At 54.9% G+C, this 54,783-nt stretch carries 60 protein-coding genes and 1 pseudogene (1 of these 61 running past the window's edge); 30 read left to right on the top strand and 31 right to left on the bottom strand.

Annotated elements, in window-relative coordinates:
- Both CTZ24_RS12275 and ruvX read left to right on the top strand, forming a co-directional pair.
- Nucleotides 1-313 carry the 3' portion of a YqgE/AlgH family protein gene (locus tag CTZ24_RS12275; protein WP_208723660.1) on the top strand. It extends 251 nt beyond the left edge of the window, so 313 of the gene's 564 nt are visible here — the last part of the coding sequence; the start codon falls outside the window, past its left edge; its stop codon occupies nt 311-313.
- Nucleotides 313-729 carry a Holliday junction resolvase RuvX gene (gene ruvX / locus CTZ24_RS12270; RefSeq protein WP_021186202.1) on the top strand — a complete coding sequence of 139 codons (417 nt, stop codon included), beginning with the start codon at nt 313-315 and terminating at the stop codon, nt 727-729. The genes CTZ24_RS12275 and ruvX overlap by 1 nt, the downstream gene beginning before the upstream one ends.
- Nucleotides 730-733: 4 nt before the next feature.
- Here the strand turns inward: ruvX and CTZ24_RS12265 are convergent, their stop codons facing one another.
- Nucleotides 734-1,726 (bottom strand): type IV pilus twitching motility protein PilT, encoded by a 993-nt coding sequence (locus CTZ24_RS12265; RefSeq protein WP_208723659.1) that lies wholly within the window; start codon nt 1,724-1,726, stop codon nt 734-736.
- Between the two features lie 16 nt (nt 1,727-1,742).
- Here CTZ24_RS12265 and CTZ24_RS12260 point away from each other — a divergent pair, with 16 nt between their 5' ends.
- Genes CTZ24_RS12260 through hemW form a run of 4 tightly spaced genes read left to right on the top strand, consistent with a single transcriptional unit; the run spans nt 1,743 to nt 4,763 of the window.
- Nucleotides 1,743-2,450, top strand: a complete 708-nt coding sequence (locus tag CTZ24_RS12260) for a YggS family pyridoxal phosphate-dependent enzyme (RefSeq protein ID WP_208723658.1) — start codon at nt 1,743-1,745, stop codon at nt 2,448-2,450.
- A 12-nt stretch (nt 2,451-2,462) separates the two neighbouring features.
- Nucleotides 2,463-3,017, top strand: coding sequence for a YggT family protein (locus CTZ24_RS12255; RefSeq protein ID WP_021186199.1), 555 nt, complete (start codon nt 2,463-2,465; stop codon nt 3,015-3,017).
- A 20-nt stretch (nt 3,018-3,037) separates the two neighbouring features.
- On the top strand, nt 3,038-3,631 hold the full coding sequence (locus CTZ24_RS12250) for an XTP/dITP diphosphatase (protein ID WP_021186198.1): 594 nt from the start codon (nt 3,038-3,040) through the stop codon (nt 3,629-3,631).
- Complete coding sequence (gene hemW / locus CTZ24_RS12245) at nt 3,624-4,763, top strand: radical SAM family heme chaperone HemW (RefSeq protein WP_208723657.1); 1,140 nt, start codon at nt 3,624-3,626, stop codon at nt 4,761-4,763. Before CTZ24_RS12250 ends, hemW begins: the two co-directional genes overlap by 8 nt.
- A gap of 53 nt (nt 4,764-4,816) precedes the next feature.
- Here hemW and CTZ24_RS12240 read toward each other — a convergent pair whose 3' ends face one another.
- A complete protein-coding gene (locus CTZ24_RS12240) occupies nt 4,817-5,551 on the bottom strand; it encodes a GntR family transcriptional regulator (protein WP_208723656.1) in 735 nt (244 codons plus the stop codon).
- A gap of 500 nt (nt 5,552-6,051) precedes the next feature.
- Here CTZ24_RS12240 and tkt point away from each other — a divergent pair, with 500 nt between their 5' ends.
- The 4 genes from tkt (at nt 6,052) to ulaA (ending at nt 10,312) form a co-directional block, all read left to right on the top strand.
- Nucleotides 6,052-8,046 (top strand): transketolase, encoded by a 1,995-nt coding sequence (gene tkt / locus CTZ24_RS12235; RefSeq protein WP_208723655.1) that lies wholly within the window; start codon nt 6,052-6,054, stop codon nt 8,044-8,046.
- Between the two features lie 33 nt (nt 8,047-8,079).
- A complete protein-coding gene (locus tag CTZ24_RS12230; RefSeq protein ID WP_021186194.1) occupies nt 8,080-8,541 on the top strand; it encodes a PTS sugar transporter subunit IIA in 462 nt (153 codons plus the stop codon).
- 35 nt (nt 8,542-8,576) lie between these two features.
- Nucleotides 8,577-8,849 (top strand): PTS sugar transporter subunit IIB, encoded by a 273-nt coding sequence (locus CTZ24_RS12225; RefSeq protein WP_021186193.1) that lies wholly within the window; start codon nt 8,577-8,579, stop codon nt 8,847-8,849.
- Nucleotides 8,850-8,935: 86 nt separating this feature from the next.
- Nucleotides 8,936-10,312, top strand: coding sequence for a PTS ascorbate transporter subunit IIC (ulaA, locus tag CTZ24_RS12220; RefSeq protein WP_021186192.1), 1,377 nt, complete (start codon nt 8,936-8,938; stop codon nt 10,310-10,312).
- An 80-nt stretch (nt 10,313-10,392) separates the two neighbouring features.
- Here the strand turns inward: ulaA and CTZ24_RS12215 are convergent, their stop codons facing one another.
- The 3 genes from CTZ24_RS12215 to trmB all read right to left on the bottom strand — a co-directional run bounded on the left by CTZ24_RS12215 (nt 10,393) and on the right by trmB (nt 12,245).
- Nucleotides 10,393-11,109, bottom strand: a complete 717-nt coding sequence (locus CTZ24_RS12215) for a YggN family protein (RefSeq protein ID WP_208723654.1) — start codon at nt 11,107-11,109, stop codon at nt 10,393-10,395.
- Between the two features lie 89 nt (nt 11,110-11,198).
- Entirely contained in the window at nt 11,199-11,525 is a 327-nt protein-coding gene (locus CTZ24_RS12210) for a YggL family protein (protein WP_021186190.1), read from the bottom strand.
- Nucleotides 11,526-12,245 carry a tRNA (guanosine(46)-N7)-methyltransferase TrmB gene (gene trmB, locus CTZ24_RS12205; RefSeq protein ID WP_021186189.1) on the bottom strand — a complete coding sequence of 240 codons (720 nt, stop codon included), beginning with the start codon at nt 12,243-12,245 and terminating at the stop codon, nt 11,526-11,528. It lies immediately after the preceding gene.
- 154 nt (nt 12,246-12,399) lie between these two features.
- Between trmB and mutY the strand changes: the two genes are divergently transcribed.
- From mutY to mltC, 3 genes are read left to right on the top strand one after another with little or no spacing between them, the layout of a single operon-like run.
- On the top strand, nt 12,400-13,485 hold the full coding sequence (gene mutY, locus CTZ24_RS12200; protein ID WP_208723653.1) for an A/G-specific adenine glycosylase: 1,086 nt from the start codon (nt 12,400-12,402) through the stop codon (nt 13,483-13,485).
- Nucleotides 13,485-13,757: an oxidative damage protection protein gene (locus tag CTZ24_RS12195; protein ID WP_013510385.1), complete on the top strand. Its 273-nt coding sequence runs from the start codon at nt 13,485-13,487 to the stop codon at nt 13,755-13,757. The genes mutY and CTZ24_RS12195 overlap by 1 nt, the downstream gene beginning before the upstream one ends.
- A gap of 51 nt (nt 13,758-13,808) precedes the next feature.
- Nucleotides 13,809-14,888: a membrane-bound lytic murein transglycosylase MltC gene (gene mltC / locus CTZ24_RS12190; protein ID WP_021186186.1), complete on the top strand. Its 1,080-nt coding sequence runs from the start codon at nt 13,809-13,811 to the stop codon at nt 14,886-14,888.
- A gap of 163 nt (nt 14,889-15,051) precedes the next feature.
- Here the strand turns inward: mltC and CTZ24_RS12185 are convergent, their stop codons facing one another.
- On the bottom strand, nt 15,052-17,199 hold the full coding sequence (locus tag CTZ24_RS12185) for an ornithine decarboxylase (RefSeq protein ID WP_208723652.1): 2,148 nt from the start codon (nt 17,197-17,199) through the stop codon (nt 15,052-15,054).
- A gap of 190 nt (nt 17,200-17,389) precedes the next feature.
- Here CTZ24_RS12185 and CTZ24_RS12180 point away from each other — a divergent pair, with 190 nt between their 5' ends.
- Nucleotides 17,390-17,596, top strand: coding sequence for a hypothetical protein (locus CTZ24_RS12180; protein ID WP_209012096.1), 207 nt, complete (start codon nt 17,390-17,392; stop codon nt 17,594-17,596).
- Between the two features lie 96 nt (nt 17,597-17,692).
- Here CTZ24_RS12180 and CTZ24_RS12175 read toward each other — a convergent pair whose 3' ends face one another.
- The 3 genes from CTZ24_RS12175 to CTZ24_RS12165 form a co-directional block, all read right to left on the bottom strand.
- Nucleotides 17,693-19,021 (bottom strand): NAD(P)/FAD-dependent oxidoreductase, encoded by a 1,329-nt coding sequence (locus tag CTZ24_RS12175; protein ID WP_208723650.1) that lies wholly within the window; start codon nt 19,019-19,021, stop codon nt 17,693-17,695.
- Between the two features lie 28 nt (nt 19,022-19,049).
- Complete coding sequence (locus tag CTZ24_RS12170) at nt 19,050-19,754, bottom strand: SDR family NAD(P)-dependent oxidoreductase (RefSeq protein ID WP_208723649.1); 705 nt, start codon at nt 19,752-19,754, stop codon at nt 19,050-19,052.
- A 127-nt stretch (nt 19,755-19,881) separates the two neighbouring features.
- On the bottom strand, nt 19,882-20,682 hold the full coding sequence (locus CTZ24_RS12165; RefSeq protein ID WP_208723648.1) for an IclR family transcriptional regulator: 801 nt from the start codon (nt 20,680-20,682) through the stop codon (nt 19,882-19,884).
- Nucleotides 20,683-20,873: 191 nt separating this feature from the next.
- Here CTZ24_RS12165 and CTZ24_RS12160 point away from each other — a divergent pair, with 191 nt between their 5' ends.
- From CTZ24_RS12160 to CTZ24_RS12140, 5 genes are read left to right on the top strand one after another with little or no spacing between them, the layout of a single operon-like run.
- Nucleotides 20,874-21,698, top strand: a complete 825-nt coding sequence (locus tag CTZ24_RS12160) for a transporter substrate-binding domain-containing protein (protein WP_021186180.1) — start codon at nt 20,874-20,876, stop codon at nt 21,696-21,698.
- A 17-nt stretch (nt 21,699-21,715) separates the two neighbouring features.
- Nucleotides 21,716-22,426: an amino acid ABC transporter permease gene (locus CTZ24_RS12155; protein ID WP_021186179.1), complete on the top strand. Its 711-nt coding sequence runs from the start codon at nt 21,716-21,718 to the stop codon at nt 22,424-22,426.
- 3 nt (nt 22,427-22,429) lie between these two features.
- Nucleotides 22,430-23,239 carry an amino acid ABC transporter permease gene (locus tag CTZ24_RS12150; RefSeq protein ID WP_021186178.1) on the top strand — a complete coding sequence of 270 codons (810 nt, stop codon included), beginning with the start codon at nt 22,430-22,432 and terminating at the stop codon, nt 23,237-23,239.
- Complete coding sequence (locus CTZ24_RS12145; protein WP_208723647.1) at nt 23,236-23,985, top strand: amino acid ABC transporter ATP-binding protein; 750 nt, start codon at nt 23,236-23,238, stop codon at nt 23,983-23,985. The genes CTZ24_RS12150 and CTZ24_RS12145 overlap by 4 nt, the downstream gene beginning before the upstream one ends.
- A gap of 17 nt (nt 23,986-24,002) precedes the next feature.
- On the top strand, nt 24,003-25,313 hold the full coding sequence (locus CTZ24_RS12140) for an NAD(P)/FAD-dependent oxidoreductase (protein WP_208723646.1): 1,311 nt from the start codon (nt 24,003-24,005) through the stop codon (nt 25,311-25,313).
- A 238-nt stretch (nt 25,314-25,551) separates the two neighbouring features.
- Here the strand turns inward: CTZ24_RS12140 and CTZ24_RS12135 are convergent.
- Nucleotides 25,552-25,644 (bottom strand): annotated as a pseudogene (locus CTZ24_RS12135) (Rpn family recombination-promoting nuclease/putative transposase); the annotation flags it as partial.
- 247 nt (nt 25,645-25,891) lie between these two features.
- Here CTZ24_RS12135 and acuI point away from each other — a divergent pair.
- Nucleotides 25,892-26,875, top strand: a complete 984-nt coding sequence (acuI, locus tag CTZ24_RS12130; RefSeq protein ID WP_208723645.1) for an acrylyl-CoA reductase (NADPH) — start codon at nt 25,892-25,894, stop codon at nt 26,873-26,875.
- 81 nt (nt 26,876-26,956) lie between these two features.
- On the opposite strand, the gene CTZ24_RS12125 is transcribed toward acuI, so the two are convergent.
- Genes CTZ24_RS12125 through CTZ24_RS12105 form a run of 5 tightly spaced genes read right to left on the bottom strand, consistent with a single transcriptional unit; the run spans nt 26,957 to nt 33,023 of the window.
- Complete coding sequence (locus CTZ24_RS12125; RefSeq protein ID WP_208723644.1) at nt 26,957-27,736, bottom strand: heme ABC transporter ATP-binding protein; 780 nt, start codon at nt 27,734-27,736, stop codon at nt 26,957-26,959.
- Nucleotides 27,729-28,730 carry a FecCD family ABC transporter permease gene (locus CTZ24_RS12120; protein WP_021186386.1) on the bottom strand — a complete coding sequence of 334 codons (1,002 nt, stop codon included), beginning with the start codon at nt 28,728-28,730 and terminating at the stop codon, nt 27,729-27,731. The genes CTZ24_RS12125 and CTZ24_RS12120 overlap by 8 nt, the downstream gene beginning before the upstream one ends.
- Entirely contained in the window at nt 28,723-29,547 is an 825-nt protein-coding gene (locus tag CTZ24_RS12115; protein WP_208723643.1) for a heme/hemin ABC transporter substrate-binding protein, read from the bottom strand. Before CTZ24_RS12115 ends, CTZ24_RS12120 begins: the two co-directional genes overlap by 8 nt.
- The gene (locus tag CTZ24_RS12110) at nt 29,544-30,575 is read right to left on the bottom strand and encodes a hemin-degrading factor (RefSeq protein WP_208723642.1); all 1,032 of its coding nucleotides are present in this window, start codon (nt 30,573-30,575) and stop codon (nt 29,544-29,546) included. Before CTZ24_RS12110 ends, CTZ24_RS12115 begins: the two co-directional genes overlap by 4 nt.
- A gap of 51 nt (nt 30,576-30,626) precedes the next feature.
- A complete protein-coding gene (locus tag CTZ24_RS12105) occupies nt 30,627-33,023 on the bottom strand; it encodes a TonB-dependent receptor domain-containing protein (protein WP_208723641.1) in 2,397 nt (798 codons plus the stop codon).
- Nucleotides 33,024-33,268: 245 nt separating this feature from the next.
- Between CTZ24_RS12105 and CTZ24_RS12100 the strand changes: the two genes are divergently transcribed.
- Nucleotides 33,269-33,556, top strand: coding sequence for an Rdx family protein (locus CTZ24_RS12100; protein ID WP_021186382.1), 288 nt, complete (start codon nt 33,269-33,271; stop codon nt 33,554-33,556).
- Between the two features lie 80 nt (nt 33,557-33,636).
- On the opposite strand, the gene CTZ24_RS12095 is transcribed toward CTZ24_RS12100, so the two are convergent.
- The 8 genes from CTZ24_RS12095 to CTZ24_RS12060 all read right to left on the bottom strand — a co-directional run bounded on the left by CTZ24_RS12095 (nt 33,637) and on the right by CTZ24_RS12060 (nt 40,202).
- A complete protein-coding gene (locus tag CTZ24_RS12095) occupies nt 33,637-34,512 on the bottom strand; it encodes a LysR family transcriptional regulator (RefSeq protein WP_021186381.1) in 876 nt (291 codons plus the stop codon).
- Between the two features lie 69 nt (nt 34,513-34,581).
- Nucleotides 34,582-35,304: a DUF554 domain-containing protein gene (locus CTZ24_RS12090; RefSeq protein WP_208723640.1), complete on the bottom strand. Its 723-nt coding sequence runs from the start codon at nt 35,302-35,304 to the stop codon at nt 34,582-34,584.
- Between the two features lie 10 nt (nt 35,305-35,314).
- Nucleotides 35,315-35,893 (bottom strand): UbiX family flavin prenyltransferase, encoded by a 579-nt coding sequence (locus tag CTZ24_RS12085; RefSeq protein WP_021186379.1) that lies wholly within the window; start codon nt 35,891-35,893, stop codon nt 35,315-35,317.
- Between the two features lie 11 nt (nt 35,894-35,904).
- A complete protein-coding gene (locus tag CTZ24_RS12080) occupies nt 35,905-37,386 on the bottom strand; it encodes a UbiD family decarboxylase (protein WP_208723639.1) in 1,482 nt (493 codons plus the stop codon).
- A 195-nt stretch (nt 37,387-37,581) separates the two neighbouring features.
- Entirely contained in the window at nt 37,582-38,121 is a 540-nt protein-coding gene (locus tag CTZ24_RS12075) for a PadR family transcriptional regulator (protein WP_021186377.1), read from the bottom strand.
- A 92-nt stretch (nt 38,122-38,213) separates the two neighbouring features.
- On the bottom strand, nt 38,214-39,002 hold the full coding sequence (locus CTZ24_RS12070; protein WP_208723638.1) for a siderophore-interacting protein: 789 nt from the start codon (nt 39,000-39,002) through the stop codon (nt 38,214-38,216).
- 20 nt (nt 39,003-39,022) lie between these two features.
- Nucleotides 39,023-39,817 (bottom strand): SDR family oxidoreductase, encoded by a 795-nt coding sequence (locus CTZ24_RS12065; protein ID WP_244633968.1) that lies wholly within the window; start codon nt 39,815-39,817, stop codon nt 39,023-39,025.
- The gene (locus CTZ24_RS12060) at nt 39,759-40,202 is read right to left on the bottom strand and encodes a GlcG/HbpS family heme-binding protein (protein WP_208723637.1); all 444 of its coding nucleotides are present in this window, start codon (nt 40,200-40,202) and stop codon (nt 39,759-39,761) included. The genes CTZ24_RS12065 and CTZ24_RS12060 overlap by 59 nt, the downstream gene beginning before the upstream one ends.
- Nucleotides 40,203-40,584: 382 nt before the next feature.
- On the opposite strand from CTZ24_RS12060, the gene CTZ24_RS12055 reads away from it, so the two are divergent.
- From CTZ24_RS12055 to CTZ24_RS12040, 4 genes are read left to right on the top strand one after another with little or no spacing between them, the layout of a single operon-like run.
- Complete coding sequence (locus tag CTZ24_RS12055) at nt 40,585-41,478, top strand: metal ABC transporter substrate-binding protein (RefSeq protein WP_369758295.1); 894 nt, start codon at nt 40,585-40,587, stop codon at nt 41,476-41,478.
- A 3-nt stretch (nt 41,479-41,481) separates the two neighbouring features.
- Nucleotides 41,482-42,303: a manganese/iron ABC transporter ATP-binding protein gene (locus tag CTZ24_RS12050; protein WP_021186372.1), complete on the top strand. Its 822-nt coding sequence runs from the start codon at nt 41,482-41,484 to the stop codon at nt 42,301-42,303.
- A 2-nt stretch (nt 42,304-42,305) separates the two neighbouring features.
- The gene (gene sitC, locus CTZ24_RS12045; protein ID WP_208723636.1) at nt 42,306-43,166 is read left to right on the top strand and encodes a metal ABC transporter permease; all 861 of its coding nucleotides are present in this window, start codon (nt 42,306-42,308) and stop codon (nt 43,164-43,166) included.
- Nucleotides 43,160-44,002, top strand: a complete 843-nt coding sequence (locus tag CTZ24_RS12040; protein WP_208723635.1) for a metal ABC transporter permease — start codon at nt 43,160-43,162, stop codon at nt 44,000-44,002. Before sitC ends, CTZ24_RS12040 begins: the two co-directional genes overlap by 7 nt.
- Here the strand turns inward: CTZ24_RS12040 and CTZ24_RS12035 are convergent.
- The 5 genes from CTZ24_RS12035 to CTZ24_RS12015 all read right to left on the bottom strand — a co-directional run bounded on the left by CTZ24_RS12035 (nt 43,999) and on the right by CTZ24_RS12015 (nt 48,069).
- Nucleotides 43,999-44,208, bottom strand: coding sequence for a hypothetical protein (locus CTZ24_RS12035; RefSeq protein WP_021186369.1), 210 nt, complete (start codon nt 44,206-44,208; stop codon nt 43,999-44,001). The genes CTZ24_RS12040 and CTZ24_RS12035 overlap by 4 nt on opposite strands.
- A 177-nt stretch (nt 44,209-44,385) precedes the next feature.
- Nucleotides 44,386-45,252 (bottom strand): helix-turn-helix domain-containing protein, encoded by an 867-nt coding sequence (locus tag CTZ24_RS12030; protein ID WP_021186368.1) that lies wholly within the window; start codon nt 45,250-45,252, stop codon nt 44,386-44,388.
- A gap of 251 nt (nt 45,253-45,503) precedes the next feature.
- On the bottom strand, nt 45,504-45,650 hold the full coding sequence (locus CTZ24_RS12025; RefSeq protein WP_021186367.1) for a DUF2474 domain-containing protein: 147 nt from the start codon (nt 45,648-45,650) through the stop codon (nt 45,504-45,506).
- A gap of 1 nt (nt 45,651) precedes the next feature.
- Entirely contained in the window at nt 45,652-46,656 is a 1,005-nt protein-coding gene (gene cydB / locus CTZ24_RS12020; RefSeq protein ID WP_021186366.1) for a cytochrome d ubiquinol oxidase subunit II, read from the bottom strand.
- Entirely contained in the window at nt 46,657-48,069 is a 1,413-nt protein-coding gene (locus tag CTZ24_RS12015; RefSeq protein WP_021186365.1) for a cytochrome ubiquinol oxidase subunit I, read from the bottom strand.
- Between the two features lie 458 nt (nt 48,070-48,527).
- Here CTZ24_RS12015 and yghX point away from each other — a divergent pair, with 458 nt between their 5' ends.
- Nucleotides 48,528-49,418, top strand: coding sequence for a YghX family hydrolase (yghX, locus tag CTZ24_RS12010; RefSeq protein WP_021186364.1), 891 nt, complete (start codon nt 48,528-48,530; stop codon nt 49,416-49,418).
- 89 nt (nt 49,419-49,507) lie between these two features.
- Here yghX and CTZ24_RS12005 read toward each other — a convergent pair whose 3' ends face one another.
- The gene (locus CTZ24_RS12005) at nt 49,508-49,879 is read right to left on the bottom strand and encodes a winged helix-turn-helix transcriptional regulator (RefSeq protein WP_021186363.1); all 372 of its coding nucleotides are present in this window, start codon (nt 49,877-49,879) and stop codon (nt 49,508-49,510) included.
- 101 nt (nt 49,880-49,980) lie between these two features.
- Between CTZ24_RS12005 and CTZ24_RS12000 the strand changes: the two genes are divergently transcribed.
- Entirely contained in the window at nt 49,981-50,835 is an 855-nt protein-coding gene (locus CTZ24_RS12000; protein WP_208723634.1) for an SDR family oxidoreductase, read from the top strand.
- Between the two features lie 112 nt (nt 50,836-50,947).
- Here the strand turns inward: CTZ24_RS12000 and CTZ24_RS11995 are convergent, their stop codons facing one another.
- Nucleotides 50,948-51,814 carry a LysR family transcriptional regulator gene (locus CTZ24_RS11995; protein ID WP_208723633.1) on the bottom strand — a complete coding sequence of 289 codons (867 nt, stop codon included), beginning with the start codon at nt 51,812-51,814 and terminating at the stop codon, nt 50,948-50,950.
- A gap of 94 nt (nt 51,815-51,908) precedes the next feature.
- Here CTZ24_RS11995 and CTZ24_RS11990 point away from each other — a divergent pair, with 94 nt between their 5' ends.
- Genes CTZ24_RS11990 through CTZ24_RS11980 form a run of 3 tightly spaced genes read left to right on the top strand, consistent with a single transcriptional unit; the run spans nt 51,909 to nt 54,474 of the window.
- On the top strand, nt 51,909-52,409 hold the full coding sequence (locus CTZ24_RS11990) for a lactoylglutathione lyase family protein (RefSeq protein WP_013510426.1): 501 nt from the start codon (nt 51,909-51,911) through the stop codon (nt 52,407-52,409).
- Nucleotides 52,402-53,352 (top strand): zinc-binding dehydrogenase, encoded by a 951-nt coding sequence (locus tag CTZ24_RS11985; protein WP_208723632.1) that lies wholly within the window; start codon nt 52,402-52,404, stop codon nt 53,350-53,352. The genes CTZ24_RS11990 and CTZ24_RS11985 overlap by 8 nt, the downstream gene beginning before the upstream one ends.
- 18 nt (nt 53,353-53,370) lie before the next feature.
- A complete protein-coding gene (locus CTZ24_RS11980; protein ID WP_208723631.1) occupies nt 53,371-54,474 on the top strand; it encodes an NADH:flavin oxidoreductase/NADH oxidase in 1,104 nt (367 codons plus the stop codon).
- A gap of 33 nt (nt 54,475-54,507) precedes the next feature.
- Here CTZ24_RS11980 and CTZ24_RS11975 read toward each other — a convergent pair.
- A partial coding sequence (locus CTZ24_RS11975) for a transposase (RefSeq protein WP_208723593.1) occupies nt 54,508-54,783 on the bottom strand: 276 nt, incomplete at its 5' end.

The raw sequence follows: 54,783 nt of genomic DNA, 5'->3' as shown, positions 1-54,783 counted from the left end.
TATTCTGCATTCTGCACAACGCGTCTACTCCTCCAGCATTCGTATTTCAGACACCACCGTGATCACCACCTCAAGAGATGTGCTGGAAGCGATTGGTAGCAGCTCTCAACCAGAACATGTGCTGGTGGCGCTGGGGTACTGCGCCTGGGAAAAAGATCAGCTCGAAAACGAATTGCTGGAAAACGCCTGGCTCACCACACCAGCATCCAGCACCATTCTGTTCCAGACGCCGATCGCGGAACGTTGGCGTGAAGCCGCGAAATGCCTGGGTGTGGATATCCACAATATGACTAACGATGCAGGACACGCCTGATGGCCAGTGAAACGCTGCTGGGCTTTGATTTCGGCACCAAAAGTATTGGCGTTGCTGTCGGACAGCAACTGACAGGCACCGCCCGCGCGCTGGCGGCGCTTAAAGCGCAGGATGGTACGCCGGACTGGAACCTGATCGAGCGGTTACTAAAAGAATGGCAGCCCGACTACGTAGTGGTAGGTCTGCCGCTCAATATGGATGGCAGCGAACAGGAACTGACCGCGCGCGCACGTAAGTTTGCCAACCGCCTGCATGGTCGTTTTGGGGTGCGTGTTGAGTTGCAGGATGAACGCCTCAGTACCGTTGAAGCGCGTGCCGGTTTGTTCGAACGTGGTGGCTACCGCGCGCTGCAAAAAGGCGCGGTCGATTCGCAATCGGCCGTCATCATCCTCGAAGATTGGTTCGACACCCACTGATCGTTCAAATCATCCCTGCCTGCTGTCGCGCCAGCTCGCTCTGGGCGAAGGTTTGCATTCCGGCCTGTGCGCCGGTTTGCAGTACTCCCGGCAACTGATGCATTTTCCCTTCGCGAATCAGGTTAGCTACCGCAGGCGTCGCCACCAGCACTTCAAACAATCCCACCCGCCCTCCCTGCTTTGCCGGCACCAGCCGCTGCGCCAGCACCGCTTTCAGGCTCCCTGCCAGTTGACTGCGCACCAGGTTTTTTTCCTCGGCGGGAAACACGTCCACCAACCGGTCCACTGCCTGAGTCGCACCACGCGTATGCAAGGTTGCCAGCACCAGATGGCCAGTCTCAGCCGCCGTTAATGCCAGGCGGATAGTTTCGCTATCGCGCAGTTCACCTAACAGAATCACATCCGGGTCCTCGCGCAGCGCCGCCTTCAGTCCCTGACGGAATGAAGCACAGTGCGCCCCAACTTCACGCTGTTGAATCAGCGAACGCAGGCTGTGATGAATAAACTCGATGGGATCTTCCAGCGTGAGAATATGGCGTGACTGCGCACGGTTCAGGCTATCGACCAGCGCCGCCAGTGTGGTGGATTTGCCACTGCCGGTTGCACCGGTGATGAGAATCAATCCCTCCTCCAGCAGAAGCAATTGCTCAACAACCGGCGGCAACCCCAGGCTGTCGATTGCCGGTACCTGACTGGCAATCAACCGCAAAGCCAGGGACAAACCGTGCCGTTGGAGAAACAGATTGGCGCGCAGTCGCACGCCACTTGCCAATGTGATGGCAAAATCGACGTGCCCCTCTGCTTCCAGCAACGTCTGCTGCGCGGTATCCAGCCACTGCATCATAAAGGCTTCCAGCCAGGCCGGTTCCAGTGCGGATTGCTCCGGGATGGGCTCCAGCACCCCTTGCCGTCGCCAGTGTGGCAAATGTCCGCTGCAAAGGTGCAGATCGGCGGCGTTATGCTTTACACTAAGGGCCACAACTTTATCCAAATCCATAGAAATTCTCCTGACTATGACTTCCATTGAGCACAACTTACAGCAAGTACGCGAGCGTATCGCCGCTGCTGCCGCGCGTTGCGGACGCGCTCCAGAAGAAATTACGCTGCTTGCAGTGAGTAAAACCAAACCTGTGAGTGCGGTCGAAGAAGCCATTGCTGCCGGACAGCGGGCGTTTGGCGAAAATTACGTGCAGGAAGGGGTTGAAAAAGTCACCACGCTGGCCGCACATCCTGAACTGCAATGGCACTTCATTGGTCCATTGCAATCGAACAAAAGTCGCCAGGTGGCGGAGCATTTTGACTGGTGCCATACCGTGGATCGTCAGCGCATTGCGCAACGTCTTAATGACCAGCGCCCGACGCACCTGCCGCCACTTAATGTGTTAATTCAGGTAAATATCAGTGACGAGAACAGCAAATCTGGCATCATGCTGGAGGCGCTGCCGACGTTGGCACAGGAGATTTCTGCCTTGCCGCAGCTACGTTTGCGCGGCCTGATGGCGATTCCGGCACCGGAACAGGATTATGATCGCCAGTTGGCGGTCTGCCTGCAAATGGCTGCCGCGTTTCGTGCCCTGCAACAGAATTACCCTGACGTCGATACGCTTTCTCTGGGAATGAGCGACGACATGGAAGCGGCCATCGCCGCTGGCAGTACTATGGTGCGTATCGGCACCGCCGTATTTGGCGCGCGGGATTATGCGCGCACTTCACAACAATAATTGAGGAACCTCATGTTAACAATGACGTTTTTAGTCAAAACGCTGATCGACCTGTACGTGATGGTCTTGCTGCTGCGCATCTGGATGCAGTGGTCACGCTGTGACTTCTACAACCCGCTGTCGCAGTTTGTCGTGAAGATTACCCAGCCAATTATCAAACCACTGCGCCGCGTATTACCGGCATTAGGGCCGATTGATACCGCCTCGTTACTGCTGGCGTTTGTGCTGACCACCCTGAAATACCCGATTCTGCTGTTGATTCAGGTAGGCGTGTTTTCGGTAGATCCAACCAACCTGTTGGTTGGCCTGTTATCACTGCTGAAGTCAGCCGGTTATCTGGTGTTCTGGGTAATTATCATTCGTTCACTGATGAGCTGGATCAGCCAGGGCCGCGGTCCCATTGATTATGTGCTGATCCAACTGACTGAACCGCTGATGGCACCGATTCGTCGCATTTTGCCAGCTATGGGCGGTATCGATTTTTCTGCCATGATTGTCATTCTGGTGCTGTATGCGCTGAATTTCCTCGGCATGGACCTGTTCCCGGGTCTTTGGTATTTGCTGTAATTCGTTAATCTGGAACTGTTATGCAAAAAGTTGTTCTCGCCACCGGTAATCCGGGCAAAGTTCGTGAACTGGCCGACCTGCTGGCGGCCTTTGGTCTGGATATCGTGGCGCAAACCGAGTTAGGCGTAGAGTCAGCGGATGAAACTGGTCTGACTTTTATTGAAAACGCCATTCTCAAAGCCCGCCATGCCGCGCAAATCACCGGTCTGCCTGCGATTGCCGACGACTCCGGTTTGGCGGTCGACGCCCTCGGCGGTGCGCCGGGTATCTACTCTGCCCGCTATGCCGGTCTCGATGCCAGCGATCAGCAGAACCTCGACAAATTGCTGATTACGCTGGAAAATGTGCCAGACGGCGAACGTCAGGCGCAGTTCCACTGCGTGCTGGTTTACGTGCGTCACGCGGCCGACCCTACGCCTCTGGTATTCCACGGTAGCTGGGCCGGTGAAATCACGCGTGCTGCCGCGGGTGCAGGCGGTTTTGGCTATGACCCGATTTTCTATGTACCTGAATTAGGCAAAACAGCGGCTGAGCTGAGTAAAGATGAAAAGCGCGCTGTTTCTCACCGTGGCAAAGCATTGACGCTGTTACTGGATGCGATGCGCAATGCCTGATTTACCACCGTTAAGCCTGTACATCCACATTCCGTGGTGTGTACAAAAATGTCCCTACTGTGATTTCAACTCCCACGCATTGAAAGGCGAGGTGCCGCACATCGAGTATGTGCAGCACCTGCTGAACGATCTTGAGCAGGATTTACCGCTGACCAGCGGGCGCGAAGTCCGTACCATATTTATTGGTGGTGGTACGCCAAGTCTGTTAAGCAGCAACGCGATGCAAATGTTGATGGATGGCGTACGTGCGCGGCTACCGCTGGCGCCCGATGCCGAAATCACCATGGAAGCCAACCCTGGTACGGTAGAAGCCGACCGCTTCAGCGGTTATCAGCAAGCCGGGATTAACCGCATTTCAATTGGTGTGCAGAGTTTCAGTCCGCAAAAACTGGAGCGTCTCGGACGTATTCACGGTCCGGAAGAAGCAAAACGCGCGGCACATCTTGCCGCCGGTCTTGGGTTACGCAGCTTCAACCTCGATTTGATGCACGGTCTGCCAGACCAGTCGTTGGAAGAAGCGCTCGACGATCTGCGCCAGGCGATTGCCTTAAATCCACCTCATCTGTCGTGGTATCAGCTGACCATTGAGCCAAATACGTTGTTTGGCTCACGCCCGCCAGTGCTGCCGGATGATGACGCGCTGTGGGATATCTTCGAACAAGGCCATCAGTTGCTGACCGCCGCGGGTTATCAGCAATATGAAACTTCGGCCTATGCGAAGCCCGGCTATCGCTGTGAGCATAACCTCAACTACTGGCGCTTCGGTGATTACCTCGGTATTGGTTGTGGTGCGCATGGCAAACTGACACAGCCGGATGGCCGCATTGTCCGTACCGTAAAAACCCGTCATCCGCGTGGTTTTATGAAGGGTAATTACCTCGATAAACAGCATGATGTCGCAGATGCCGACAAACCGTTTGAGTTCTTTATGAACCGTTTCCGTCTGCTGGAAGCGGCACCGCGCGCCGATTTCCGCCGCTATACCGGGTTGGATGAGGCAGTGATTCGTCCACAGATCGATGCAGCGATCGCAGCAGGATATGTGCTGGAAACGGAGCAACATTGGCAGATTACGGAAAAAGGTAAGTTGTTCCTGAACTCACTGCTGGAGTTGTTCTTAGCTGAAGAGTAGCCCCGACTTAGCGGCGCGATTTATCGCGCGTGTTTAAAAAAACGCGCGATAAATCAGCCTCTCTCGGTATTTTGTCGCAGCTGAAGCAGGTGGGTGTTAATCAGCGCGATATTCACTTCGCACGGCGTACCATCATCCAGATAGACGGTTTCACTGATCTCCAGCACGGCATCGTTCTCTTTCAAATTCAGCAGATTAAGCTGATCAGCATCGGTTAAGTTGATAGCGCTCAGGTTCTGATCCCTGCGCTGCACTTTCTTCCCGGTGAGCTGTTCAATATACGAGTATTTGGAGATCTCCAGCTTGCTGAATTCCATGCTGCTAAACATGGTGACCGGCAAATGAATATGTTCCAGCGCCACCGGGATATCATCAAAGCACATTAAACGGACGATTTTATACACCTGATCGCTGTTCTTAATGCGTAACGACTGTGCCATATCTGGCGTTGGCACCTTCATGATGCTGACGGTGATAACTTTCCTGATGCCTTTATAGCCTTTTTTCTGCGCCTGATAATCAAAAGGTGACAGCGCATGAAAACGGCCAGAATGGTTACTTTTGCCAATCGAGCCAACAAACAGACCTGAGCCTTTCACCCGGTAAATTCGCTGCTGTTCAATCAAAATTCTGGTTGCTTCGCGCACCGTCGCGCGGGTGATGCCGATGTTCTTGGCTATCGCGATTTCGGTGTCGAGCTTATCGCCAGGCAGAAGCCCATCCTCTTTGATTTTGCGGAGGATGTAATCGACAACCTCTTTCTGCTTCTCAGTAATGCCATCGACCATCAGCGTTGTTCCCGATAAGTGTAAGACCCGACAACCGCGAGCCATCAGTGCACATGTATGCCTGAGTTTATTTTCTTCGTACCAGCCTGACCGTATGAGGATGTGATCCAGTTAACGAATTTGCACTCCCGCTCAGGGTGTCCAGCCAGATTTGAATCTTACATATTGTATCTGTACACGTCCAGGTGCATCATCAAGATGACTAGACACATTAAACATGTATAGACTTAATCAGGCAACCATAAAACCCGATTGATATAAAATAAAAATCAGGACACCTGCATAACAAATCAAATCAAGATAATGATATTTATCATTATTTATTCAGATGCTGTGACTTCCCAGCCGAAAGCAGAATGACGGTGGGAATATCTTCACACATCACGACAGGGCGCCACACCAAGGGCAACCACCGGGAAGTGACTGGACATCTTTTACCACCGACCCAGCGATGACAGTCAGGATTTCTGCATAAAACAGCGCTAAAGCGAGATCAGTTCATGGTAAATAGAGAGTTAGCAAATGCGATTCGATTTCTGAGCATTGATGCGATCCAGCAAGCCAATTCAGGGCATCCTGGCGCGCCAATGGGAATGGCGGATATTGCCGAAGTGGTATGGCGTCACCACTTACGCCACAACCCCAAAAACCCACAGTGGTTCAACCGTGATCGCTACGTTCAGTCCAACGGACATGGCTCCATGCTGCTTTATTCCTTGCTGCATCTGACTGGCTATGATGTGACCATTGAAGACATCCGTCAGTTTCGCCAGTTGCATTCCCGCACGCCAGGGCACCCCGAATACGGTTATACACCCGGCGTAGAAACCACCACCGGCCCACTTGGTCAGGGCGTGGCAAATGCCGTCGGGATGGCGATTGCCGAAAAAGGGCTGGCGGCACAGTTCAATAAACCGGATTTCGCGCTGGTCGATCATTACACCTGGCTGTTTTTAGGCGATGGCTGCCTGATGGAAGGGATCTCCCATGAGGCATGTGGCCTGGCAGGCACTTTGCAGCTCGGCAAACTGATTGCCGTCTGGGACGACAATGGCATCTCGATTGATGGGCATGTGGAAGGCTGGTTCTCAGAAGATACCGCCGCCCGCTTCTGCGCTTATGGCTGGCATGTGATTGAAGGTGTCGACGGACATGATGCAGCGGCAGTGGATGCTGCGGTGCGTGAAGCCAAAGCCGTCACCGACAAACCCAGCCTGCTATGTTGCAAAACCATCATTGGTTTTGGTTCACCGAATAAAGCCAATAGCCACGATTGCCACGGCTCAGCCCTTGGCAGCACAGAAGTCGCGTTGGTGCGTGAAGCTCTGAACTGGCCGCATGCGCCCTTTGAAATTCCCGCTGCCATCTACCAGGCCTGGGATGCAACCGAGCAGGGTGGAAAAAACCAGCAAGAGTGGGATCACCTGTTTGCCGCTTATCAACAGCGCTGGCCGGAGCTGGCGGCGGAATTTAGCCGCCGTATGCAGGGTGAGCTGCCTGCCAACTGGGCACAGGACATGGACAGCTACATCGCCGGATTGCAGGCAACGCCAGCTAATCTTGCCACCCGTCAGGTCAGCCAAAAGTGCCTGAACCATTTTGCCGATTTACTGCCGGAACTGCTGGGTGGATCAGCGGATTTGTCACCCTCAAACCTGACCCGACAGCAAACCTCTGTCGATTTCAGCGCTGAAAACCCGGCGGGAAATTACATCTCATACGGTGTGCGTGAATTCGGTATGTCAGCCATCATGAATGGCCTGGCGCTGCATGGTGGTTTTATCCCCTACGGCGGCACTTTCCTGATGTTTATGGAGTATGCACGCAATGCGGTGCGTATGGCGGCGCTGATGAAAATCCGTTCGGTCTTCGTCTATAGCCACGACACCATCGGTTTGGGCGAAGATGGCCCAACCCACCAACCGGTGGAACAATTAGCTTCGCTGCGACTGACACCCAATATGGAAACCTGGCGTGGCTGCGACCAGGTTGAGGTCGCGGTGGCATGGCGTCAGGCGATTGAACGCCAAAACGGACCAACCGCGCTGGTCCTTACCCGACAACCGCTTGAGCAGCAACCGCGTTCGGCGGCCCAGGTGGCGGATATTTCCCGTGGTGGTTATGTCCTTGTCGATTGTGATGGCAAGCCCGAGTTGTTGCTGATCTCATCCGGTTCAGAAATCGAGTTGGTGGTTGCCGCCGCTAAAGTGCTGCGCGAAGAAGGCTGCAAAGTGCGGGTGGTTTCCCTGCCCTGTACCGAGCGTTTCGATCAACAGGACGAACAATATAAAGAATCGGTACTACCGAAAGACGTGCGTCAACGTCTGGCGGTGGAAGCCAGCATCGAAGGATTCTGGCAGCGGTATACCGGTCTGGATGGGAAAGTGATTGGTATGAAATCATTTGGTGAGTCAGCACCGGCCAACGTCCTGTTCAAACATTTTGGCTTTACGGTGGAGAATGTCCTTGAGACCGCCCGTAGCCTGCTGAAGTAAACACCGAATACGACTTTAATTCAGGATATAACTATGTCGAATCTGTCAAAGTGGCTGAATGAGGAAAAGATCCAATACCTGGAAAATGTCTCTGACTGGAAAGAGGCAATTCAGGTTGCAGGACGCCCACTGCTGAATGAAGGCGCCATTTCTCAGCAATATATTGATGTCATCATTCAGCAAAAAGAGGACATTGGTCCCTACTTTGTTATCGCACCACGTATCGCTATGCCCCACGCGCGCCCTGAACAGGGAGCGCAAAAACTGGGGTTATCGATTGTCAAACTGGGCCATGCCGTTAAATTCGATGCGGATGAAAATGATCCGGTTGATGCTATTTTTATGTTCTCAGCACCGGACAGTAACAGCCATATTGAAATGATTTCGCAACTGGCTGAAGTCCTTTCCGATGACGAGACGATGGGGCGATTATTCAACGCAGGTAGTAAAGAAGAATTGAGCGCCATTTTACTGGCAGATAAGGCTGTTAATTAAGAAAACCATTCAGAATACGAATCAAGAGGTGTTATATGAAAATTATGGCGGTTTGTGGCTCAGGCCTGGGAAGCAGTTTTATGATGGAAATGAACATTAAAAAAGTTCTTAAAGCCATCGAAATCACAGCGGATGTCGAACATTCCGATCTGGGTTCAGTTACCCCGGATGTTGCTGATGTTTTTGTGATGGGTAAAGACATTGCCTACAGTGCGAACCTGCCTGAGGACAAAGTCATCATCATCAATAACATCATTGACATCAAAGAGCTTGAGCTAAAGATCCGCGAATATTTTAATAAAGCCTGACTCAACCTTCTCTACCCTTAATAATTCAGGTTGCAACCAGGGTATATGCAACCTGAAAAAATAGAACGCTTACCGCTGAGGTTAATATGTTTATCCAAAACCTTTTATTGGTAGTTGTCGACGTGCTGAAAGTGCCTTCAATCCTCGTAGGGTTGGTGGCTTTATTTGGTCTGGTCGCGCAAAGAAAACCGTTCCCGGATGTGATTAAAGGCACGGTAAAAACGATTCTGGGTTTCTTAGTACTGGCAGGTGGTGCCTCCGTATTGGTTGGTTCACTGACGCCACTCGGTGATATCTTTAAGCAGGCATTTGATGTACAGGGAATTATCCCTAACAACGAAGCGATGGTTTCCATTGCACTGGAAAAATACGGCGCGCCCACCACGCTGATTATGGCGTTTGGTATGGTGGCGAATATTGTGGTTGCCCGCTTTACCCGCCTGAAATATATCTACCTTTCCGGTCATGTGACATTTTACATGGCCTGTATGGTGGCAATTATTCTGTCGGTGGCCGGCTTCGAAGGTGTCCAGCTTATTTACACCGGTTCACTGGCACTCGGCATGTTGATGGCATTTTTCCCGGCGCTGGCTCAGCCGCATATGCGTAAAATCATCGGCCATGACCAGGTCGCGTTAGCCCATACCGGCACGGTGGGTTACGTGTTGTCTGGCTGGATTGGTTCATTAGTCGGTAAAGGTTCAAAATCTACCGAAGAGATGAACATGCCAAAAAACCTGAGTTTTTTGCGTGACAGCACCATCTCTATTTCCCTGACGATGATGATTATCTATTTTATTCTGTCCGTTTCTGCGGGCAAAGAGTATGTGGAAAGCCATTTCAGTCATGGTCAGAACTATCTGGTCTACTCATTCGTGCAGGCGATCACCTTCGCGGCTGGCGTATTTATTATTCTGCAAGGCGTTCGTTTAATTCTGGCAGAAATCGTCCCGGCGTTTACCGGTTTCTCTGAGAAGCTGGTGCCAAATGCACGCCCGGCACTCGACTGTCCGATTGTATTCCCTTACGCGCCGAATGCGGTACTGGTTGGCTTTATTTCCAGCTTCGTTGGGGGTCTGGTTGGATTATTTATCCTCGGCCAGCTGAAATGGGTATTAATTCTGCCAGGCGTAGTGCCTCACTTCTTCTGCGGTGCCACCGCCGGGGTATTCGGTAATGCGACCGGAGGTAAACGTGGTGCAATGCTCGGTGCGTTCGCACATGGTGTATTAATTACCTTCCTGCCGGTAGCGCTGTTACCAGTACTGGGCGCGTTGGGATTAACCAACACCACCTTCTCGGATACCGACTTTGGTGTCACCGGGATCATCCTCGGCAATATGGCCCGATATATGGACAAGGGCACCATCACTATGGTGATTACCGGGATTTTCGCTCTGCTGGTTATTTATAACTTTGCCACCAGCAATAAGGCCGTGGCAAAAGAAGTGAAAGGCGAATAAAACTTATCACTGAAAAGTAGCGGCGCGATTTATCGCGCAGTGTCGGAAAAAACCGTGCGATAAATCGCGCCGCTACGAAATTAACCTTTAAAACCTTGTACCAGGCCTTTACGCTGCCCTTCCAGATCCGTCACACGATTACATACTTCATGGCCAAAATTCTGGAAATCCTGCTCCTGCTTGTTCCACTCGGTTTGAATCGACTGTTGTAAACCACCAAGATTGCCCATCAGCGCCTGCAATGGGTTATTGCCGCCACCTGTCTGCTGGCTACCCATCTCGTTCAGGCTGTCCTGTAAGATGCCGCCCATAGTGCTTTGCACCAGCTTTTCACCGTCGGCACGCACCTGATCAATGGCCTGATGATGGAAAGTCAGACCATCATTGCGATGTTCGATAATGCGGTTCATCTGCTGCTTCAGCTGACCATCCAGCTTAGTAAGACGATTACGCACGTTGCTGTTTGGCCCCAGCTTCTCGACAATCACCTGATCCAACGCAACGCGGCTACGCTCCAGTCGCGTGCTGGCACCTTGATCAATCCAGGGCAAGTCACGGCGCAACGCATTTTGATAGTTGATCGCTTTCTGGCGCGTCGCGTTATCAACGCTAACTTTCTGACCATTGAACTGCACGTCACCCTGCGGCGAGATTTCGAGGTTGCCGTTCTCTCCCACCACCTGCACGCTCTGCGGCTTAATAATCACATCATCTTGTGGCTTAACGCTGCATTCATAAGCAGCCTGAGCCTGTGTCGCCGCCAGCAATAACGCGGCGAGAAGCGCTTTACGAACCATGAAATCTCCTGCGTCCATTTGCGGAACCGTAGCGGCGCGATTTATCGCGCCGCTACGGGGTGTACCAATAAGTACCGTCTACAGGATTCTTAGTCCCACCACACATCAAAGAGTTCAGTCACCTGCACGTCTGTCAGGCCACGATCCTGTAACCATTTGCGAACCAGTTCACGATGCTCATCGGTGCACTTGCCAGTTTGTTGCAGGCACACCAACCCTTCCCAGACCAGGTAACCGCTACCATCGTAAGCCAGACCATTTGGATCAATCACTTCATTGATGAAAGCATCCAACGTGCTGTCAATTTGCTCCTCGCTGGTACCTTCGGCAAAACGCCAGGCAACGGAGAAACCCAGTTCCTGAAACTCATCAATATGCAATTTTTTACGTAAACGACGGCTGCGCTGTGTGGCCATTTATTTCACCCTCTCAAACATCAGATCCCAAACGCCGTGGCCCAGTCGCTGCCCGCGTTGCTCAAATTTGGTTAACGGACGCGTCTCCGGACGCGGCACGTAATCATGACTTGCAGACAGGTTTTGATAACCCTGAATGCTGCTCATTACTTCCAGCATGTGCTGGGCGTAGGCTTCCCAGTCGGTCGCCATATGGAAGACACCGCCCAACTTCAGCTTACGCATGACCAGCTCAGCAAACGGTACCTGAACGATACGACGTTTGTTGTGGCGCGCTTTATGCCAGGGGTCCGGGAAGAACAACTGCACCATGCGCAACGAGTTATCTGGAATCATCTTCTCCAGCACTTCAACGGCGTCGTGACACATCACACGTAGGTTTTCCACGCCCGCTTCTTTTGCTGAACCCAGACACGCACCAACACCTGGCGCATGAACTTCAATGCCGAGGAAGTTCTGATGCGGGTTATTTTTCGCCATCGTCACTAACGAGGCTCCCATACCAAAACCAATTTCCAGCACCAGCGGCGCATCACGGCCGAACAACGCGGTCAAATCCAGCGGTTCCGGCTGATACTCGACGCCCATCTCCGGCCAGTATTGATCGAGTGCCAGCTGCTGCCCTTTGGTTAAGCGCCCCTGGCGGCGCACAAAACTGCGGATACGGCGCAATGGCCGCCCGTTCTCATCAAATTCTGGGGTGATGACGTCATTAATCATGTCAAAGCCTGTTGATTAGCGTGTTCAGGGAAACGCGCATTATGCAAAGTTCAATAGCAGAAGCAAGCCTTTGCAAACTTCCGGTTTACACCCTGATGTCTCTATGCTGGAATTCCTGCCTGAGTGTAGAGTAACCACGGAAAATTTCCTTCTTATGATGCAAGCGCCGCAGTTCGCGCAACAGGTGCTGGACTGGTATCAGCGCTTTGGTCGCAAAACCCTGCCCTGGCAGCAGGAGAAAACGCCCTACAAAGTATGGCTCTCCGAAGTGATGTTGCAGCAGACCCAGGTTGCCACCGTCATTCCCTATTTTGAACGCTTTATGGCGCGCTTCCCCACGGTTGCCGATCTGGCGGCTGCGCCACTGGATGAGGTGCTGCATCTGTGGACCGGTCTGGGCTATTACGCCCGTGCGCGTAACCTGCACAAAGCGGCAAAGCAGGTGGTGGATAAGCACGCTGGTGAGTTCCCGCGTAACTTTGATGACGTGGCCGCGTTACCGGGTGTTGGCCGCTCAACGGCGGGGGCGATATTGTCGCTGTCGCTGGGACTACACTTCCCCATCCTCGATGGCAACGTTAAACGTGTGCTGGCGCGCTGCTACGCCGTAGCAGGCTGGCCGGGGAAAAAAGAGGTCGAGAAGCGGCTATGGCAACTGAGCGAAGAAGTGACGCCAGCACAGGGCGTCAGCCAGTTTAATCAGGCGATGATGGATCTCGGCGCGTTAGTGTGTACCCGCTCACGTCCGAAGTGTGAGATTTGCCCGCTTAGCAGCGGCTGTGTCGCATATGCCAATGCCAGTTGGGCCAACTATCCCGGCAAAAAACCTAAGCAGACGCTGCCCGAACGCAGTGGCTGGTTTCTGATGATGCAACACGGTGATGATGTCTGGCTGGAACAACGCCCACCCGTGGGCCTGTGGGGCGGCCTGTTCTGCTTCCCGCAATTCACCACCGAACAGGCGATGACCGACTGGCTGGCAGAACGCAGTATTCACGCCAAACCGCAGCAGCTCACTGCATTCCGCCATACTTTCAGCCATTTCCATCTGGATATTGTGCCTATGTGGCTGGCATGGCCTTCGTCCGGGTCGCTGATGGATGAAGCAGGCGGTCTCTGGTATAACTTAGCGCAACCACCGTCAGTGGGTCTGGCTGCGCCGGTCGAGCGCCTGTTGCATGAACTGCGACATCCCCAGCAACTGGCACTGCATACGCGAGTGACCGAAGAGGAAGAGTAATGAGCCGCACTATTTTTTGTACTTATCTGCAACGCGACGCTGAAGGTCAGGACTTTCAGCTCTATCCTGGCGAGCTGGGTAAGCGCATCTACAACGAAATCTCCAAAGAGGCTTGGCAGCAATGGATGACCAAGCAGACCATGCTGATCAACGAGAAAAAACTCAACATGATGAACCCAGGCGATCGCAAAGTGCTGGAACAGGAGATGGTGAATTTCCTGTTTGAAGGCAAAGATGTGCACATTGAAGGTTACACACCGCCGGAAAAATAAACTTTCTGGGCCTCACCTTGAGGCCCTTTTCAGGTCAGGCTTGCATTAACAATGAATAAAAAATTGATCGCCCTGCTGGCAATCGCACCGCTTTTGGTTTCCTGCTCCGGACACAAACAAGGGCAATATCACGAAGAGTGGGTTAAGGACACCAACGGTTTCGACATTCTGATGGGTCAGTTCGCCCATAACATTGAAAATATTTGGGGAATCAATGAGGTTCTGATCGCAGGCCCCAAAGATTACGTCAAATATAGCGACAACTATTACACCCGCAGCCATATCAACTTTGATAGCGGTAGCATTACCATTGAAACCATTTCCGGCACCGATCCGATGGCGAGCCTGCGTCAGGCGATCATCACCACGCTGTTGATGGGTGATGAACCGGGTAATGTGGATCTCTATTCAGATGCCAACGATATTCAGATCAGTAAAGAGCCAATGCTGTACGGCCAGGTGCTGGACAACACCGGCCAGGCCATTCGCTGGCAGGGCCGTGCTGGTAACTTTGCTGACTACCTGATTCAGAACAAACTGCAAAAACGCACCTCTGGCTTGCATGTTATCTGGTCGGTGACCATCCCGATGGTGCCGAACCATCTCGACAAGCGTGCGCACAAATACCTGCCAATGGTACGCAAAGCCGCAGAAGAGTATGGCGTGGATGCGTCATTGATTCTGGCAATTATGCAGACCGAATCGAGCTTCAACCCCTATGCGGTGAGTAATTCTGATGCGCTGGGACTGATGCAGGTAGTGCAACATACCGCCGGGGTTGATGTGTTCCGCATGAAGGGCAAATGGGGTAAACCCAGCCGTAGTTATCTGCTTGATCCGGAGAACAACATTGATGCCGGTACGGCCTATCTGTCGTTGTTGCAGAACACCTATCTGGGTGGAATCCAGGACCCGGTATCACGCCGTTATGCAGTGATTACCGCTTATAATGGCGGCGCGGGCAGCGTATTGCGGGTGTTCTCCAGCGATAAAGATCGCGCGTTTGCGATGATTAATGGTATGTCGCCGGGGCAGGTATATCAGACGCTCACCACCAACCATCCATCAGCGGAATCACGTCGTTATCTGTACAAGGTGAACAGCGCCCAGCGCAGTTATCACCGTTATTAAGTGCGGTCAGTTCCCTCACCCCAACCCTCTCCCGCAAGACGGGAGAGGGGGTAGATCGGGCAGACTTCTCCCGCTTACGGCAGAGGGCGAAGATTCAGCATATTGCACATCTCCTTCTCCCGCTTGCGGGAGAAGGCCGGGATGAGGGCAACAGCAAGCACAATCAAACCATCATATTCGCCACTAAATGCTTACGCCCGCTGTCATCCTCTTCGGTGTAAACCCCCTGCAACTCCGGCGAGAATCCCGGCAGCAGGTTAATACCTTCTTCCAGTGCGAGGAAATAGCGCTGCACCGCCCCACCCCATACCTCGCCCGGCACCACGCACAGAACGCCCGGAGGATAAGGCAACGCACCCTCAGCGGCGATACGTCCTTCCGCTTTGGCAATCGGCACTAACTCAACGTCGCCGCGAATATATGCCTGATGCGCATCCTGCGGGTTCACCTTAACCGGCGGGAAGCAGGCTTCGCGGAACATGGCTTTTTGCAGATCTTTCACGCCATAGCTGACATACAAATCATGCATTTCCTGGCACAGACGGCGCAGGGTATACCCCTGATAACGCGCCATATTTTTGCGATACACGCTCGGGAGTACCTCCGCCAGAAGCGCATCCTCTTTAACGTGCTGCTCAAACTGCTCCAGCATCGCGACCAGATGCGCCATCTTCTCGGCGCTTTCCGCTGGCGTTAGCAGGAAAAGAATCGAGTTGAGGTCGCATTTTTCCGGCACGATGCCGTTTTCACGCAGGTAGTTCGCCAGAATGGTGGCCGGAATGCCGAACTCGGTGTATTCCCCGCTGGCGGCATCAATGCCCGGCGTGGTCAGCAACAGTTTGCAGGGATCCACCAGATATTGCTCGCTGGCATATCCGGAAAATCCGTGCCATTTCGCGCCTGGTTCAAAGCTGAAGTAAGCCGGATCGGCGGCGATAGCCTCCGTTTCCGCTGCCTGCCACGGTTTACCGTGCACCTGCTCCGGCAGAAATGGCAGGATCATCTCACAGCGTTCCAGAATCGCTTTACGTGCATCAATGCCCAGCGTGACGCACTCGTGCCACATGCTACGACCCGCCTCGCCCTGATGCATACGCGCGTTGATATCCAGCGCGGCGAACAACGGGTAGAACGGGCTGGTTGAGGCGTGCAGCATAAAGGCATTGTTCAGGCGCTTGTGGGGACAAAAACGTTTCTGCCCACGCAGATGGTTATCTTTCTTGTGAATTTGAGAGGTTTGCGAGAAACCGGCCAGTTGCTTATGCACCGACTGGGTGACGAAAATTCCCGGATCGTTCTCGTTCAGCTCCAGCGTCAATGGTGAGCAGCCTTCCATCAGCGGGATAAATTGCTCGTAACCCAGCCAGGCCGAATCAAACAGGATGTAATCACACAGATGGCCAATGCGGTCCACCACCTGGCGTGCGTTGTACACCGTGCCGTCGTAGGTGCCGAGCTGGATAATCGCCAGACGGAACGGACGTTGCTCTTTGGCACGCTTCGGCGCGACTTTCTTTACCTGCTCGCGCAGATATGCTTCGTCAAAGCAGTGCGCATCAATACCGCCAATAAAGCCAAACGGGTTGCGCGCCGCTTCAAGATATACCGGCGTGGCACCGGCCTGAATCAACGCGCCATGATGGTTGGATTTATGGTTGTTACGGTCAAACAGCACCAGATCGCCACGCGTCAGCAGTGCGTTAGTCACCACTTTGTTGGCGCTGGAAGTGCCGTTCAACACGAAATAGGTTTTATCGGCGTTGAAGACTTTGGCCGCATATTTCTGTGCGTCTTTGGCTGAGCCTTCGTGGATCAGCAAATCGCCCAGTTTGACATCCGCGTTGCACATATCGGAACGGAAGACGTTTTCGCCATAGAATTCATAGAATTGACGACCAGCCGGATGCTTTTTGAAGAAGGCGCCGCCCTGATGCCCCGGACAGGCAAAGGTGCTGTTTTGCATATCAACATAGCGTGTCAGGGTGTCAAAGAACGGTGGCAGCAGTTCCGCTTCATAAGCTTGCGCCGCTTCTTCCAACGCGTCCCACTCTTCCGGTGCACCGTTGATCTCGGCAACGACGCCCGGCAGTTGCAGCACCTCTTCGTCAAAGGCATTGGCAACGAACACCGGCAGATTGAAGCCGGTATGGCGCAACAACGCCAACACGCCACTCCGCGTATCTGCCAAAGAGACGACAACAGCCGCTACGTCGGTAAAGTCAGTATTGTCCAGCGTCACCACGTCGCGCATGGTGTTCAGGCTCAGGTTTGGCGCTACAGCAGCGCTGGCAGCAATTTTCAGTGGTGTCATAACACAAATCCCCAGAGGTCAAGGATGAGTGGGTGCCAGTGGCACAGCAATGAGGAAGATTCCCCGGCGAATAACGTCAGACGGATCGGTGCAAAAAGAGATCACAGCCGCAACCGATAGACATCAGTAAAGTCAGAAAATGTCTGTCTTTACTCATGTCCAACAGTGAGCGCGTGGCTGGCCTCACCGCATGGTGAGCGAGAAATGCGAACAACAGATGACGGAGGAACGCTTGCAGCGAAGCGAACAGGAACAAGTGCAGATGCGCATTGTACCGACCATGGCGGCGTCCTCAGTGATTAAGGGGGTGGATAACTATCAGGGGCGCAATAATGTCATCTTTTTTTTGCCGGAACAACCCGCTACCCGCAATTTCCGCATAGCGATAACTTATTGATAAAAAATGTTTTTTATCAAGCGATAAAATTAAAAGTGCTTAATTATCCGCACCTTATGCAAATTTATGCAAGGCGCGGATTTTGATAATAAAGCATTACAACCAATGCTGCGCGCGAATCTTTTCACCATCGCTAAACCGGCTAAAGCGGAACGGCTGGGCATCCACCGACGGCGTGCTGTTCAGCACCAGATCCGCCATCAGCTGACCGGCTCCGGGCGCGATACCGAATCCGTGACCAGAAAAACCGGTCGCCAGATACAACCCGGCTACCTGATCAATCCCGGAGATCACCGGAATGGCATCCGGCATGGTATCAATTAACCCGCCCCAGCTCTGCGCCACCGGCAGATCGCGTAGCGGTGGCAGCAACTCTGCCAGGTTTTGACGCATGCGCTGTACGATCAACGGATTAATCACCGGATCGAGCACGCGCAGCACTTCATAGATCGATCGTTTATCTGGCTGGCCGGGCTTCCAGCGCAGCGCTTCATCGACAAAACGCTTACCGAGACGCAACTGCAACGATTTACGTTCCACCCAAAAGGCAGGCATAAAGCGTGGGCTAAAACGTAACGAATCCAGCGTGATATCGGCGGTATTGGTGGCCGAACTGGCGACCGTCAGGCCACCATCCAGCCGTTTACGCAGCGCAACACTACCGAAGCTGGCGCAGGCACCAGGATCGAAATCCACCGGACGGGTTCGTAGCACCGTCGACAACACCTTCAATTGCGGCAACGTCACGCCCAGCCCTTGCAACAACAGGCGTGACCAGGCTCCCCCCGCCACCACCACTTGCTGACAACGAATGGCGCCGTGCTCGGTGACCACTTCGCTCACGCGCCCATTGGTACGTTCAATGGTGCGAACCGCGCAATGCTGTTGCAGATTCAGTCCCTGCTCCATCGCCGCAGCAACCATCGCCGGAGCCGCTTTCTGCGGTTCGGCGCGCCCGTCCAGCGCGGTATATAACCCACCGGGATAGCTGCCCTGTAGCTGCGGCAGATGCTGACTCAGCTGTTGCGGCGTCAGCATCTCGCTGTGAATACCGTAATGTTGCGCTTCATTGACCCAGCGCTGATGGCGCTCACGCTGCTGTTCGGTGCGTGAGGCATAAACGATGCCATTGCGACGAAAACCGGTTTCGCGGTTTACACGCACATTCATCCCCTCCCACAACTGCATGCTGAGGTTGATCAGCGGCAGCTCGCGCAGGTCACGCCCGGTACGACGACACCAGCCCCAGTTACGGCTCGACTGCTCTGCCGCCACCGTGCCCTTCTCCAACAGCACGGTTCTGACACCGCGCTGCACCAGCGACAACGCGGTCGCCACGCCGATAATCCCGCCACCAATCACCACCACATCGGCGCTCGTCGGAAAGGTTTCCGAAGAGGGAACTGCATCAACGCTGGGACCCATGATTATTTCCTCGTCAGGTAAAAGGGCATCAATAGTTATCTTCCACCGTCCAGTTCACCGGAATTTCGGCGATGCTGGTGGTGGTGGGTAATTCCAGAACCGTACGGATCAGGTGCGCCAGATCTTCCGGCTGCGTCATTTTTTCTGCGGGCACCTCGGTCAATGCCGTCCCCATATCAGTGGCGACAAAGCCGGGGCAGATGGCGGTACAGCGAATGCCATCGGCATCACCGATTTTGCGCAGCCCGTGGGCCAGCGCCAGCGCGGCATACTTGCTCATGGCATACAGGCTGGAGCGTTCGGCTTTGACGCGTTTTCCGGAAAGCGACACCAGCATTACGATGCGCCCGGCACCGCTGGCCTGCAAATGGGGCCATGTCAGACGGCTCAACCGCATCGGTGATTTGACGTTAACGTCAAAGGTACGATCGAACTCGTCGTCAGTGGCTTCCAGGATCGACAGCGGCAGCATCATGCCGGCGTTATGTACCACCGCATCAATGCGACCGAACTTCGCGAGGGTGGCATCGACCCACGCCTGTTCCGTGGCGGCATCAAACGCATCAAAACGACATACCAACTGATTTTCGCTATCGCTAACCAGCACATCCTCTGGTGACCGGCAGCCCAGGCTCACCGCCCAACCGTTTGCCAGCAGATTGGCGGCAATCGCCGCCCCGATACCGCGACTGGCACCACTGATTAACGCGACTTTACGTGTTGATTTTTTCATGGCTCCCCCTTGTGAAATGTTTGGCTAAAGCCTGCGCGATGAATCGCGCCGCTACGAATATGTGCATCATCAAACGCCGCTGCCTGCCATTTCTCCCTGCGGTAGCGGCGCGATTTATCGCGCGTGTTTACAATGATGCCCGCAACCGCGTATCCAGCGGGCTGATCAGTGGCGCAATCGCCGCCACTTCCTCTTTCAACAACGCCACATAACGCTGCTGCACCTCGGGGTTCAGACGTGGTGAGAGGAAGGTCAACCCCAACGATCCCACCACGCCAGCGCCGGACACCATGATCGGCACGGCGATCCCGGCGATCCCCGGAATTAACTCCCCCGGATCGATAGCGAAACCCTGCTGCCGCGTCTGCTCCAGCTTGAGCTGCAAGGTTTGCACCGTAAGTTGCGGCCAGCTATCAAGCCGTGCCCGGTTACGCGCCAGAATCGCCTGCTGCTGCTCCTCCTCCAGAAACGCCAGGATCGCCAGACTGCCAGGCCCAAGGCCCAACGGCACCGCTCCGCCCACCGAACCGGTCAGCGTCTGCATCTGGTATTCGCTGTCGTAACGGTCAATGCACACCGAATCATCACGATCGCGCGCCATCAGCATCGCCGTCTCACCGGTCTGCTGCCGTAACCGCTCCAGCGCAGGCTGGAACTGGCGACGCAGGCCAGGCCCGCGCGCCGCTTTGGCACCGAACACCAGTAACTTGGTGCCCAGCCGATAACATTTGTCACTCTGCACCTTCTGCAACAACTGATGTTCCACCAACGAATTAAGAATGCGGTGGCAGGTGACTTTATTCAGACCTGAAAGCTCACACAGCGTTTTTAACGTCGTCCCTTCACTGCCCGCATCGGCGACCAGATCGAGCAACATCACCGCACGATCCAGCAGTTGTACCCCATTTTTCCCCGAATTTTCGCTCATCGGCCTCACCGCTAAAGTTCCACATTGTGAAACTTTAAATCATAAGATTTCAGTATATGGTTTTTTGTTGACTAATTTTCTAGCAGATTTCATATTCGGTTGACAAGTGAGCAACGCGTTTCAACAAAAAAAGTCGCTCACAGAACAAAATTTACAACACCTGCAGATTCACCCCGACAGAGGAAATATCTATGAAAAACCATCGCATGCGTATTCTGGCTGCCTCGATGTTGCTGTTGGCTGCCCCGGTAATCACCCACGCGGACACCCTGTCCGACATCAAGGCCCGCGGCGTGTTAACGGTCGGGGTGAAGAATGACTACCCGCCTTACGGCTACATGGACAACAACGGCAACACCGTCGGTTTCGAGATCAGCCTGGCGCGCTATATCGCCAACGAACTGCTCGGCTCACCAGACAAAATCAAGCTGGTGCCGGTAAACGCCTCCAACCGTATGCAATTCCTCAACTCCGGGCAGATCGACATCATCATGGCAACCCTCGGCGTCACGCCGGATCGTGCCAAACAGATCGATTTTACCGATGAGTACGTCTCCGCCGCTGGCCCGTCGATCCTGGCGCGCAAAGAGGTGAAATTTACCCAGTGGGAGCAGTTAAAAGGCCAGAAAATCTGTGGTATCCAGGGGTCTTACTTCAATAAAACCGTGACAGAAAAATATGGCCTGCAACTGGTGAACTTCACCGCGCTGCCGGAAGCCTATCGCGCGTTGCAGGACAATCGCTGTGTGGCGATGGTGTTTGATGACATGTCGCTGCAAAACAAGCTGAAAGAGCCGGGCTGGAGCGACTACAAAATCGCGGTGAAACCCTATGAATACCTGCCGATGGCCGGTGGCCTGCGTAAAGGAGACGATGCCTTCCGCGCCGCCGTCGATAAAGCAATTGTTAAAGCAGAAGGCGAAGACAAGCTGATTGGCTGGGAAAAAGAGTTTGATATGCCACCGTCGCCGTATATCGCCAAACGTGCGGAAGCGGCGCGCGCTGCGGCCAAATAAGCCGTCAGGAGCGAAATATGTTCGGACTCGATTTCTCCTGGCTGCTCGACCCCACGTATCAGCAATGGCTGCTTCAGGGCGTGCTGCAAACGCTGGAACTGGCGGCGCTCTCATCAGCGTTCGCCATTGTTATCGGCCTGTTGGGTGCCTTCTGCCTGACGTTCCGTCTCGCGTGGCTGGATGCCAGTATCGAGCTGTTCGTCGAGCTGTTTCGCAACACGCCGCCACTGCTGCAAATGTTGTTCTTCTATTTCACGCTAACGCAGATTGGTTTCACCACGGAAGACCCGGTGACCGGCTTACAGGTGCCGCTGATTAGCGCCTTTATGTCAGCCACCGTGTCGCTCAGCCTGTTCGGTGGCGCGTTGTGCATCGAAGCCTTTCGGTCCGGCTTCGATGCAGTGCCGAAGGCCACGCTGGAAGCGGCGCGCTCGCTGGGTTACACGCGCTGGGGATTGTTCCGTCATGTGCAGGTACCGATTGCCTCCCGCATCTGCCTGCCACCGCTCACCAACGTGCTGACCAACCTGTTCAAAACCACCTCACAGGCATCGGTGATCACCGTCCCGGAGCTGATGTATGCCGCCGGGCAAATCTACAACGACACCTTCCGCACGCTGGAAGTGATGCTGCTGATCCTGGTGATCTACGTGGTGCTGGTAAGCCTGGTGGTGTGGTTGATTGGCTGGGTGCAGCGCGCCCTCGCCTATCCTGGTTATGGAGCCTGATCCATGAGCGATGTTCTGTACCTGAAACGTAAAAAGCAGACGCGTCACGCCTTTCTGTTTATTGGTCTGTTGATCCTGCTGTTCAGCATGGTGACCGATCGTGGCGGTGAGTGGCGTCAGGTGTGGGAAAAACTGCCGCTGCTATTGACCGGTTCTATGCACGGCTGGCCGCTCAACGGCGGTTTTATCCTCAACATCTTTATCGGCATTGCCAGCATGGCGATTGCCACGGTGCTCGGACTGTTTCTCGGTTTGATGATGCTGGCGAAACGCCGCTGGTTAAGCATTCCGGCACGCGCCGTGATGAACTTCCTGCGCAACGCCCCGTGGCTGGTGCTGCTGTTTTCGATGTTGTATCTGCTGCCATACCGCGTTGAATGGCTGGGCTTCCAGTTTACGCTGTCGCCGCTGTTTAAAGCGATTGTTGGCCTGAGCCTGCCCACTGCTGCCAACTTCGCCGAGGTGATTCGCGGTGCGGTGAATTCGGTGCATAGCGGTCAGTGGGAATCAGCACGTTCGCTTGGCTACAGTCAGTGGCAAATCTATCGCATCGTGATCCTGCCGCAGGCGCTGCGCCGCATCATTCCTGGCTGGATGAATCTGTATGCGCTGCTGGCCATCTCCACCGCGCTGGCGACCGTGACCGGCGTACAGGAGGTGGTGACGTTGCTACGCACCACGCTGGCAACCGAAAGTGAAGGCTCGCTGGTCTACTTCTACGTCACCGTGCTGCTGATGTTCTTCTGTTATTGCTACCCGATTGCCCTGCTGGCACGTCGGCTGGAAAACCAAACCAAAGGGGATGCCATATGATCGCTCGCACTCCGTCCCTGATCGAGCTGGACAATATTCACAAATCTTTCGGCAACACCGAGGTGTTGAAAGGCATTTCGCTGGAAGTCACCAAAGGCGAAGCGGTATGCATCATCGGGCCTTCCGGCTCAGGGAAATCCACCATTTTACGTTGTATCAATGGCCTGCTGCCGATCGACGACGGCTTTATCCGTGTTGGTGAGCACCGCGTACATGAGATCGAGAGCGAAAAAGCGATGCGCCCGCTGCGCCACCAGGTGGCAATGGTGTTCCAGCAATACAACCTGTTCCCGCATCGAACCGTGCTCGACAACGTGATGATGGCACCGATGCAGGTACTGAAACATCAACGTGAAGCGGTACACGAGCGCGCGCTACGCCTGCTGAAAAAAGTGCGGCTGGAAGGAAAAGAGGGACGCTATCCGGGCGAACTCTCCGGCGGCCAGCAGCAGCGCGTCGCCATTGCCCGCGCGCTGGCAATGCAGCCAGAAATCATCCTGTTTGATGAAGTCACCGCCGCGCTGGACCCGGAAACGGTGAAAGAGGTGTTGAACACCATTCGAGAGTTGGTGGATGACGGCCTGACCTGTCTGCTGGTGACACATGAAATGCGTTTTGCGCGCGAGGTATCGCACCGGGTGTGCTTCACCGACAAAGGCAAAATTGTGGAGATGGCGCCCCCGGCGCAGCTCTTTGACGATCCGCAGGATGCGCGCACGCGCGAGTTCCTCGGCCAGGTGTTGTAACGGAGTTGAGAGACATCATGTCTGATCAGGCAATTTTTACTGAAGATTTCAAAACCACCCCGTACTGGTGGGAAGCCGCACCGCCGGAAACCTGTCGCGATCCGCTCCCGGCGGAAACCGAGATCGCGATCGTTGGCTCCGGTTTTGCCGGGCTGAATGCCGCGATCGAGCTGGCTCGTCATGGCAAAAAAGTCGTGGTACTGGAGGCTAACGAGCTGGGCAGCGGCGGCAGCACCCGTACCGGTGGGATGATCAGCAGCGGGCAGAAACTGGTGGTAGGTGGCGCAATCAAAGGCATCCCACCGGAGCTGTTCCAGCGCATGATCGCCGACTCGATCGCCTCCTTTGCCTTTATTCAGGATCTGGTGCGCGAGGAGCAACTGGACGCGGATCTGTTTATCGGTGGCCGCTATTTTGGCGCGCACACGCAAAAGCAGCTGGCTGGTTTGTATCAGATGGGAGATATCCTGCATCGCGTTACCGGTGTCACGGTGCATAAGATCGATCGCGCAACTCAGGCACCGATCATCGGTTCCGATTTTTATCACGGCGGCATTTTGGTGGACGAGTACGGTGGCGTTCATCCGGGTAAATACAACCGGGCATTACGCGATTTGGCGCGTAAACTGGGCGCGCAACTGTTTTCCCATGCCCGCGTAACTGGCGTGGAAACCGAGGGCGGTAGCAAAGTGATTTACACCGAGCGTGGCACGCTGCGCGCACGTCAGGTGATTTTTCTGACCAACGGTTACACCGACGCCCAGGCATCGCCGAATCTGGCAAAACGTATTGTGCCGGTGAAGAGTTATCAGATCGCCACCGAGCCGCTGCCACCTGAGTTGATGGCGAAGTTGATCCCCGGCGGCCGGATGATCACCGACAGTCGTCGCGATCTGATCTACACCCGTCCGTCGCCAGACGGCACCCGTCTGTTGTTTGGATCACGTCCCGGCATTATGGATTGCGACGATAAAACCGCGGCGATCCGTATTCGCCAACGTATGCTGGCGATCTGGCCGGAACTGGCACCGTATCGCATCAGTCATGCCTGGAGCGGATATGTAGGTATGACGTGGGATAAAACCGCTTATGCCGGTGAAATGGATAATGCGCGTTTTGCCGTGGGCTGCAACGGTAATGGCGTGGCGCTGATGAGCTGGCTGGGTTATCGCGCCGCACAAAAGTTGCTCGGCACCGAGCCGCGTCCGCTGTCGTTTGAGCGCAACACCTTTAAACCGATCCCGCTGTACGCTGGGAAGCCGTGGTTTTTACCGCTGGTGACCGGCTGGTATCGTTTCCGCGATGCGGTGGATAAGGCGCGGGATTGAAGCCTCTCCCCGTAGCGACGCGATTTATCGTGCAGTTTTTTCCGACACCACGCACGGAACTGCGCGATAAATCGCGCCGCTACCGTTAAGTCCGTGATTCAGGCACGCAGTTGTTGTAACTCGTCTTCACTGATACCTGTCACCTCGATGGCGCTCTTCTTGCTGTCCTTCCTGTCGTCCTTCCAGACGAGACTCCAGACGCCATTGTTGTTCAACCGTCATAATCTGTTCCTTTTAACGGGAGATGGATTTCCAGGAACTGCCTGGCGATCGGCGGGTGGCTAAGAAACCTTTTGAACAGTGCATCATGCGGGGCCGGGATAACACTCATAAACGTAACACCTGCCAGTCCGATATAAAGTGCACGGACATTAACAACGGGTATAACCCACTGAAATACACCAGGTAAAATTATCACAGCGATTTAAGAGTTTCAGAGCGCCTTCAGGAAATATTCAGGAATGTCATCGATGTTTCGAAGGGTAGCAACGAATGAAGTGCAGTTGATTTGGCTCACTAGATGCATCCTGATTTGAGGAGTACCATGACCCCACTTTCCTCAACCAGCCGGAGGCTGCATGTTTAAGGCACTGGTCATTGATAATGACGAACAGGGATACCGCACTACCCTAAAAGATCTGGAAGAAAAACAACTACCGGATCAGGATGTCACCCTCGAAGTTAGCTACTCCACCCTAAACTACAAAGACGCCCTTGCTATCTGCAATAAAGGCCCAATCGTACGCCAGTTCCCGATGGTACCAGGCATCGATTTTGTTGGTCGGGTGATCAACAGTCGCCACCCGCAATGGCAGCAGGATGATGTCGCGCTGCTGACCGGCTGGGGCGTCGGCGAGAAATATTGGGGTGGCCTGGCGCAGAAAGCCAGCGTCTCCGGTGACTGGCTGGTCAAAGTCCCCACCGCACTCAGCCCGCTGCAAACCATGGCAATCGGCACCGCCGGGTTTACCGCGATGCTGTGCGTAATGGCGCTGGAAAAACAAGGAATTACCCCGCAGCACGGTCCAGTTCTGGTCACTGGCGCCAGCGGTGGCGTCGGCAGTTTTGCCGTCAGCCTGCTGGCGCGTCTCGGTTATGAAGTGGTGGCCTCCAGCGGTCGAGCCAGCGATAGCGACTATTTGATCACCACCCTCGGTGCAGCGTCGGTCATTGATCGTAATGAACTCAGTCAACCCGGCAAACCGCTGGCGAAAGAGCGCTGGGCCGCCTCTATCGATAGTGTCGGCAGTCATACGCTCAGTAACGTGCTGGCGGGCATCAAACGTGATGGCGTGGTCGCTGCCTGCGGTATGGCGCAAGGTCTGGATCTGCCTACCAGCGTCGCTCCCTTTATTCTGCGTGGCGTGATTCTTGTGGGCGTAGATAGCGTAATGTGCCCACTGCCGCTGCGTCAGCAGGCGTGGCAACGTCTGGCAGATTTGGTCGATGGTGAGCAACTACAAAAACTCACCCGCGTGATCCCGCTGAGTGCGGCGCGTGAAGGAGCAGAACAGCTGCTGGCGGGTGAAGTGCGTGGACGTCTGATCGTCGATTGTCGGTAGCATCTGCCAAAAAAGCGCGATGAATCGCGCCGCTACAAACCGTACCCAATAGTAGCGGCGCGATTTATCGCGCAATGTCACTCAGGCGCGTAACTGAATTTGCGGTCTGCCCTGCTCCGCTTGCCGTACCACGTCCAGCTCCGCCTGATACCATCGCGTCAGTGTCTGCTCGGTCATCACCTCATGCGGTGCCCCCTCTGCCACCAGTTTTCCCTGATGCAACAACAGGATACGATCAGACCACAATGAAGCCAGATTGAGATCGTGCAATACGGTACATACGCTAAACCGGCCATTACGCGTTAAGCGATGCAGCAGCCGCAGGCTATGCTGTTGCCAGAACAGATCCAGCGCCGAGGTAGGTTCATCGAGGAACAGCCAGCCACGCGGACCATCCGCATGCCACAACTGCGCCAGCACACGCGCCAACTGCACGCGCTGCTGCTCACCACCGGACAGCGAGCGATAATCACGTCGTGCCAACTCAAGGCTACCGGTGATATGCATCACCTCCTCAATCACCGCCTTCGCTCCCGTGGTCGGCCAGGGCGCACGTCCCATCCCCACCACATCTTCAGCTGGCATCGGGAAGGTCATGGTGTTTTGCTGGCGCATCACTGCACGACGCTGGGCCAACGGTTCACGCGGCCAGTCTGCCAGCGGGCGATCACCCAGCCAGCACTCCCCTGCATCCGGTGTAAGGAAACCGGTTAACAAACGCAGCAACGTAGATTTACCGGCACCGTTCGGGCCGATTAACGCTACCATATTGCCCGGTTCGAGAGTCACCGAAACATTATCAATCAGCGCCCGTGCGCCGTGGCTAAATTGCAGACCGCGCGCCTGCATCCGATCACTCATTTATCCCTCTCTGTTGACGCAGGATCAGCCAAAGAAACCACGGGCCGCCAATCAGGCTGGTTAACAGACCCACCGGCATTTCTGCCGGGATCACCACCGTGCGCGCCAGAGTATCCGCCAGCAACAACAGGATCGCCCCTGCCAGCGCCGATCCCGGCAACATCCAGCGATGATCGCTCCCCAGACAGAAACGCATCACATGCGGCACCACCAGTCCGACAAAGCCGATAATCCCGCTGACCGAAACGGCCGTTCCCACCAGCAACGCGCTCAGCACCAGCAGCTGACGCTGGGTGCGTTTTACATCGATCCCCATGTAATGCGCGTCTTCTTCACCGAGTTGCAGCAGGTTAAGACGGCGCGCACGCGTCTGAATGGCAATCAGCGTCGGTAAAATCAGCAGCGCACATACCGTCAGACTCGGCCACTGCGCGGAGCTGAGGCTGCCCATGCCCCACAGCGCCAACTGGCGCAACTGCTGATCATTGCTGATCCACGACAGTACCCCGACCGCCGCGCCACACAACGCGTTAATGGCGATGCCCACCAACAGCAGACGCGACAAGTTACCCAGTGCCAGCCGACTAAAGCTGAAGATCAGCAACGTCACCACCAGGCTGCCAATAAAGGCCGCCAGCATGGGCAGCCACAACGCGAGAATGGGTGGCAAAGCCACCGGTACAATAATCGCCAGGGCCACTGCCAGACCGGCTCCGCTGCTGATACCCAGCAATCCAGGATCGGCCAGCGGGTTGCGAAACAACCCCTGCATCACCGCACCGGATACCGCCAGCGCCATGCCAAGCAGTACCGCCAGCAATACACGCGGCAGACGGATATTCAGCCAGATCTGCCAAACCATATCGCTGAGCGGCGCATGCCACAGGGTGCGGATCGAGAGCGGCATCGCGCCAAAATTGGCGGCCATCAACATACATATCACCATGCTGACGGCCATCAGGCTCAGCCAGCGCAGCAGTGCAACGCTAGTCATGTTTGGCCGCTTCAGCTGCACGACGCAGCTTGACGATGGCATCTGGCGTGTCCAGACCAAAACTCAGCAATGCCATCTCATCCACCACCAGCAACGCATGATGCTGTCCGGCTGGCGTCAGCGCCAGTCCCGGCAGCGACCAGACTTTCTCCTCACCACCGAGGGTGCGCAGGCCATCCTGACCCACCACCACCAGATCCGGTGCCGCAGCCACAACACCCTCCTGCGACAGCGGCTGATAATGCGGCACTGCCGCCATTGCATTCACCAGACCGGCACTGCGAATCGCGCCATCTGCCCCGGTTTGTGATCCCGCCGCCAGGGTGTTCATGCCGTTGTGCGCCATGATAAACAGGACCTTCACCGGCAGTGGCTGGCTCGGCAGTTGCGCCAGTTGTTTCTGCACTTGCTCGGTCAGGGCATTGGCCGCGTCTTCACGATGCAGCGCTTTGCCGATGGTGGCGATTTTTTCCGGGATCGCCTCAATGCTGTTTTTACCGGTAACTTCCACCACCTTTACCCCCGCCTGCGCCACCTGTTGCAGCACCAGCGATGGTTTTGCCAGTTCACTACTCAGCACCAGCGTCGGTTTCAGCGCCAGAATGCCTTCCGCATTCAACTGACGCATATAACCGATGTTCGGCAGTTTATTCGCCTGGGCAGGCTGCTGGCTGGTACTGTCGCGCGCCACCAGGTCCTGCTGAGCATCCAGCGCATAGATGATTTGCGTGACATCTCCGCCAATGGAAACCACGCGTTCCGCTGCCAGCGTCGGCAGTGCCAGCGCAGTCAGCAACAACAGGGTCAGACGTTTCATACGGCAGCTCCTGGGGTGGTAAGCAATGCCAGCTGTTCACGCCAGCGCGCCTGCTCCGGCGTACCTTCGCTGCGCTGGCCGTAAAGTTGCGCGATCTGAGTGCCGTCAGCGGCGAACAGTTCAAGGCTGGTGACGAAACCATCGCCGCTCTGCTTACGCGTCACCCAACTTTCGCTGATGTGGTCCGCCAGCAGATGGAGCGTGAACGCCGGGTTGAAGATGTTGATCCAGTTATCCATCGGCATCAGTTTTTCTACCGCGCCGGTGAAGATCTGGGTGCAGCCACGGTTGCCGACAAAGATCATGATTTCGTTGCCGTCCTGCTGCGCCTGGTTCAACAACTGGGCCAGCGAATCATTGCTGACCTGCCATGCCAGATCGTCTGCAACCGCGCGGAATGCCTGCTGACGTGAAATGTTATGGCGTTTCAGCAGGCCGAAGAATTGGTGCACATCGGTCATGGCACGCCATTCGGCTTCGATGGTGCTGGCATCCACGGTCGTGCTGTGCTGCGGGTGACTCGCTGGTGTCAACTCCAGTGCGGCGTGGCCTGCGGTGGTGAACTGCGCTATCAGCGCATCCCAGGCTGCGATGTCGGTGTTGTCGGTGGTGTAGATTTTCAGCACCGCGTCACCGTGCCTGTCAAAAATCTGAATACTTTGACGTTCACCGCGCGCAGTCATCTCTTGCAGGAAGAAGGCGCTATGCCACTGCTGAGGAAACAGACGCTGGTCCAGTGCGCGCGGGTTGAGGATCAGTCCGGCATGTTCGCCGAGGTGCAGGTTTTCATATTTGCCAACCTGCTCGTGCACCGCATATTCATTGCGGGTGATGCTTTTGGTTTCACCCACCGCTTCGAGGGCGGCCAACAGTGCCGGGAAATCGGTTTTCAGCGCTTTTGCATCGTGGCCGACGCGCGCCTCACAGAGTTGCGCTTCGCCAATGCCCATCAGCGCCGCCAGATCGCGGGCGTATTTTTTTGGATGTTCGCCTTTCAGGGCCAGATAGTGTTCGTAACGTTCGTTCATTGCGCATGCTCCATGAAAATGCCCTGCGTTGCCGCAGGGCGAAGTGATTTATTAGAAATCGACGTTCACACCCAACTGGAAGGTGCGTCCGGGCATCACAGCAAGCTGTGAATCATAGTAGTTCTGATCGGTTTTGCTGGTGGTGGATTCCAGATCGCGGCTGCTCAGATAATCCCAGTATTTGCGGTCCGTCAGGTTGTAGATACCGCCACTGATCTTGACGTTTTTGGTGACGCGGTAGTAAGCCGTCAGGTCAACCAACGCATAACCGGGGATATTCTGGTAGTAGGTATTGCTGGTGGTGCCAATCGCGCTGCCAGCATTGGTATAGGTCTGACGCTGGGTATACGTTGCACGCTTACCATGATTAAAGGTAGCGGTAACGGCTGCACCGTAGCGCTGATCGGGATCGTCATAGGCCACACCCGTAATCAGACGCATCGGCGGCACACTCTCCAACGGCACGTATTTATCACCCAGGTAGCTGGACTTAGACGCGCCCTGCGCATAACCAAATGCCAGACGTGCGCTCAGGCCATCGACTTCTGGCACCCATGTGCCGATGTTGAACTTGCTACCGAATTCCGCACCGTAGATATAGGCTTTGTCACGGTTTTCCGCACGGTAAGCAATGCCAATGTTGCTCGGGATGTCAGTAAAGACTTCCGGATTCGAACTACGGCTGTAACGGGTGTAGTCGATAAAGTTTTTGTAGCTGTTGTAGAAGGTCGCCGCGGAGAAGGTGATCCCTTCAACCGCTTCGCCTTTCAGACCGAACTCAAAGTTATTGCTGGTTTCGGTTTTCAGGTCGGTGTTACCCAACAGTGCATACTGATTTGAACCACCATAATTGGATGTCAGGTTCCATGAACCATACAACTGGCTTGGGTTCGGGAACTGTGCGCCGCGCTTGTATTGCAGGTAAGCCATCATTTTCGGCGTCAGGTTGTACTGGAAGGCGATTGACGGCAGCAGCTGGCCATCACTAAAGCTCTTGCCATACAGCGTTGACACTGCACCCGTTGATACATCGGCATCCCCGCCCGAAATGCTGGAGAGGTTCTGCGGCTTGGTATTCTGATAAGCGTAACGCACGCCAGGAATCACGGAGAAGGTATGGCCGTTCAAATCCCAGCTCATGGTGTCTTCAACAAAAGCCCCGAAAGTCCAGCTACGGCTGTTGGCTTCTGGCGGAGTGATATTGTTGTAAGACGTCTGCGCCGGGTCCATCCAGTATGGACGCTCAGTTTTCGCGATGCTGGCGTTCAGACCATAGCTGAAGTTGTTAAACAGCCAGCTCTTTTCACCTTTGGTTTCAAAACCATAGGTTTTGGTGTTGTAGTCTGAATAGATATTGTGCGCTGCAACGGAACCGGCGACTGGCACGGCAGTATCATCGTGTGCCTGCGTTTCCTGGTAATAGATGCTGCTTTCAAGCGAATCTACCAGCAGGTTATTGTCCGGCGTCCAGAGATCTTTCAACATGCCACTCCAGCGACGAGTCTGGCTGCTCTGATCGGCACGGCCATAAATGGTCGTGGTGCCTGTGCCCCAGTAATCGAAGTTGGTGTGATTGGTTTTGTGGTAGTAGTCCAGCGTGGCGCTGAACTGATGCTCGCTGTTCGGCTGCCAGATTCCGGTGGCAGCGATGGCATCCGAGTGCCAGTTGGCCGGGTAGGCATCGATAGTGCCGCTATTGTTACGGGTTTCCTGACCGTCACGACGGCTAATCACCACGATACCACGCAGGGTTTCATCACCTGCTTCGGCGGTGATGCCATTGTGCCAGCTACGGTTGGAAGAATCGTAGTCGCTCTGATAACCGAAGTAGGTCTGCTTAGTTGGCGACAGGTAATCATCCGGTGATTTGGGACGGAAGGACACCGAGCCACCGAGGGCGTTATTCTTGTAGGAAACATCGGTCGCACCGGAAACAATACCGACTGAGCCATACATGTAAGGATCGATATAGTCGCGGCCAATCCCGAAGGTGCCTGAACCGGTGCGGCCAACGGAGCTACGCCCCGTTGCAAAAGGCTGTTCGATACCGTCTACGTCGATAGAGACACGGTTATCTTCCAGGCCACGGATGTTATAACCGGTATAACCACCACGGTCGCCAGTGTAGCCGCTTTTGCCGGTGTTACTACCGCCTGCGGCGCCCGGCGCGCTAACCAGCGGCTGATAACGCATAATTGAACCGAAATCATTACCACCCTGCTTTTGCATTTCTTCAGCTGAGATGGTGTTACGGCTGCCAGCAACCAACGGTTGTTTCGGTGCAGTAACGGTCATCACCGGTTCATTGGTGGTGGTTTTCTTGCCTGAAATGGTCAGATCTTGATTATCGCTGGTCGCTGCATAGCCACAAGCCGCGTGAATCGCTGACGCTAAGATCGCCGTTTTGAAAAGACGCTGGTGAGTTAACCCCGAAAATAATGAGGACATAGACGCGAAATACCTGGTTAATTGTTAGTATTCGCTCACTTGCTTGCTGCCAGAAAACCACAGGTTTTGTATATAAAACCGTAAAAAGTTACAGACTTTTTTTATGTTATAAATGATTTCGTCAGGAATGTAATGTAAGTGGTAATCATTATCAATAGCATTTACACTAAGATGTATCTTAGACAGCACAATTTGTTAACCATAGTTAACTTATTACTAATCAATTAATTAAGATGAGCGATGACATGGCACAGAAACCCGCGGTGAATATTCATTACTGTACGCAATGCAACTGGTTGCTGCGTTCAGCGTGGATGGCGCAGGAGTTGCTGCATACTTTTGCTGATGATTTAGCTTCGGTGACGTTACAACCCGGCACCGGTGGCGTGTTTGAAATCACCATCGATGGCAACGTGATTTGGGAACGCAAGCAGGAAGGCGGCTTCCCCGATGCGGCGGCGTTAAAGCAGCGGGTGCGGGATTATTGCTTCCCGGATCGGGAGCTGGGCCATGTGGATAAGAAAAAAAACTAGCGAGCTGAATCGTAGCGGCGCGATTTATCGCGCTCTTTTACAACCGCACCGCAGCCAAAAACGCGCGATAAATCGCGCCGCTACGCCACTTCATGTTCCAGCGGCCACAGCAGGCGATCCTGCGCGGTGCTCAACGCAACAATCGCCGGATGGTAAATCGCGAAGGGTTCCGCCAGTGGACACACCATATATCTGCCCTGCGCACTGGGGATAAACTCCGATCGCGGTAAAAAGGCTGCACCATCAAACCCCTGCTCCATCATTTCCAGCACCAGACGGGGTTCGGATACCTTGATACTGATGTTCACCTGTTCAAGGCTACTGAACAGCTTACTGCGCAGCACTTCATAGGTTCCTTCCCCACCAATGCGGTGTAGCAGAATCAGCGGAATGCCGCTGAGATCGGCAAACTGCAACGCTTTTCCCGCCAGCATTGGCGCGTAATGTGAAGAGATCACCGCAATGGTATCAATCGGTTCCAGCTCACGCACAAACCACGCCTGACGATCGCCAGGGGTTTGCATCAGCGCAATATCAACGGTGTTATCCAGCAGCATCGCTTCCAGATGGCTGGAGTCAGACACGATAACGTTAATATCCCAGTCGGGGCGGTTGCGGTAGTAATCCATCAGGATGGTATTGAAATAGCGCAGATACAGGTAGGAGATACCGATATTCACCCGACGCTGCTTACGCGTGGCAATGGTGATGGTCTGACGCTTCAGTTGATTGACCCGGCTCAGGATGTCGCATGCCTGACGATAAAGAAAAGTTCCGGCCTCGGTCAGCACCATACGGCGTGGGGTGCGGGTAAACAGCGGCGAACCAATTTCCTCTTCCAGTTCCTGGAGACGTTTACCCAGCGGCGGTTGTGCGATGTTCAATAGCTTTGCGGCTTTACTGATGGAGCCCTGTTCCGCTATTGTGCAAAAGTAATGCAATCGTTTGAGATCCATGATGCTCCGCGCCTCCTCGCGCCTGATACGACATGGCTAACCCCGATCCAACCGCGGCTGTCGTACTGCTTAATGAATAAACATCGTCCACAGATGGCTGATCGGCATCACCAGCACCAACGCGGGTAACATATTCGCCACCGGGAATGATTTAATTCCGGCGATACGGAAACCCGCCGCCAACATGATAAATCCACCCGCCGCGGTAAAGTCACTCATCATGGTTGCGGTGGTGTGCGGCATAATCAGTACTGCGGCTGACGCCAGCACCAGCTGAATGATGAGCTGTGGTACGGCAATCACCGCTACCGCATAACCCAGCAAGGTAGCAAAAATCGCGGCGGTGAAGATATCCATAATGGATTTAACAAACAGGATATTGGGATCGTGTGTCATCCCTTCGGTCATCGCTCCGATAATGCCGGTACCGCTGGCGCAGAACAACACCATAATCGCCACGTACTTCTCGGTAAAGGCCGCGCCCGTCAGACCGGTTTCGGTTTGTTCACCCTGGAAACGCCCAACCAGCCCTTTTGCCAGATTACCGAGGCGGCCAATTTTCTCCTCCAGAAACACCAGTTCACCGAGAGCGGCACCGATAATCAGCGCCAGAATCACCGCCGGTAAGCTGTGAATCTTACCAATCAATACGATCCCGAGGCCCATCGACGACAGGCCGAAGGTCATCGGCAGTGCTACGCGTAAGCGTTCCGGCACTTTAGTGCCGAGAAAAGCGCCTGCCATCCCACCAATCAGCACGGCGCTGCCGTTGACAAAGGGTCCCACTACCATAATTTACTCCTTAGGCTTCATTATGTTTTTCACCCCAGCGCTTCAGGTTGCCGACATCGAGATCAAACAGGTCGAGGGCACGCGATACACTGTGATGCACCATTTCATCCACGGATTGTGGCTTCTGGTAAAAGGCCGGAACCGGCGGGTAAACGATCCCGCCCATTTCCGTCACTGCTGCCATATTGCGGATGTGCACCAGATTGAGCGGCGTCTCACGTACCATCAGCACCAGCCGACGCCGCTCTTTCAGGATCACATCTGCTGCACGGGTCAGCAGATTGCCGGTCAGCCCATGTGCGATGGACGCCAGCGAATTCATTGAGCAGGGCGCAATCAGCATGCCGAGGGTCTTAAACGAGCCGCTGGAGATCGAGGCGCCGAGATTGCTGATGCTGTGCACCTCATCCGCCAAATCGGTAATCTCCTGCCGCTGCCAGGTGGTTTCCATGGAACGCGTCACCTCTGCACCTTTGGTCACCACCAGATGCACCTCAATATCCTGATCGCGCAGCAGTTGCAGCGCCTTCATGCCGTACTGAAAACCGGATGCGCCACTAATGCCGACGATAATGCGCCTTCTGCTCACTACAACCTCACTTACTCAAAATCGGGAAGGAAACGTTTTACATCTACCTCTTTGAACTTCGAACGTTCAAAGTGGGCTTTCATATGCCACGGCACGGTGCAGTCAAAGATGGTTTTGGTGGTCATCCCTTGCTGGGTAATGCTGGCGCTGTAGCCTGGCTGCTGCGATGGGTCGAGCGGATGGCAACGCACCCCGGCGATGGTGGCGATATCGACATCGCCCTGGAAGCGGGTCTGCATGGCCCACAGAATGTCGTCGGTGTCGAACACGTCCACGTCGTCATCCACCAGAATGACGTGTTTCAGTTCTGAGAACGCGGCAAAAGCAATCAGGGCAGCCTGACGCTGACGACCTTCATCCACTGGCGCAGATTTTTTAAACTGGATCACCGCCAGCAGTTTGCCGCCACCGGAGGTGTGCGCATTGACGTTCAGCACACGGCCTGGCATCGCGCGTTCCAGCATATCGAGAATACTGGCTTCGGTCGGGATACCGGCCATGCTGACGTGTTCGCCGCTTGGACCAAGGGTGGTTTGCAGAATCGGATGTTTACGGTGCGTCACCGCTTTCACCTTGATAACCGGCAGCTCGGCTTTCGCTTCGCCGGTATAACCCGGGAATTCCGGCATCGCTTTGCCGGTGTTAGTGTTCTGGTCTTCACGCACCCGCACATTTGGCAGCAGTTCGCCTTCAATCACGATTTCAGCGTGTGCAATGGCTTTCTCGTTGATGCTGACACAGGGAGCCAGTTCCACCGGTTTGCCACGTAATGCACCGGCAATGCTCAGCTCGTTAAAGCCCAGTGGAGTTGTTGGCGGCTCAAAGCAGGCGGCGATTTCGATTGCCGGGTCAACACCGATGCTGATGGAGATCGGCAGCGGTTTGCCGGCTTTTTCGGCTTTCTCACGGAAGGCATCAATATGGCGGCCTGGAGTCAGCCACATCGACAGTTCGTCGCGGCTCTGGATGCACAGACGGTGAATGGTGATATCCGATTCGTGAGTTTCCGGGTCGGAGGCGTAGCACATCCCCATAGTGAAGTAAGGACCGGCATCCTCTTCGGTATTGGTTGGCGCAGGCAGCAGGGTACGCAGATCAAACTCAGGGTCTTCCGCGTAATGCACCACTTCCTGACACAAGGGTTTCTCGCTGATCACTACCGGTGCCACCGCGTGATGCACCGAATCTTTCAGCAGAAAACCAAGTTTTTCCGGCGCGCAATCCAGCAGATGACCAACACGTTCACGGGTGGACATCAGGCCGGTCACCACGCGCACATCAGGAAAACCTTTCACCTTGTTGAACATCATCGCCGGGCCTTTGCGCGTCGGACGTTCACAGGTGCCGCCAGCACCAACATAGCGGTATACGCCGGAGAGTTCCGCATGGGGGTCGACTTCGGTATCGGTACTGACGAATTCGCCTTTCAGACTTTGCAGCAATGCGATAGCCGAACGCAGATCATGCACCGGCTGTTTTTTTGTTTCAGACATATTCTTTTCCCTTAACGCTTCAGAGTGAATGCGATGAGGGGAAAGTAGCGCTGAATAATTGCGGGAAAAACTACCGTTTATATTTACCACCCAAACCTTTTTGGTTTGGATGATATTTATGCTACACGTTTGTTTTTATTTGTTTATTTAAATAAAACAATATTGCAACAAATTTTGGCGTAAAAATGATTTAGATCAACTCTTTGCAATTTTTTCCGCAGCTTCGTTCAGTGCGGAAATCACAATATTCAATGCATCTTCAGAAATATTTTCCTGCGCCAGACGATGATTTAACGTGAATTTAATATTGTGAATTGCCTGTTCTACTGCCGGAATGCTGCGATTATTGACCAGAATAGCCAGCGAGGTTAAGCGGCTAATAATGGTATCCACATTTTCACGATTTTCAGCCAGCAGCGCGCGGCCACTGTCGTTAAGCGTGTAGGCTTTACGCGACTCCTGCGCATCCACCACGCGAATGGCATCGGTTTCTTCCAGCAGCGTCAGGTTGGGGTAGATAATACCGGGACTGGGGGAGTATTCCCCTTTGGAGAGTTCTTCAACCGATTTGATCAGCTCATAGCCGTGAGCGTCGCTCTGGGCAAGAAAGTGCAGCATCAACAGGCGGATATCGCTGGCATCAAGCATACGTTCCCGACGCTTTTTGCGTGCGCCTGCACAAAATGCACGCTGGGCGTGGTCGCCGTGCCAGGGAGAGTCGCGATGCTGTTTCATTGCCTGCCTGAGGGGTCGGTTAAGGGAGGTTGATAGTAGTCTGCCGCCTGGCAAAATTCAACACAGGCGGCAACTGGACGGGCAAGAGTCGGTTATTTCTGATGCCAGTAGGCGACAGCGCGAACAAAATCGGTATCTGCACCGCGACGCTGGGTAAAGTAATCGCTCAGCAGTTTCACCGCCTCACCTTCCCCGGTCAGCCAGATAAAGTATTCCTCGCTGGGGATGGAGATCTGATCCAGCTTTGCAATCAGCGCGCCGAGGTTATCGCTCTGCATGGTGCCGCTGCCCAGCCAGCTAATATTCACACCGTCGCGATCGCCCAGATAATCACGCCCGGTGGCCTCATCAACAAACGCCAGCAGATGCACCTCCTGCGCCTCAACTTCCGCCAGACGGCGTTTGATAGCGGGCAGACCGGTCTCATCAAAGACATAAACCTGGCAGTCATAATCAACCGGGACCACACAGGAACCGCGCGGGCCACCCATCGCCAACTGATCGCCCGGCTGCGCGTCGTTAGCCCAGCTACTGGCGACGCCGCCATCGTGGATATAGAAATCGAGGGTTAGCGAATCGACACCGTTAAATTCCAGCGGGGTGTAATCACGCGCAGCCGGACGTACGCCAGCAGGCCACACCACGCCTTCGTCGGTCATGGTCGGCAGTGTCAGCACGCTACCCGGCTCCGGGAAGAACACTTTGATGTGGTCATCATAAGAAGGCGAGTTAAAACCGGCCAAATCGCTGCCGGTAAAAACGATACGCCAGAATTGTCCGGCGATGCGTGTTTTGCTCGCTACGGTAATGTGGCGAAAACGCAGTTCATTGCGTACGCGACGGGGTGCGCGTGGGTTGGCCGAAGAGGTCTGTTTTCTCAAGTCATATCTCCCTGCGAGGATCAGCCGAGCATAATGCCGCCGTCCACCGCAATTTGTTGTCCGGTAATAAAGTCGTTTTGTATTAAGAACAGATAAGCGCTGGCGAGTTCATCAATCTCAGCGGTGCGTCCCAGCGGAATGATCTCAGCAAAGTGCTGCCGGGTTTGTTCCACCTGCTCCGCCGCCTGCTGTCGCCAGAACGGCGTCACCGTCCAGGTAGGGGCGACACAATTGACGCGCGCTTTGGGTGCCAGCTCCACCGCCAGGCCCTGCGCCAGCGACACAATGCCCTGATTACCCACATAACTGGCGCAGGCATCCTGAGCGCGGCCGCCGGTACCGGCGGTGAAGGTCAGAGAACCACCTGCCCGCACTTTTTCTGCCGCCAGTTTGCCAATCAGCACATTGGTGAGGAATTTTGAGTAAATCACTTTCTCAATCAGCGCCATATCGGCGCTAAGGAAACCACCGCCCATCGCATCGCCGACCATCGAAACCAGATGATCGAAGGCAGCGAGCTGTTTAAACGCACTGCGCAGTGCGTCATGATCGTGTGCATCGACCACCAGCGTCGCTACCTGAGCGCCCTGCTGCGTCAGCGTGGCTTGCGCCTGTGCCAGACGTTCGGCATTGCGACCGAGAAGGGTCAGTTGCGCCCCCTGCGCTGCCGCCAGTTGAGCCACCTGCCAGCCAATGCCGGAGCTGCCGCCAACCACCACCAGATGTTTAGCCTGCAATGATGCCATTCCCTGCTCCTCAGAATGCAGCCAGCGCTTCAGCCGCCAGTTCAGCCACCAGCGAATCGTTCGCGCCATGTGCCCCGCTCACGCCTACCGCGCCAATCACCTCGCCGTGCAACCACAGCGGAATGCCGCCTTCCAGCGGCGTCACACCCGGTGTGGCAAGAAAACTCGGGCTGCCGCTGTTGATAAAGCTTTCAAACTCTTTCGAAGGAGCGCGCAGCAACGCGGCAGTCCGCGCTTTACCCTGCGCGACACTTGGGCTGATGCCAATTGCCGCATCGCTGCGGTCAAGACTGACCAACTCACCGGCGCGATCCACCACCGCTACGCTGATATGCCAGTCATGCTGTGCAGCGGTTTCCAGTGCTGCCGAGATAACGGTGCGTGCCGCCGCCAGCGAAATCGAGTGATAGGTCCGGGCCAGCACTGCGCTGGTCGATTCAGGTTTTTTTTCCATTATTTTGCCTCGCGTCGGGCGTCAGAAGCCCGCGCATGAATCAAATATGAAAGCGAAACTCATTCTCATCTGACGCTGGACAGAATAGTTATGATATATCTTAAGCGCAATGCCGAAAAATGCTATCTACGTACGCAGATATATCCAGCTATCCGTAGCGGCGCGATTTATCGCACGAAATTTAGTGCAGCCAGATTCCCTCATCCCGGCCTTCTCCCGCCAGCGGGAGAAGGAGAAGTGCAACCTATTTACTCCGCTACGCCAGCGCATACACAGCTTTACACACCAGACCTTTCTCATTTCATTAGCAACTGCTATAAAGTATAGCAATTGCTATATCAGATCGATTTTCAATCACTTCGGGACTGACGGTATGAAAATGATGAAAGGAATCGTGCTCGGCGCGCTGCTGAGCACGTTGTTCAACCCCGGCGCTTACGCCCGCGAAAAACTGAAGGTCATCACCACCTTTACGGTGATCGCCGATATGGCGAAAAACGTCGCCGGGGATGCCGCAGAGGTAAGTTCCATCACCAAACCGGGGGCAGAAATTCATGAATACCAGCCGACGCCAGGCGATATCAAACGCGCGCAGGGTGCTCAGCTGATTCTCGCCAACGGGATGAACCTCGAACTGTGGTTCCGTCGTTTTTATCAGCACTTAAAAGATGTGCCCGAGGTTATCGTCACCCAGGGCGTGACACCGATGGGCATCACCGAAGGCCCGTACAACGGCAAACCGAATCCTCACGCCTGGATGTCACCCGATAACGCGCTGATTTACGTCGATAATATTCGCGATGCGCTGGTGAAATACGATCCAGACAATGCGGCGATCTATCAGCGCAACGCCGCCGCTTACAAACAAAAAATCACTGATACGCTGCAACCACTGCGTCAGCAGGTGGCACAACTGCCGGAAAACAAACGCTGGCTGGTGTCGAGCGAAGGTGCATTTTCCTATCTGGCGCGCGATCTGGGGCTGAAAGAACTCTATCTGTGGCCGATTAATGCCGATTCGCAAGGCACACCACAGCAGGTACGTCGGGTGATTGACCGCGTGCGTGCGGATCAGATCCCCGCCGTGTTCAGTGAAAGCACGGTATCCGATAAAGCGGCACGTCAGGTGGCACGCGAAACCGGCGCGCATTATGGCGGCGTGTTGTATGTCGACTCGCTGAGCGGCCCTGATGGCCCGGTGCCGACCTATCTCGACCTGCTCAACGTCACCACCCGCACCCTGGTGCAGGGCATCAAAGACGGTTTGAAGGAGTAATCCATGACAAAGCTGCCAGCGATTAGCGCTTCCGGGGTCAGCGTCACTTACCGTAACGGACACACGGCGCTGCGTGAGGCCAATTTTAACGTACCAGGCGGCTCGATCGCTGCCCTGGTCGGGGTTAACGGTTCCGGCAAATCAACGCTGTTCAAAGCGGTGATGGGCTTTGTGCGCCTGGCACAGGGAGAAATCCGCATTCTCGGCATGCCGACGCGCCAGGCGCTGCGGCGCAATCTGGTCGCCTACGTGCCCCAGGCCGAAGAGGTTGACTGGTCCTTTCCGGTGCTGGTCGAAGACGTGGTGATGATGGGGCGTTATGGCCATATGGGGATGCTGCGTATCGCCAAAGAGCACGATCACGCCATCGTCAATGCCGCTCTGGAACGGGTTGATATGCTGGCCTTTCGCCAACGCCAGATTGGCGAGCTGTCCGGTGGGCAGAAAAAACGCGTGTTTCTGGCACGCGCGATAGCACAGCAGGGAGAAGTCATCCTGCTGGATGAACCTTTCACCGGGGTGGATGTGCAGACGGAGGCGAAGATCATCAGCCTGCTGGGTGAGCTGCGAGACGAGGGCAAAACCATGCTGGTATCGACCCATAACCTCGGTTCCGTTACCGAATTCTGTGACTACACGGTGATGGTGAAAGGCACGGTACTGGCAAGCGGCCCAACTGCCACCACCTTCACGGCGGAAAATCTCGAACGTGCCTTTAGCGGGGTGCTGCGCCATGTGGTGCTGAACGGCTCGGAAGACCGCATCATCACCGATGATGAACGGCCGTTTGTGTCACATCTGCCGCCAGGCAGTGAGAGGGCCTGACTATGCAATGGCTGATGGAACCCTTTACCTACCAATACATGCTGAACGCCATGTGGGTATCGGCACTGGTCGGCGGGATATGCGCTTTTCTCTCCTGCTACCTGATGCTGAAAGGTTGGTCGCTGATTGGCGATGCGTTGTCGCACTCGATTGTGCCCGGCGTGGCAGGCGCATATATGCTCGGTTTACCCTTCGCCCTCGGTGCCTTTCTCTCGGGAGGATTGGCCGCGGGCAGCATGTTGTTTCTCAACCAGCGTACTCGCTTAAAAGAGGATGCGATTATCGGTCTGATTTTCTCCTCGTTCTTCGGCCTCGGGCTGTTTATGGTGTCGCTAAATCCGACAGCGGTGAATATCCAAACCATTGTATTAGGTAACATTCTCGCCATCGCTCCCGCCGATATCCTGCAACTGACGCTGATTGGCGCAGTCTCCATTTGCGTGCTGTTTTTCAAATGGAAAGATCTGCTGGTGACCTTTTTTGATGAGAACCATGCGCGCGCCATCGGCCTCAATCCACAACGGTTGAAGCTGCTGTTTTTCACCCTGCTGGCGCTCTCCACCGTGGCAGCGCTACAAACTGTCGGCGCATTTCTGGTGATCTGCCTGGTGGTGACACCGGGGGCTACCGCCTGGCTGTTGACCGATCGCTTCCCGCGCCTGCTGGCTATCGCCGTGGCTATCGGCAGCGTCACCAGTTTTCTTGGTGCCTGGGCCAGCTATTATCTTGACGGTGCCACCGGCGGCATCATCGTAGTGGCGCAAACGCTGTTGTTTTTGCTGGCATTTGTCTTTGCTCCGCAGCAGGGGCTGCTGGCGCAACGCCGCCGCGCCCGCGCGCATCAGGAGGATATCCCATGCTGACGCTGCTGCTGGAACCTTTCCAGTTTGCCTTTATGAATCAGGCCTTGTTGATTGCGCTGGTGGTGGCAATTCCCTGCGCGTTGTTATCCGTGTTTCTGGTGCTGAAAGGCTGGGCCTTGATGGGCGATGCCATGAGTCATGCGGTGTTTCCGGGGATTGTGCTGGCGTGGATACTCGGTCTGCCACTGGCGCTGGGCGCTTTTGTTGCCGGCGTATTTTGCGCTGTCGCCAGCGGCTACCTGAAGGACAACAGCCGCATCAAGCAGGATACGGTGATGGGCATTGTGTTTTCCGGGATGTTCGCGGTCGGGTTGATTCTGTATATCGCCACCAAACCGGAAGTCCATCTGGATCATATCCTGTTCGGCGATATGTTGGGCATCACCCCCGGCGACATGGTGCAAACCACGCTTATCGCAGCGGTGATTTTGCTGATCATGGCGGTGAAGTGGCGGGATTTTTTATTGTTCTGCTTCGATCAACAACAGGCACAGGCCAGCGGCTTGCGCACCGGCTGGTTACATTACGGCCTGCTGTGCATGGTCGCGCTGACCATCGTCGCCACCATGAAGGCGGTGGGCATTATTTTGTCGGTGTCGTTGCTGATTGCGCCGGGGGCAATTGCCTTGCTGCTGACGCAACGCTTTTCACACGCGCTGATGGCGGCGGTGACGGTGGCGGTGCTGGTTTCGCTTAGCGGGGTGTATCTGTCGTTTTATCTGGATAGCGCACCTGCGCCCACCATCGTGGTGTTATTTTCCGCGGTGTTTATCGTCGCGTTTATCCGTGCCAGCTTGCTGGCGCGGCGGGCTGAACGTCAGACGCTACAAACTTAGTTTTGCAGCGCGTCGTTGTGACCACACTCCAGCATGCCGCCATTATTTTGCGGTAACGGGTTATCACCGGAAATCTCATGCTGTTGGCAGCTCTGGTGCGGATGCAAACCGGCTGGCGGTGAGAATGGTTCAGAGAGCTGAGCGCCGGCAATAGCCGAAAACGCGGTCAGCGCTGTCACAAGGAACAACGGTAAAAGTCGCATCATTTTTCTTCTCTTTAGTGGTCCGGGCTGGACCAGGAATGCAGGTGATTATTCAGCCTGATTCGGGGGCGTCAGGGTTTTACGCGGGGGATCAGGTTTCGATGGAGAATTTTACGCCGGTTATGGGAAGTATTTTATAAAATCGTGCGGTTTATCACAGTTCACCGCACGAATTATGCATTATCCGGCACTAACCGGAATGAAGAAGGTGCCGGTTAACAGATCCGGGGTGCTGTTTTTCAGATCAAGACGTAGCAGATCCTTGCCCTCACGACGGGCAACGCCCAACGCCGGTAGATGGATATAGTACATATCGGCGGTAAAGGCGTTGATCTGCTCCGGCGTACCCTGCCAGTCAATTTCCGCATACAAACCACTTTCACCGGTCCAGTTCACCGCATTACCCGGCAGCACATCACCATGCTGGCTTTCCAGCGCCTGAAACAGGCTGATATGTTGCTGGTCGGCGGAGCCTTCCCCCGGACTGAACTGAAAACCGAGCCAGCCTTTGTTCACATGCTGTCCGGCAAAAGCCACGAAATCGCGCGCATGTTGGGCGACCACATCACCATGATCGTGGATGTACTCCCCAAAACGACATTCCCACTCAATCACTTCACCGCACAGGCGCAACTCGGGCTTCTCCGCCAGCCGCACGTCAACCCAGCGATGCTGCGTGGGGATGCGACTGTGGAAATCCTTTAACTGAAGTTCCGGAATGCGGCGATATGCACCCGGGGTCAGCGAGAAATGGTTTTTGAACACGCGGGTGAAATTCTGTTGGTTATCAAAACCAAAACGCACGGCGATATCAATCAACGGCATACGCGTCAGGCGCAGCGCCATCGCTGACATGGTCAGACGACGCTTGCGGGTGTACGACGCCAGCGTTTGTCCGGTCATTTCTTTGAACATGCGCTGCATGTGCCATTTGGAATAACCGGATTTCAGGCTAATCAGATCGATGTTGAGTTCGTCGGTCAGGTTCGCTTCAATCCAGTCCACCAAATCGTTGATGTACTGTTTTTTCAGAGTCAGGCTGAGCATTTTCTGTGATGATCGAAAGGAAATGGAGACGCAGAATTGCGTATTCGGTCACACAAATATAACAAAAATGTATTGCTAATGTAAGGAAGGGTAAAGAAAGCGCAACGGGAAAAGCATTAATTGCTTAGTTCGCTAATATTTTCACCAGCAATGAATGCTGACGCAGATCACGTAGCGGCGCGATTTCTCGCGCAATTTCGTGCGCGATGTCAGAAAAAAACGCGCGATAAATCACGCCGCTACATTTTTGATCAATGCGAGCGCATCCCCGCGGCCGTCATCATCATACGAAACAGCGATGCCACCACACCGAGTGCCAGCACGCTTGCAGCGTAAATAATCACCAGCCACATCACCCGCTTCCAGAGTGGTGCTTTCACTTCAGTGTGTCCTGACATATCAATGATATCCTTCGTTGGCTTTCACTTTTCCCCGGAACACGTAGTAGCTCCAGAAGGTATACATCAGGATCACCGGGATAATCAGCAGCCCCCCCACCAGCATAAATGCCTGGCTGATCGCCGGAGATGCTGCCTGCCACAGGGTGATGGAAGGCGGAATGATATAGGGCCACACGCTTATCCCCAGGCCGGAAAAGCCGAGGAAAATAAGCAGCAACGTCAGCAGGAACGGACTGTAGTGTGCTTCGCGTTTGATGCCCCGCACAATGCCCCATGCACACACCAGCACCAATACCGGAACCGGCAGGAACCAGAACAGATTTGGCAGGCTGAACCAGCGTTGTGCAATGGCTTGATGGCTGAACGGCGTCCACAGGCTAATAATGCCGACAATCACCAGTAAGGCGATTACCAGCGGTGTTGCCAGCGCTGACATCTTACGATGCAGGTCGTGCTCGGTTTTCATAATCAGCCAGGTACAGCCAAGCAACGCATACGCCACCACCAGACCAACACCGCAGAACAGCGGGAACGGTGCCAGCCAGTCCAGGGGGCCACCCGCGAAGGTACGGCCACTGACCGGAAAGCCGTTGATGATGGCACCGACAGATACGCCCTGGCTGAAGGTGGCGAGAATCGAACCGCCGATAAAGGCTTTGTCCCAGAAAGGACGGTGTGATTCGGTTGCTTTGAAGCGGAATTCGAACGCCACGCCACGGAAAATCAGGCCAATCAGCATCACCGTCAGCGGGATGGTTAACGCGTCGGCAATCACCGAGTAGGCCAGCGGGAAGGCCCCGTACAGCCCGGCACCGCCGAGGATCAACCAGGTTTCGTTGCCGTCCCAGACCGGGGCCACGGTATTGACCATCATGTCGCGTTCAACCGCATCTTTGTTGAACGGGAACAGCAAACCGATACCGAGATCAAAGCCATCCATCACGATATACATCAGGATGGCGAAGACGATGATCGCAAACCAGATAATTGAAAAATCGATCATTTAGCGTTCTCCTTCCTGATGAGATACGGCAGACAGTGGACGTGCCGGGGTGTTGCTCTGACCCGGACCACCCGGATTCACATCGTGACCTTCACCGACTTTCGGCCCCTGCTTTATCAGACGCATCATGTAGACATAGCCCACACCGAATACCGAGCTGTACACGAGGATAAACGCCAACAGGCTGATGCTCATATGCAGGTCACCGTGGGCGGAAACCGCATCAATAGTGCGCTGCACGCCGTACACCACCCACGGCTGACGGCCAATTTCTGTGGTGAACCAGCCCGCCAGAATCGCCAGCAGTCCCGAGGGTCCCATTAGCAGCGCAAACCACAGGAATGGGCGCGACTGATACAGGCGGCCTTTGAAACGTAGCCACAGGCTGACCACACCAAGGGTGATCATCAGCAAGCCCAGCGCCACCATCACGCGGAACGACCAGAACACCACGGTGGAATTTGGCCGATCTTCTTTCGGGAACGACTTCAGTGCCGGAACCTGTTTATCGAGGCTGTGGGTCAGAATCAGGCTACCGAGATAAGGGATTTCCAGCGCGTATTTGGTGCGCTCCTGCTCCATATCCGGAATACCGAACAAAATCAACGGGGTGGCTTCACCTGGCGGATTTTCCCAGTGTCCTTCAATCGCCGCTATTTTCGCTGGCTGATGTTCAAGGGTGTTCAGACCGTGCGCGTCACCGATCATCGCCTGAATCGGCGAAACGATCAGCGCCATCCACAGCGCCATAGAAAACATCTTGCGAATGGCCGGGTTGTCATTCCCTTTCAACAGATGCCATGCCGCTGATGCCCCGACAAAAAAGGCGCTGGCGAGGAACGCTGCTGTCGACATATGCAGCAAACGATACGGGAATGAGGGGTTGAAAACGATTTTCAACCAATCCTGCGGCACCACGATACCGTTCTCAATGATGTAACCCTGTGGGGTATGCATCCAACTGTTGGACGCCAGAATCCAGAAGGTAGAGATGATGGTGCCCAGCGCCACCATGCAGGTGGCAAAGAAGTGCAGGCCCGGGCCGACTCGGTTCCAGCCGAACAACATCACACCGAGAAAACCGGCTTCAAGGAAGAAGGCGGTCAAGACTTCATAGGTCAGCAACGGGCCGGTGATGCTCCCCGCAAACTGTGAAAAGCCGCTCCAGTTAGTACCAAACTGATACGCCATCACCAGGCCAGAAACCACGCCCATACCGAAGTTGACAGCAAAGACTTTGGACCAGAAATGGTAGAGATCGCGATAGGTTTCGTTACGGGATTTCAGCCACAGACCTTCCAGCACCGCCAAAAAGCTGGCAAGACCGATGGTGATGGCCGGGAAAATGATATGAAAGGAGACAGTAAACGCGAACTGTATCCTTGCCAGGTGAAAAGCATCTAATCCGAACATTGCTTACCTCTTTGCCGCATATTGCACCAGGTTTTTACTTATAATTAACAAACAAAGCGCCACGCATTTATTTAGTGGCCGCTAAAGAAAAGGCGGTCCACTGTAAAAGGAAGTGATTCGAACAAAAATAAACAGTGAGGATTGATAAAACTATAACAGTATTTTTTGATTATGATCATTGCGCTGCAAAAACGCTATCCAACTGAATTAAAGACAAATATTGTTATTCATGGTGAAGGTGTTGTTTTATTTATTATTTATCGAAACGAGGGAATTAGTTAATTTCTGGTACAAATTCACCCGCGGCTGATCTGCTCGCCGCTAATTAAAACGCCAAAAATAAACCGTCTATTCACATCCATGCAGTTAACCCTCTGCGGCATGCGATTTGCCAGATGTTAAAAGCTGTGCTTTGTTAGAGCGGCAATACCATCTGGTTAATCAGCGAAGGAGAGGTTATGACACGTCTTACCGCACAGGATTTTCCGCAGGAACTGCTGGAGCTTTACGACTACTACGCCCACGGCAAAATCAGCAAACGCGAGTTCATCGCGCTGGCCGCGAAGTTCACCATCGCCGGGATGACGGGCGCGGCGCTGCTCAGCGCGATGAGCCCGAACTATGCGCTGGCGCAGCAGGTAGAATTTACCGATCCCGACATTGTCCCCGAATACATCCACTATCCATCGCCACAAGGCCACGGCGAAGTGCGCGGTTATCTGGTGCGTCCGGCGAAAACCAGTGGCAAAGTGCCTGCGGTGGTGGTGGTGCATGAGAACCGCGGCCTGAACCCCTATATCGAAGACGTGGCGCGCCGCGTAGCAAAAGCGGGCTATATCGCGCTGGCCCCTGATGGCCTGAGTTCAGTGGGGGGCTATCCGGGCAACGATGAAGAAGGCAAAGCGATGCAGGCGAAGATCGATCCGGTCAAGCTGATGAATGATTTCTTCGCGGCGGTAGATTTTCTGATGCACCACGAAGCGGGCACCGGCAAAGTCGGCATCACCGGTTTTTGTTATGGCGGCGGGGTCGCCAACGCCGCCGCCGTGGCCTTCCCGGAACTGGCCTGCGCGGTGCCGTTTTATGGCCGCCAGCCGAAGGCGGAGGATGTCCCGCGCATTCAGGCCCCGCTGCTGCTGCATTACGCTGAGCTGGATAAAGGTATCAATGAGGGCTGGCCGGCTTATGAAGCCGCATTGAAAGCCAATCATAAAGTGTATGAGGCGTACATTTATCCCGGCGTGAACCACGGTTTCCATAATGATTCGACACCGCGTTACGACAAGGCGGCAGCCGAGTTGGCGTGGAGCCGCACATTAGGATGGTTTGAAAAATATTTGCACGGTTAACCCATTCCGCACGTAGCGGCGCGATTTATCGCGCGGATTTTTCTGGCACCACGCACGGAACCGCGCGATAAATCGCGCCGCTACGCTCATCAGACATTGTCACGCACATCCAGAATCCGGTGCAGGTTGCTTTCCAGCCAGTCAGCCAGACCAATCACCTGTCCTTCCACCTCACGTCCGAGTTCCGTGAGGTGATACTCCACATGCGGCGGCACCACGTCATAGGCAATGCGTTGCACAAAGCCATCTTCTTCCATATAGCGCAGCGTCTGTGCCAGCATGCGTTCGCTGACACCACCAATCCTGCGTCGCAGTTCGCTAAAACGCAGGGTTTCCTCACGTAGCGCCAGCAGCACCAGCACGCTCCAGCGGCTGGTAATGCGTTTCAGCACCTCACGCGACGGGCAATTCACGTTAAGCAACTCACCACGACTAAATTTTTCACTCAGGTTTTCAGACATTTAATGTCATCCCTTCAAACTAACAAATCTGTAAGTACTTACTAAAAGTTAGTTTATCTCCTAACCTGATGGCATACCAGTTCAAACTGAAGGAGAACAACATGATTGCGATTACAGGTGCCACCGGTCAGCTTGGCCGTTTAGTGATTGACGCGTTACTGAAAAAAGTCCCGGCCAGTGAAGTGATTGCCGCCGTTCGCTCGCCAGAGAAGGCTGCCGATCTGGCTGCGCTGGGCGTGACGCTGCGTACCGCGGATTACAGCCAGCCAGAGACGCTGAAAACGGCCTTTGCCGGTGTCGACAAACTGTTGCTGATTTCCTCCAGCGAAGTGGGACAGCGAGAAGCTCAGCACAAAGCGGTGATTGACGCGGCCAAAGCGGCTGGCGTGGGTTTTATTGCCTATACCAGCCTGCTGCATGCGGATACCACGCCGCTGGGTCTTGGTGTCGAGCACAGAGCCACCGAAGCGCAGCTCAAGGCTTCCGGCATTCCGTTCGCGCTGCTGCGCAACGGCTGGTACACCGAAAACTATGCTGCCAGCATCCCACCGGCACTGGCGCATCATGCGTTTATCGGTTCGGTAGGTGAAGGCCGCATCGCCTCGGCCGCGCGTGCTGACTACGCGGCAGCGGCAGCGGAAGTGATCAGCCGTGACGATCAGGCGGGTAAAATCTATGAGCTGGCAGGTGACGACAGCTATACCCTGGCAGCATTCGCGGCAGAAATTGCTAAGCAGTCCGGCGAGAAGGTGGATTATGTCAACCTGCCGCAGGCTGACTTCGCCGCAGCGCTGAAAGGTGCGGGCTTGCCGGACGGCCTGGCAGAGATGCTGGCGGATTCAGATGCCGGTGCTGCACAGGGTGGATTGTTTGATAACAGCAAAACCCTGAGTCAGCTGATTGGGCGTCCGACCACCGCTTACGCGGAAGTCATCAAGGCGGCGTTAGCGAAATAGGTGCTGGCTGTTGCCCTCATCCCGGCCTTCTCCCGCAAGCGGGAGAAGGAGATGTGCAATATGCCAATGCATCGCCTCTCCCGCTTGCGGGAGAGGGTTAGGGTGAGGGCCATCACCCCTTACCCTCCAGCCAGCGCAGTGCCTGCTGCGCACGCCCTGACAGCGGCCATTCGGCGCGATGGATCAACCAAATGGTATCCACCAGCGACACGCCGCAACGCTCTACCTGAATCGCATCCTGACGGGCAAACGCCAGCCGCGCCGATTGTGGGATCACCGCAAACCCCAACCCAAGCGCCACCGGTTCAAGGATCAAACTGATCTGATTACTGAAACCTCGCTGCGGCAAATTCCGTACTCCCGGATTGCCGGGAAAACGGCGGCTTAGCAAACGCGTCGCCATCGCCTGACCATCAGGATGATCGATATAACCCAGCGTTTCCAGATCCGCCCAGCTATGGATCTTCACCCCGGCGGGCACCACCAACTCCAGCGGCTCCTCGGCGAATTTCTCCGCCACCAGCCGTTTATCATCCGGCTTTTGCGTCACCAGCCCCATTTCGTAGCGGTTATGCAGCACCGCATCTATCACCTCACTATCCGGTGCAAAACGATGCCGAATACTGAGATCCGGGTACTGTTGCTGAAGTTCCAGCAGCAGCGGGTAGAGGCGCAGACCGATGCTGCCCGGTGAAATCAGGCTGACTTCGCCACAGGTCAGATCCTCTTCGCTTAAACGCAGCGTCAGATGGCGCTGAGCGCGATCCACTTCCTGACAATAATCCAGCAGCGCCAGTCCGGCGGGTGTCAGCTCCAGCGGGCGTTTGCTGCGCAGGATCAACGGCCCCAGTTGCTGCTCCAGATGGCGGATGTGCTGACTTACCGCCGCCTGGGTAATCCCCAGCCGATCCGCGCTGTCAGTAAAACTCCCTAATTCCGCCAGCATGGCGAATGATTTTAACCACTGTGGATTGAACATAATGAAATTTTATAAAACCCATAACTGAATCACTGTTTTCATTATACTTGTTGCGCAGTAGCCTGTAGATCTTTTCGACAAATGGAGAACGCAGATGACTGCTCCTTACCCGCGTACCTTTTCCCATATTGGCCTGTCGGTCACCGACCTCGACGCGGCCGTCAAGTTTTATACCGAAGTGATGGGCTGGTACCTGATTATGCCGCCGACCGAAATTCAGGAAGATGATTCCGCGATTGGCGTGATGTGCAGTGACGTATTTGGCGGTGGCTGGGAGAAATTCCGCATCGCGCATCTCTCCACGGGCGATCGCGTTGGGGTAGAAATCTTCGAATTTAAAGCGGCGGAAAAACCAGAGAACAACTTCGAATACTGGAAAACCGGCGTGTTCCATTTCTGCGTCCAGGACCCGGATGTTGAAGGTCTGGCAGCGAAAATCGTCGCCGCTGGCGGCAAACAGCGTATGCCGGTGCGTGAATATTTCCCCGGCGAGAAGCCGTACCGCATGGTGTATATGGAAGATCCGTTCGGCAACATCATTGAGATCTACAGCCACAGCTACGAGCTGACCTACTCGGCAGGTGCTTATGTTTAACCTGCCTGACGACTGGCGCGGCTGGGTATGGCAAGGCGGCAACACGCCGAATGATTTACAGGATCGTTATCTGACGACCGCCCCTTTAGCACCCGGCGATGTACTGGTACAGAACGCAGCGATTGGCCTCAATCCGGTGGACTGGAAGGTGCTCGGCAGCCAAATCGGCAAGGTGCCCGGCGTGGATGGCGCAGGTACCGTGGTGGCGATTGGCCCGGAGGTCGATCAACGCTGGCTTGGTACGCGTGTGGCTTATCACCAAAGCCTGCAACGTCCTGGCAGTTTTGCCGAATTCACCCCAATCGCCGCTCAGGTGTTGATGCGCGTCCCGGACGCCATCGATTTTGCCACCGCTGCCGCCTTCCCTTGCCCGGCCCTTACCGCCTGGCAGGCGATTGAGAAAGTACCTGCACAACCGGGTGCCCCGCTGTTGATTGCCGGTGCCGGTGGTTCTGTCGGGCATTTTCTGGTGCAACTGGCGCAGGCTCGCGGATTTGAAGTAACAACGCAAAGCAGCGAACGTCACTTTTCACGTCTGCAAGCACTGGGAGCGAAGCACACGCTCAGCGATCCCCGGCAGAATGCCACGCGCTTCTATGCCGTGATTGATGCCATCAGCCCGGAACATGCCGCCAGTCTGGCCGATCTGTTACTGGCAAACGGCCATCTGGTCTGCATTCAGGGCCGGGTTGAGCAGTGGCCCTGCACACCGTTCGGGCGTGCGTTGTCGCTACACGAAGTGGCGCTGGGCGCGTTGCATCTGCATGGTGACGCGCAGCAGTGGCATACGTTGACGCAACAAGGTGAACGTATGCTGGCGCAAATCACGCAGGGAACCTTACACAGCGAGTTACTGCTGCATTTTCCTTACGACCAGCTACCTGCACAGTTGCAGGCGTTACAGCATCGTAACTTCAGCGGCAAACAGATTATTTTGCTTTAACCATATTAAGAGGTTGTTATGTCAGGGCTATTTTCTCCGTTCACGCTGAAAGACGTGACGCTGCGTAACCGTATCGCGATTCCACCAATGTGCCAGTACAGCGCCATTGATGGTCTGAGCAACGAATGGCACTACGTTCATTACAGTAGCCAGGCGCGCGGCGGAGCCGGTCTGGTGATTGTTGAAGCCACCGCAGTATCACCAGAAGGCCGCATCACCCCGGCCTGTTTGGGGATATGGAACGATACCCAGGCCGAAAAACTGGCACGTATCGCGCGGGAGATTAAAGCCGCAGGCGCGGTGCCCGGCATCCAGATTGGTCATGCCGGACGTAAAGCCAGCGCCAATAAGCCGTGGGAAGGTGACGATCATATCGCGGAAAGCGACGCCAACGGCTGGGAAACCCTCTCCCCATCGGCCATCGCCTTTGGTAACAACCTGCCGCGCGTGCCAAAAGCCATGACGCTGGATGACATCAAACGCGTGCGCGATGATTTCGTCAGTGCCGCCAAACGTGCGCGTGACGCCGGTTTCGAATGGCTGGAGTTGCACTTCGCCCACGGCTATCTGGCGCAGAGTTTCTTCTCAGTCCACGCCAATCAGCGCACTGACGAATATGGCGGCGATGCCTTTGGCCGCAGTCGTTTCCTGCGTGAAACCTTTGATGCGGTTCGTGACGTGTGGCCAGAAAACCTGCCGCTGACCGCACGTTTTGGTGTGCTGGAGTTTGATGGCCGCGACGAAGAGACAATGCAGGAAGCCCTCACCCTGACCAAATACTGGCGCAGCAACGGCATGGACCTGTTGAGCGTCAGCATGGGCTTCTCTACCCCGGATGCCAATATTCCCTGGGGCAGCCCGTTTATGGCCCCGATCGCCGAGCGTGTGCGCCGTGAGGCTGACATTCCGGTTGCCTCCGCCTGGGGTATTGATACGCCGCACATCGCCAACGCCACCATTGAACAAGGTCAACTGGACCTGGTGATGGTTGGTCGTGCGCACCTGAAAAACCCGCACTGGCCGTATCATGCTGCGCTGGCGCTGGGTAAAAGTGAGCCGTCGTGGGTGCTACCGGCACCGTATGCCCACTGGCTGGAGCGCTACAGGGTCAGTGAAGGTTAAGTTTTACACTTTCCGTAGCTACCGTCTTGAACGTCAAGCGGTAGCTGCGTAATTTTCATCCCACTTCATCCGCGTTTTCAGCACCCCGAAGCACTGATGAACCAGCTTGCGCATCACCGCTCCAAGCGCGGCCTTGCTGGCTTTGCCCTTCGCGATTAGCCTCTGGTACAGCGCCTTCGCCGGGGCATTCCACCTGATCGCTACGATCGCCGCCATATACAGTTTCGCCCTTACGTCTGCCGGGCCTGTTTTTGACATCCGCGCACGCCCCCTGACTGAGCTCCCGGACGTTTTTTCCACCGGTACCAC

The organism is Pantoea phytobeneficialis, from assembly GCF_009728735.1.
GTDB classification, from domain to species: Bacteria; Pseudomonadota; Gammaproteobacteria; order Enterobacterales; family Enterobacteriaceae; genus Pantoea; species Pantoea phytobeneficialis.
This window is presented reverse-complemented; position numbering and strand designations above follow the sequence as displayed.

Bases quoted from the DNA above. Each gene is read 5' to 3' on its own strand.
- ruvX (WP_021186202.1), top strand. From the start codon at position 313: ATGGCCAGTGAAACGCTGCTGGGCTTTGATTTCGGCACCAAAAGTATT.
- CTZ24_RS12265 (WP_208723659.1), bottom strand. From the start codon at position 1,726: ATGGATTTGGATAAAGTTGTGGCCCTTAGTGTAAAGCATAACGCCGCC.
- CTZ24_RS12260 (WP_208723658.1), top strand. From the start codon at position 1,743: ATGACTTCCATTGAGCACAACTTACAGCAAGTACGCGAGCGTATCGCC.
- CTZ24_RS12255 (WP_021186199.1), top strand. From the start codon at position 2,463: ATGTTAACAATGACGTTTTTAGTCAAAACGCTGATCGACCTGTACGTG.
- CTZ24_RS12250 (WP_021186198.1), top strand. From the start codon at position 3,038: ATGCAAAAAGTTGTTCTCGCCACCGGTAATCCGGGCAAAGTTCGTGAA.
- hemW (WP_208723657.1), top strand. From the start codon at position 3,624: ATGCCTGATTTACCACCGTTAAGCCTGTACATCCACATTCCGTGGTGT.
- CTZ24_RS12240 (WP_208723656.1), bottom strand. From the start codon at position 5,551: ATGGTCGATGGCATTACTGAGAAGCAGAAAGAGGTTGTCGATTACATC.
- tkt (WP_208723655.1), top strand. From the start codon at position 6,052: ATGGTAAATAGAGAGTTAGCAAATGCGATTCGATTTCTGAGCATTGAT.
- CTZ24_RS12230 (WP_021186194.1), top strand. From the start codon at position 8,080: ATGTCGAATCTGTCAAAGTGGCTGAATGAGGAAAAGATCCAATACCTG.
- CTZ24_RS12225 (WP_021186193.1), top strand. From the start codon at position 8,577: ATGAAAATTATGGCGGTTTGTGGCTCAGGCCTGGGAAGCAGTTTTATG.
- ulaA (WP_021186192.1), top strand. From the start codon at position 8,936: ATGTTTATCCAAAACCTTTTATTGGTAGTTGTCGACGTGCTGAAAGTG.
- CTZ24_RS12215 (WP_208723654.1), bottom strand. From the start codon at position 11,109: ATGGTTCGTAAAGCGCTTCTCGCCGCGTTATTGCTGGCGGCGACACAG.
- CTZ24_RS12210 (WP_021186190.1), bottom strand. From the start codon at position 11,525: ATGGCCACACAGCGCAGCCGTCGTTTACGTAAAAAATTGCATATTGAT.
- trmB (WP_021186189.1), bottom strand. From the start codon at position 12,245: ATGATTAATGACGTCATCACCCCAGAATTTGATGAGAACGGGCGGCCA.
- mutY (WP_208723653.1), top strand. From the start codon at position 12,400: ATGATGCAAGCGCCGCAGTTCGCGCAACAGGTGCTGGACTGGTATCAG.
- CTZ24_RS12195 (WP_013510385.1), top strand. From the start codon at position 13,485: ATGAGCCGCACTATTTTTTGTACTTATCTGCAACGCGACGCTGAAGGT.
- mltC (WP_021186186.1), top strand. From the start codon at position 13,809: ATGAATAAAAAATTGATCGCCCTGCTGGCAATCGCACCGCTTTTGGTT.
- CTZ24_RS12185 (WP_208723652.1), bottom strand. From the start codon at position 17,199: ATGACACCACTGAAAATTGCTGCCAGCGCTGCTGTAGCGCCAAACCTG.
- CTZ24_RS12180 (WP_209012096.1), top strand. From the start codon at position 17,390: ATGGTGAGCGAGAAATGCGAACAACAGATGACGGAGGAACGCTTGCAG.
- CTZ24_RS12175 (WP_208723650.1), bottom strand. From the start codon at position 19,021: ATGGGTCCCAGCGTTGATGCAGTTCCCTCTTCGGAAACCTTTCCGACG.
- CTZ24_RS12170 (WP_208723649.1), bottom strand. From the start codon at position 19,754: ATGAAAAAATCAACACGTAAAGTCGCGTTAATCAGTGGTGCCAGTCGC.
- CTZ24_RS12165 (WP_208723648.1), bottom strand. From the start codon at position 20,682: ATGAGCGAAAATTCGGGGAAAAATGGGGTACAACTGCTGGATCGTGCG.
- CTZ24_RS12160 (WP_021186180.1), top strand. From the start codon at position 20,874: ATGAAAAACCATCGCATGCGTATTCTGGCTGCCTCGATGTTGCTGTTG.
- CTZ24_RS12155 (WP_021186179.1), top strand. From the start codon at position 21,716: ATGTTCGGACTCGATTTCTCCTGGCTGCTCGACCCCACGTATCAGCAA.
- CTZ24_RS12150 (WP_021186178.1), top strand. From the start codon at position 22,430: ATGAGCGATGTTCTGTACCTGAAACGTAAAAAGCAGACGCGTCACGCC.
- CTZ24_RS12145 (WP_208723647.1), top strand. From the start codon at position 23,236: ATGATCGCTCGCACTCCGTCCCTGATCGAGCTGGACAATATTCACAAA.
- CTZ24_RS12140 (WP_208723646.1), top strand. From the start codon at position 24,003: ATGTCTGATCAGGCAATTTTTACTGAAGATTTCAAAACCACCCCGTAC.
- acuI (WP_208723645.1), top strand. From the start codon at position 25,892: ATGTTTAAGGCACTGGTCATTGATAATGACGAACAGGGATACCGCACT.
- CTZ24_RS12125 (WP_208723644.1), bottom strand. From the start codon at position 27,736: ATGAGTGATCGGATGCAGGCGCGCGGTCTGCAATTTAGCCACGGCGCA.
- CTZ24_RS12120 (WP_021186386.1), bottom strand. From the start codon at position 28,730: ATGACTAGCGTTGCACTGCTGCGCTGGCTGAGCCTGATGGCCGTCAGC.
- CTZ24_RS12115 (WP_208723643.1), bottom strand. From the start codon at position 29,547: ATGAAACGTCTGACCCTGTTGTTGCTGACTGCGCTGGCACTGCCGACG.
- CTZ24_RS12110 (WP_208723642.1), bottom strand. From the start codon at position 30,575: ATGAACGAACGTTACGAACACTATCTGGCCCTGAAAGGCGAACATCCA.
- CTZ24_RS12105 (WP_208723641.1), bottom strand. From the start codon at position 33,023: ATGTCCTCATTATTTTCGGGGTTAACTCACCAGCGTCTTTTCAAAACG.
- CTZ24_RS12100 (WP_021186382.1), top strand. From the start codon at position 33,269: ATGGCACAGAAACCCGCGGTGAATATTCATTACTGTACGCAATGCAAC.
- CTZ24_RS12095 (WP_021186381.1), bottom strand. From the start codon at position 34,512: ATGGATCTCAAACGATTGCATTACTTTTGCACAATAGCGGAACAGGGC.
- CTZ24_RS12090 (WP_208723640.1), bottom strand. From the start codon at position 35,304: ATGGTAGTGGGACCCTTTGTCAACGGCAGCGCCGTGCTGATTGGTGGG.
- CTZ24_RS12080 (WP_208723639.1), bottom strand. From the start codon at position 37,386: ATGTCTGAAACAAAAAAACAGCCGGTGCATGATCTGCGTTCGGCTATC.
- CTZ24_RS12075 (WP_021186377.1), bottom strand. From the start codon at position 38,121: ATGAAACAGCATCGCGACTCTCCCTGGCACGGCGACCACGCCCAGCGT.
- CTZ24_RS12065 (WP_244633968.1), bottom strand. From the start codon at position 39,817: ATGGCGCGAACGATTCGCTGGTGGCTGAACTGGCGGCTGAAGCGCTGG.
- CTZ24_RS12060 (WP_208723637.1), bottom strand. From the start codon at position 40,202: ATGGAAAAAAAACCTGAATCGACCAGCGCAGTGCTGGCCCGGACCTAT.
- CTZ24_RS12055 (WP_369758295.1), top strand. From the start codon at position 40,585: ATGAAAGGAATCGTGCTCGGCGCGCTGCTGAGCACGTTGTTCAACCCC.
- CTZ24_RS12050 (WP_021186372.1), top strand. From the start codon at position 41,482: ATGACAAAGCTGCCAGCGATTAGCGCTTCCGGGGTCAGCGTCACTTAC.
- sitC (WP_208723636.1), top strand. From the start codon at position 42,306: ATGCAATGGCTGATGGAACCCTTTACCTACCAATACATGCTGAACGCC.
- CTZ24_RS12040 (WP_208723635.1), top strand. From the start codon at position 43,160: ATGCTGACGCTGCTGCTGGAACCTTTCCAGTTTGCCTTTATGAATCAG.
- CTZ24_RS12035 (WP_021186369.1), bottom strand. From the start codon at position 44,208: ATGATGCGACTTTTACCGTTGTTCCTTGTGACAGCGCTGACCGCGTTT.
- CTZ24_RS12030 (WP_021186368.1), bottom strand. From the start codon at position 45,252: ATGCTCAGCCTGACTCTGAAAAAACAGTACATCAACGATTTGGTGGAC.
- CTZ24_RS12025 (WP_021186367.1), bottom strand. From the start codon at position 45,650: ATGTCAGGACACACTGAAGTGAAAGCACCACTCTGGAAGCGGGTGATG.
- cydB (WP_021186366.1), bottom strand. From the start codon at position 46,656: ATGATCGATTTTTCAATTATCTGGTTTGCGATCATCGTCTTCGCCATC.
- CTZ24_RS12015 (WP_021186365.1), bottom strand. From the start codon at position 48,069: ATGTTCGGATTAGATGCTTTTCACCTGGCAAGGATACAGTTCGCGTTT.
- yghX (WP_021186364.1), top strand. From the start codon at position 48,528: ATGACACGTCTTACCGCACAGGATTTTCCGCAGGAACTGCTGGAGCTT.
- CTZ24_RS12005 (WP_021186363.1), bottom strand. From the start codon at position 49,879: ATGTCTGAAAACCTGAGTGAAAAATTTAGTCGTGGTGAGTTGCTTAAC.
- CTZ24_RS12000 (WP_208723634.1), top strand. From the start codon at position 49,981: ATGATTGCGATTACAGGTGCCACCGGTCAGCTTGGCCGTTTAGTGATT.
- CTZ24_RS11995 (WP_208723633.1), bottom strand. From the start codon at position 51,814: ATGTTCAATCCACAGTGGTTAAAATCATTCGCCATGCTGGCGGAATTA.
- CTZ24_RS11990 (WP_013510426.1), top strand. From the start codon at position 51,909: ATGACTGCTCCTTACCCGCGTACCTTTTCCCATATTGGCCTGTCGGTC.
- CTZ24_RS11985 (WP_208723632.1), top strand. From the start codon at position 52,402: ATGTTTAACCTGCCTGACGACTGGCGCGGCTGGGTATGGCAAGGCGGC.
- CTZ24_RS11980 (WP_208723631.1), top strand. From the start codon at position 53,371: ATGTCAGGGCTATTTTCTCCGTTCACGCTGAAAGACGTGACGCTGCGT.